The 57671-nt window shown below is 58.0% G+C and carries 43 protein-coding genes (2 of these 43 only partly in view); 22 read left to right on the forward strand and 21 right to left on the reverse strand.

Features of this window, described 5'->3' with window-relative positions; translation table 11 throughout:
* From BM225_RS01060 to BM225_RS01095, 8 genes are all read left to right on the forward strand, one after another.
* Positions 1-68, forward strand: the 3' end of a protein-coding gene (locus BM225_RS01060) for an NADH-quinone oxidoreductase subunit J (RefSeq protein WP_072706102.1). The gene continues 541 nt to the left of window position 1, outside the view; 68 of the gene's 609 nt are visible here — the last part of the coding sequence; the start codon falls outside the window, past its left edge; it ends in the stop codon at positions 66-68.
* 221 nt (positions 69-289) lie between these two features.
* The gene (gene nuoK, locus BM225_RS01065) at positions 290-595 is read left to right on the forward strand and encodes an NADH-quinone oxidoreductase subunit NuoK (protein WP_072706103.1); all 306 of its coding nucleotides are present in this window, start codon (positions 290-292) and stop codon (positions 593-595) included.
* A 7-nt stretch (positions 596-602) separates the two neighbouring features.
* The gene (gene nuoL / locus BM225_RS01070) at positions 603-2732 is read left to right on the forward strand and encodes an NADH-quinone oxidoreductase subunit L (RefSeq protein ID WP_072706104.1); all 2130 of its coding nucleotides are present in this window, start codon (positions 603-605) and stop codon (positions 2730-2732) included.
* Entirely contained in the window at positions 2732-4279 is a 1548-nt protein-coding gene (locus BM225_RS01075; RefSeq protein WP_072706105.1) for an NADH-quinone oxidoreductase subunit M, read from the forward strand. Before nuoL ends, BM225_RS01075 begins: the two co-directional genes overlap by 1 nt.
* Positions 4280-4292: 13 nt before the next feature.
* A complete protein-coding gene (gene nuoN / locus BM225_RS01080) occupies positions 4293-5732 on the forward strand; it encodes an NADH-quinone oxidoreductase subunit NuoN (RefSeq protein ID WP_072706106.1) in 1440 nt (479 codons plus the stop codon).
* Positions 5733-5753: 21 nt separating this feature from the next.
* Positions 5754-6503 (forward strand): biotin--[acetyl-CoA-carboxylase] ligase, encoded by a 750-nt coding sequence (locus tag BM225_RS01085; RefSeq protein WP_072706107.1) that lies wholly within the window; start codon positions 5754-5756, stop codon positions 6501-6503.
* A 12-nt stretch (positions 6504-6515) separates the two neighbouring features.
* Entirely contained in the window at positions 6516-7298 is a 783-nt protein-coding gene (locus BM225_RS01090) for a type III pantothenate kinase (RefSeq protein WP_072706108.1), read from the forward strand.
* A complete protein-coding gene (locus BM225_RS01095; RefSeq protein WP_072706109.1) occupies positions 7288-8955 on the forward strand; it encodes a ribonuclease J in 1668 nt (555 codons plus the stop codon). Before BM225_RS01090 ends, BM225_RS01095 begins: the two co-directional genes overlap by 11 nt.
* Before the next feature lie 117 nt (positions 8956-9072).
* Here the strand turns inward: BM225_RS01095 and BM225_RS01100 are convergent, their stop codons facing one another.
* The 4 genes from BM225_RS01100 to BM225_RS01115 all read right to left on the reverse strand — a co-directional run bounded on the left by BM225_RS01100 (position 9073) and on the right by BM225_RS01115 (position 13597).
* The gene (locus tag BM225_RS01100) at positions 9073-10488 is read right to left on the reverse strand and encodes a DEAD/DEAH box helicase (RefSeq protein WP_072706110.1); all 1416 of its coding nucleotides are present in this window, start codon (positions 10486-10488) and stop codon (positions 9073-9075) included.
* 138 nt (positions 10489-10626) lie between these two features.
* A complete protein-coding gene (locus BM225_RS01105) occupies positions 10627-11598 on the reverse strand; it encodes a glycosyltransferase family 2 protein (protein WP_072706111.1) in 972 nt (323 codons plus the stop codon).
* A complete protein-coding gene (locus BM225_RS01110; protein ID WP_072706112.1) occupies positions 11595-12347 on the reverse strand; it encodes a hypothetical protein in 753 nt (250 codons plus the stop codon). Before BM225_RS01110 ends, BM225_RS01105 begins: the two co-directional genes overlap by 4 nt.
* Before the next feature lie 68 nt (positions 12348-12415).
* Complete coding sequence (locus BM225_RS01115) at positions 12416-13597, reverse strand: GAK system CofD-like protein (protein ID WP_072706113.1); 1182 nt, start codon at positions 13595-13597, stop codon at positions 12416-12418.
* Positions 13598-14281: 684 nt separating this feature from the next.
* Between BM225_RS01115 and BM225_RS01125 the strand changes: the two genes are divergently transcribed.
* Both BM225_RS01125 and BM225_RS01130 read left to right on the forward strand, forming a co-directional pair.
* Complete coding sequence (locus BM225_RS01125; RefSeq protein ID WP_083595646.1) at positions 14282-15796, forward strand: sensor histidine kinase; 1515 nt, start codon at positions 14282-14284, stop codon at positions 15794-15796.
* Between the two features lie 263 nt (positions 15797-16059).
* Complete coding sequence (locus BM225_RS01130) at positions 16060-17841, forward strand: PHA/PHB synthase family protein (RefSeq protein ID WP_092463668.1); 1782 nt, start codon at positions 16060-16062, stop codon at positions 17839-17841.
* An 84-nt stretch (positions 17842-17925) separates the two neighbouring features.
* Here the strand turns inward: BM225_RS01130 and BM225_RS01135 are convergent, their stop codons facing one another.
* Complete coding sequence (locus BM225_RS01135; RefSeq protein ID WP_072706116.1) at positions 17926-19971, reverse strand: multicopper oxidase family protein; 2046 nt, start codon at positions 19969-19971, stop codon at positions 17926-17928.
* 576 nt (positions 19972-20547) lie between these two features.
* Here BM225_RS01135 and BM225_RS01140 point away from each other — a divergent pair.
* Positions 20548-21909, forward strand: a complete 1362-nt coding sequence (locus tag BM225_RS01140; RefSeq protein WP_083595648.1) for a calcium-binding protein — start codon at positions 20548-20550, stop codon at positions 21907-21909.
* Between the two features lie 55 nt (positions 21910-21964).
* On the opposite strand, the gene BM225_RS01145 is transcribed toward BM225_RS01140, so the two are convergent.
* Positions 21965-23389 (reverse strand): calcium-binding protein, encoded by a 1425-nt coding sequence (locus BM225_RS01145; protein WP_072706117.1) that lies wholly within the window; start codon positions 23387-23389, stop codon positions 21965-21967.
* Between the two features lie 437 nt (positions 23390-23826).
* Between BM225_RS01145 and BM225_RS01150 the strand changes: the two genes are divergently transcribed.
* The 4 genes from BM225_RS01150 (at position 23827) to BM225_RS01165 (ending at position 27541) form a co-directional block, all read left to right on the forward strand.
* A complete protein-coding gene (locus BM225_RS01150; protein WP_072706118.1) occupies positions 23827-24657 on the forward strand; it encodes a DUF1206 domain-containing protein in 831 nt (276 codons plus the stop codon).
* Between the two features lie 170 nt (positions 24658-24827).
* Positions 24828-25211 carry a carboxymuconolactone decarboxylase family protein gene (locus BM225_RS01155; protein WP_072706119.1) on the forward strand — a complete coding sequence of 128 codons (384 nt, stop codon included), beginning with the start codon at positions 24828-24830 and terminating at the stop codon, positions 25209-25211.
* A gap of 84 nt (positions 25212-25295) precedes the next feature.
* Positions 25296-26240 carry a GlxA family transcriptional regulator gene (locus BM225_RS01160; protein WP_072706120.1) on the forward strand — a complete coding sequence of 315 codons (945 nt, stop codon included), beginning with the start codon at positions 25296-25298 and terminating at the stop codon, positions 26238-26240.
* A 311-nt stretch (positions 26241-26551) separates the two neighbouring features.
* On the forward strand, positions 26552-27541 hold the full coding sequence (locus BM225_RS01165; protein ID WP_092463671.1) for an NADPH:quinone reductase: 990 nt from the start codon (positions 26552-26554) through the stop codon (positions 27539-27541).
* Positions 27542-27574: 33 nt separating this feature from the next.
* Here BM225_RS01165 and BM225_RS01170 read toward each other — a convergent pair whose 3' ends face one another.
* Complete coding sequence (locus BM225_RS01170; RefSeq protein WP_072706122.1) at positions 27575-29521, reverse strand: alpha/beta hydrolase family protein; 1947 nt, start codon at positions 29519-29521, stop codon at positions 27575-27577.
* A 486-nt stretch (positions 29522-30007) separates the two neighbouring features.
* On the opposite strand from BM225_RS01170, the gene BM225_RS21540 reads away from it, so the two are divergent.
* Positions 30008-30256 carry a hypothetical protein gene (locus tag BM225_RS21540; RefSeq protein ID WP_143095336.1) on the forward strand — a complete coding sequence of 83 codons (249 nt, stop codon included), beginning with the start codon at positions 30008-30010 and terminating at the stop codon, positions 30254-30256.
* Positions 30257-30505: 249 nt separating this feature from the next.
* Here BM225_RS21540 and BM225_RS01180 read toward each other — a convergent pair whose 3' ends face one another.
* Complete coding sequence (locus BM225_RS01180) at positions 30506-30967, reverse strand: (R)-mandelonitrile lyase (protein ID WP_072706124.1); 462 nt, start codon at positions 30965-30967, stop codon at positions 30506-30508.
* Between the two features lie 317 nt (positions 30968-31284).
* Here BM225_RS01180 and BM225_RS21940 point away from each other — a divergent pair, with 317 nt between their 5' ends.
* From BM225_RS21940 to BM225_RS01195, 4 genes are all read left to right on the forward strand, one after another.
* Complete coding sequence (locus tag BM225_RS21940) at positions 31285-31515, forward strand: alpha/beta hydrolase family protein (RefSeq protein WP_218157035.1); 231 nt, start codon at positions 31285-31287, stop codon at positions 31513-31515.
* Positions 31512-32237, forward strand: a complete 726-nt coding sequence (locus BM225_RS01185; RefSeq protein ID WP_218157036.1) for an alpha/beta hydrolase — start codon at positions 31512-31514, stop codon at positions 32235-32237. Before BM225_RS21940 ends, BM225_RS01185 begins: the two co-directional genes overlap by 4 nt.
* 224 nt (positions 32238-32461) lie before the next feature.
* Entirely contained in the window at positions 32462-33592 is a 1131-nt protein-coding gene (locus BM225_RS01190) for a lytic murein transglycosylase (RefSeq protein WP_072706126.1), read from the forward strand.
* A 105-nt stretch (positions 33593-33697) separates the two neighbouring features.
* Positions 33698-34714: an LLM class flavin-dependent oxidoreductase gene (locus BM225_RS01195; RefSeq protein WP_092463676.1), complete on the forward strand. Its 1017-nt coding sequence runs from the start codon at positions 33698-33700 to the stop codon at positions 34712-34714.
* 52 nt (positions 34715-34766) lie between these two features.
* Here BM225_RS01195 and BM225_RS01200 read toward each other — a convergent pair whose 3' ends face one another.
* The 6 genes from BM225_RS01200 to BM225_RS01225 form a co-directional block, all read right to left on the reverse strand.
* Positions 34767-35729, reverse strand: coding sequence for a ketopantoate reductase family protein (locus BM225_RS01200; protein WP_072706128.1), 963 nt, complete (start codon positions 35727-35729; stop codon positions 34767-34769).
* A 73-nt stretch (positions 35730-35802) separates the two neighbouring features.
* Positions 35803-37101, reverse strand: coding sequence for a M10 family metallopeptidase C-terminal domain-containing protein (locus BM225_RS01205; RefSeq protein ID WP_072706129.1), 1299 nt, complete (start codon positions 37099-37101; stop codon positions 35803-35805).
* 92 nt (positions 37102-37193) lie between these two features.
* The gene (locus BM225_RS01210; protein WP_072706130.1) at positions 37194-40445 is read right to left on the reverse strand and encodes an EAL domain-containing protein; all 3252 of its coding nucleotides are present in this window, start codon (positions 40443-40445) and stop codon (positions 37194-37196) included.
* A gap of 196 nt (positions 40446-40641) precedes the next feature.
* Positions 40642-43092 (reverse strand): CheR family methyltransferase, encoded by a 2451-nt coding sequence (locus BM225_RS01215; RefSeq protein ID WP_092463679.1) that lies wholly within the window; start codon positions 43090-43092, stop codon positions 40642-40644.
* A 145-nt stretch (positions 43093-43237) separates the two neighbouring features.
* The gene (locus BM225_RS01220) at positions 43238-45373 is read right to left on the reverse strand and encodes an ATP-binding protein (protein ID WP_177218552.1); all 2136 of its coding nucleotides are present in this window, start codon (positions 45371-45373) and stop codon (positions 43238-43240) included.
* On the reverse strand, positions 45373-45753 hold the full coding sequence (locus BM225_RS01225; RefSeq protein WP_072706133.1) for a response regulator: 381 nt from the start codon (positions 45751-45753) through the stop codon (positions 45373-45375). The genes BM225_RS01220 and BM225_RS01225 overlap by 1 nt, the downstream gene beginning before the upstream one ends.
* Positions 45754-45930: 177 nt before the next feature.
* On the opposite strand from BM225_RS01225, the gene BM225_RS01230 reads away from it, so the two are divergent.
* Positions 45931-48462, forward strand: coding sequence for a CheR family methyltransferase (locus BM225_RS01230; protein ID WP_177218553.1), 2532 nt, complete (start codon positions 45931-45933; stop codon positions 48460-48462).
* 70 nt (positions 48463-48532) lie between these two features.
* Here the strand turns inward: BM225_RS01230 and BM225_RS01235 are convergent, their stop codons facing one another.
* From BM225_RS01235 to BM225_RS01250, 4 genes are all read right to left on the reverse strand, one after another.
* Positions 48533-48970: a response regulator gene (locus BM225_RS01235; protein ID WP_072706135.1), complete on the reverse strand. Its 438-nt coding sequence runs from the start codon at positions 48968-48970 to the stop codon at positions 48533-48535.
* Positions 48967-50091 carry a sensor histidine kinase gene (locus tag BM225_RS01240; protein WP_177218554.1) on the reverse strand — a complete coding sequence of 375 codons (1125 nt, stop codon included), beginning with the start codon at positions 50089-50091 and terminating at the stop codon, positions 48967-48969. Before BM225_RS01240 ends, BM225_RS01235 begins: the two co-directional genes overlap by 4 nt.
* 796 nt (positions 50092-50887) lie before the next feature.
* Positions 50888-51808 carry a polyphosphate kinase 2 gene (gene ppk2, locus BM225_RS01245; protein WP_072706137.1) on the reverse strand — a complete coding sequence of 307 codons (921 nt, stop codon included), beginning with the start codon at positions 51806-51808 and terminating at the stop codon, positions 50888-50890.
* Between the two features lie 89 nt (positions 51809-51897).
* Positions 51898-52797 (reverse strand): LysR family transcriptional regulator, encoded by a 900-nt coding sequence (locus tag BM225_RS01250; protein WP_072706138.1) that lies wholly within the window; start codon positions 52795-52797, stop codon positions 51898-51900.
* A 188-nt stretch (positions 52798-52985) separates the two neighbouring features.
* On the opposite strand from BM225_RS01250, the gene BM225_RS01255 reads away from it, so the two are divergent.
* Complete coding sequence (locus BM225_RS01255; RefSeq protein ID WP_072706139.1) at positions 52986-53330, forward strand: RidA family protein; 345 nt, start codon at positions 52986-52988, stop codon at positions 53328-53330.
* 99 nt (positions 53331-53429) lie between these two features.
* Here the strand turns inward: BM225_RS01255 and BM225_RS01260 are convergent, their stop codons facing one another.
* The 3 genes in view from BM225_RS01260 to BM225_RS01270 are tightly spaced (at most 23 nt apart) and all read right to left on the reverse strand, a layout consistent with a single transcriptional unit that may run on beyond the window.
* Positions 53430-55148, reverse strand: a complete 1719-nt coding sequence (locus BM225_RS01260) for a hydantoinase B/oxoprolinase family protein (protein WP_072706140.1) — start codon at positions 55146-55148, stop codon at positions 53430-53432.
* A 3-nt stretch (positions 55149-55151) separates the two neighbouring features.
* Positions 55152-57176 (reverse strand): hydantoinase/oxoprolinase family protein, encoded by a 2025-nt coding sequence (locus BM225_RS01265; protein WP_072706141.1) that lies wholly within the window; start codon positions 57174-57176, stop codon positions 55152-55154.
* 23 nt (positions 57177-57199) lie between these two features.
* Positions 57200-57671, reverse strand: the 3' end of a protein-coding gene (locus tag BM225_RS01270) for a TRAP transporter large permease (RefSeq protein ID WP_092463685.1). It continues 818 nt past the right edge of the window; only the last 472 of its 1290 coding nucleotides appear in the window; the start codon falls outside the window, past its right edge — the gene reads right to left on this strand; the stop codon is at positions 57200-57202.

Genomic DNA, 57671 nt, shown 5'->3' on the forward strand with positions numbered 1-57671 from the left:
CCCAGATGTACCGCGACCCTGCAAAGGCGATGGAACTGAAGGACGTGAAGCCCGGCCAAGGGCTCTGATAGGTGCACGAGCTTGCGCTGCTGCTCGAGCGCTTTTGGGCCACGTTTGGCGTGGTTGGTGTAGCAGCGATGTGGGCTCTGAAAGCGGGTGCAACATGGATTGGGTTGCGCTGGTTTAGAAATAGACGGCGCGTCGGCTAAGGCCGGCGCCCACCCCAAGAACTGAAACGTCCGCCGCAATGTACGGCGGGCACCACCAAGGACAAGACCCGAGGGACGACATGATTGGTTTGGAACATTACCTGGTGGTCGCGGCGACGCTGTTCGTCATTGGCATCTTCGGCCTCTTCCTCAACCGGAAGAACGTCATCATTCTGCTGATGTCGATCGAACTGATGCTGCTGGCCGTGAACATCAACATGGTGGCTTTCTCCAGCCACTTGGGCGATCTCGTCGGACAGGTCTTCACACTCTTCATCCTCACGGTTGCTGCAGCCGAGGCCGCGATTGGTCTGGCCATTCTGGTCTGCTTCTTCCGGAACCGCGGCACCATCGCCGTGGAAGACGTCAACGTGATGAAAGGCTAAGGGGCCAATGGAAACCATCATTCTCTTTGCCCCGCTAGTGGGGGCGATTGTCGCCGGCTTCGGCTGGCGCTTCATCGGCGAGCAGATCGCCTGTTATTTCGCAACGGGCATGCTGTTCTTTACCGCACTCCTGTCGTGGATCGTATTTCTTAGCTTCGATGGCACCACCGAGACCATCAATGTGCTGCGCTGGATCCAGTCCGGCTCGCTCGATACATCTTGGGCCATCCGTTTGGACCGCTTGACCGCGATCATGCTGATCGTGATCACCAGCGTCTCGTCGCTCGTGCACCTTTATAGCCTTGGATATATGGCGCATGATGAGAATTTCCACCACGAGCACTACAAGGCGCGCTTCTTTGCGTACCTGTCGCTGTTCACCTTTGCGATGCTGATGCTCGTCACCGCCTCGAACCTCGTTCAGATGTTCTTCGGCTGGGAAGGCGTGGGTCTGGCCTCGTACCTGCTGATCGGCTTCTACTTCCGCAAGCCTTCGGCAAACGCGGCAGCTATGAAAGCGTTCGTTGTGAACCGTGTTGGTGACTTCGGTTTTGCTCTGGGCATCTTCGCGCTGTTCATGCTGACCGACAGCATCAACTTCAACGACATCTTCGCTAACGCCGAGACCATCTCGCAGACCACGATCACTTTCCTCTGGCAGGACTGGAACGCGGCCGAGATCATTGCCTTCCTGCTGTTCATCGGCGCGATGGGTAAGTCGGCTCAGTTGCTGCTGCACACCTGGCTGCCCGACGCGATGGAAGGCCCGACACCTGTGTCGGCTCTGATCCACGCGGCGACCATGGTGACCGCGGGTGTTTTCCTGGTCTGCCGTATGTCGCCGATCATGGAATTCGCGCCCAACGCGACGACCTTCATTACTTTCCTGGGTGGCACCACCGCGTTCTTTGCGGCGACCATCGGTCTGGTTCAAACCGACATTAAGCGCGTGATTGCGTACTCGACCTGTTCGCAGCTCGGGTACATGTTTGTTGCCGCTGGTGTAGGCGCTTACGGTCCGGCCATGTTCCACCTGTTCACGCACGCCTTCTTCAAAGCAATGCTGTTCCTTGGCGCCGGCTCGGTCATCCACGCGATGCACCACGAGCAGGACATGATGAACTACGGTGGTCTGCGTAAGAAGATCCCCATGACCTTCTACGCAATGATGATCGGTACACTCGCCATCACAGGCGTTGGTATCCCGCTGACCCACATCGGTTTCGCTGGCTTCCTGTCCAAAGACGCGATCATCGAAAGCGCATTTGCGGGCGGCAACATGTATGCCTTCTGGATGCTGGTCATCGCCGCCGCGTTCACCTCGTTCTACAGCTGGCGTCTGATCTTCCTGACCTTCTACGGCAAGCCCCGCGGCGACAAGCACACCCACGACCACGCTCACGAGAGCCCGATGGTCATGCTGGTTCCGCTTGGTGTCCTGAGCCTTGGTGCGGTCTTTGCTGGTATGCTCTGGTACAACAGCTTCTTTGGTCACGCTGATCAGGTTGGTAAGTTCTTTGGCATCCCCGTCGCAGAGGCTTCGGCGCATGCTGCCGAGGGTGAGCACGAGATGGATGGTCACACGGACGAAACCCACGCTGCGGATGATCACGCCGCCGAAGCCGAAGAGCATCATGGCGACGCGGCCGAGGGCGAGCATCACTATGCATTCACAGGTCAGCCGGGCGAGGGCGCGATCTACATCGGTGCAGACAACACTGTGTTGGATGACGCGCACGCTGTTCCGGCTTGGGTCAAGGTTAGCCCCTTTGTCGCAATGCTCGGTGGTCTGCTGATGGCGGTCTGGTTCTACCTGATCAACCCGTCGCTGCCTGGCCGTCTGGCTGCAAACCAGCGCCCGCTCTACCAGTTCTTGCTGAACAAATGGTACTTCGACGAAATCTACGATTTCATCTTCGTTCAGCCTGCCAAAGCCATCGGCCGCTTCTTCTGGAAGAAGGGTGACGGGACGGTCATCGACGGGGCCATCAATGGTCTGGCGATGGGTATCATTCCCTTCTTCACCCGCCTCGCTGGCCGTGCGCAGTCTGGCTACATCTTTGGCTATGCCTTCGCCATGGTGCTGGGTATCGCCGTACTAATCACCTGGATGACGCTCACCGGGGGAGCGAATTAATGGGAAACCTACTCTCAATCGTAACCTTCTTGCCTCTGGTGGCGGCAATTGTTCTCGCCGTCTTCCTCAGGGGCAATGACGAGGCGGCACAGCGCAATGCCAAATGGCTGGCGCTGGTCGCGACCGCTGTCACTTTCCTGATCTCGCTCTTCATTCTGGCGGAATTCGACCCTGCGAACACCGGTTTCCAGTATGTCGAAGAGCGTGATTGGCTCTTGGGCCTGAAATACAAAGTGGGCGTCGACGGAATTTCGGTTCTGTTCGTCCTGCTGACCACTTTCATCATGCCGCTGGTTATTGCCTGCAGCTGGGACGTCTCCAAGCGCGTCAAGGAATACATGATTGCGTTCCTTGCGCTGGAAACCCTGATGATCGGCGTGTTCGTTTCGCTGGATCTGGTTCTGTTCTACCTGTTCTTCGAAGCGTCGCTGATCCCCATGTTTCTGATCATCGGGATCTGGGGTGGCGCGAACCGCATCTACGCATCGTTCAAGTTCTTCCTCTACACCTTCTTTGGTTCGGTGCTGATGCTGGTGGCGATGGTTGCAATGTATACCGACGCGGGCACCACCGACATTCCGACCCTGCTGAACCACACCTTTGCCTCTGAAACGCTGAACCTCTTCGGCTTCCAGATCATCGGCGGCATGCAGACACTGATGTTCATCGCCTTCTTCGCGTCCTTCGCGGTGAAGATGCCGATGTGGCCCGTCCACACATGGTTGCCCGACGCGCACGTTCAGGCACCGACCGCTGGCTCGGTTGTTCTGGCAGCGATCCTGCTGAAAATGGGTGGCTACGGCTTCCTGCGCTTCAGCCTGCCGATGTTCCCCGTTGGGGCGGAGATCCTGACCCCCGTGGTTTTCTGGATGTCGGCCATCGCGATCGTCTACACCTCGCTGGTCGCGCTGGTGCAAGAAGACATGAAAAAGCTGATCGCGTACTCGTCGGTTGCGCACATGGGCTACGTGACCATGGGTATCTTTGCTGCGAACCAGCAGGGTATCGACGGTGCGATCTTCCAGATGCTGTCGCACGGCTTTATCTCTGGCGCGCTCTTTCTCTGCGTCGGTGTGATCTACGACCGTATGCACACCCGCGAGATCGACGCCTACGGTGGCCTTGTGAACCGTATGCCCAAATACGCGCTGGTGTTCATGCTGTTCACCATGGCGAACGTGGGTTTGCCGGGCACCTCTGGCTTCATCGGTGAATTCCTCGTCCTCATGGGCATTTTCCAAGAGAATACCTGGGTTGCCGCTGTGGCCGCATCGGGCGTGATCTTCTCGGCGGCTTATGCGCTGTGGCTGTACCGCCGCGTTGTCATGGGCGCACTGATCAAGGAAAGCCTGAAGGCGATCACCGACATGTCGACCCGCGAGCGCGCGATTTTCGCGCCGCTGATCATCATGACGATCCTGCTGGGTGTGTACCCCGCACTGATCACCGACATCATCGGGCCGAGCGTTTCGGCTCTGATCGACAACTACGACACGGCACTGGCAGCGGTTTCCCACGAAACCGCCGGCCAAGTGGCCCAACACTGAGGAGGGTGGCCCGATGCAGGCTGACCTAGCAATCCTTCTGCCCGAAATCCTCTTGTCGCTGTTCGCTCTGGCTGCGCTGCTCGCTGCCGTCTACACCGGCAAGGACAAAATGGCATCCGCTCTGGTCTGGCTGACCAGCGCCGTGATGCTGGTGCTGGCCGCGTGGATCGGTCTGGGGGACGCAACCACCCAGATCGCGTTCGACGGCACTTTCATCAATGACGGCTTTGCCCGTTTCTCCAAAGTCGTGATCCTGATCTCGGCGGCCATCGTCTTGGTCATGAGCCAGGAATACATGAAGCGCCGGGACATCCTGCGCTTCGAATACCCGATCCTCGTTTCGCTCTCTGCGGTGGGTATGATGGTGATGGTCTCTGCTGGTGACCTGATCGCGCTTTACATGGGTCTCGAGCTGCAATCGCTGGCTCTGTACGTTGTGGCATCTCTGCGCCGCGACAGCGCAAAGTCGACCGAAGCGGGCATGAAGTACTTTGTACTCGGCGCGCTTAGCTCCGGTCTGCTGCTCTACGGTGCATCGCTGACCTATGGCTTCTCGGGCACCACATCGTTCTCGGGCATCATTCAGGCGGTGCAGGGCGATCATCTGTCGCTCGGCGTACTGTTCGGTCTGGTGTTCATCACCTCGGGTCTGGCATTCAAGGTGTCGGCAGTTCCGTTCCACATGTGGACCCCTGACGTCTACGAAGGTTCGCCGACCCCCGTCACCGCGTTCTTCGCGACCGCGCCCAAGATGGCTGCGATGGGTCTGTTCGCGCGCGTCATGCACGATGCCTTTGGCGGTGCTGTAGGCGACTGGCAGCAGGTCATCGCGTTCCTCGCGGTTCTGTCGATGTTCCTTGGCTCGATCGCTGCCATTGGTCAGTCGAACATCAAGCGTCTGATGGCCTACTCGTCGATCGCTCATATGGGCTATGCCCTGATGGGTCTGGCGTCGGGTACCGCGCTTGGTGTTGAATCGATGTTGGTTTACATGGCGATCTACGTCACCATGAACGTCGGCACCTTTGCCTTCATCCTGTCGATGGAGCGCAACGGCACCCCAGTGACCGACATCAAATCGCTCAGCAACCTGTCCAGCTATGCACCCGGTCGCGCATTCTCGTTGCTCGTGCTGATGTTCAGCTTGGCTGGCGTGCCCCCGATGCTCGGCTTCTTCGGTAAGCTCTACGTTCTGCGTGCCGCTTACGAAGGTGGTCTGGCGTGGCTGGCCGTGGCTGGTGTGGTCGCATCTGTGATCGGTGCCTACTACTACCTGCGCATCGTGTTCTTCATGTACTTTGGCGAAGAAACCGAAGAGCTGGACGCCCCCCGCAACCCCATCCTGTCGGGTCTGCTGGTTGGTTCGGCTGTTGTGATGATTGCCGCAGTCCTGCTGAACATGTTCGGCATCGACGGTGCAGCTGCGGCGGCAGCCGCGTCGCTGGTCAACTAATATGATCGCGGGCCAGAGTGCATGAGCGGCTGGCCCGTTGAATACGCACGGCGGGTGCTGTCTACCGTAGACAGCACCAACGCCGAAGCGGCGCGGACCGCGACCGAAATGACTCAACCCACATGGATCCTTGCGCGAGAGCAGACCGCCGGACGCGGTCGGCGTGGCAGGGTATGGGCTAATCCCCCCGGAAATTTCGCAGCGACCCTGCTGCTGCGCCCGACCGAGGCCCCGCATCTGACGGCCCTGCGGTCCTTTGTTGCGGCACTGGCGCTGCACGAGGCTTTCGTGACGGTCAGCGGTCGGCCCGAGGCATTCTCGCTGAAGTGGCCTAATGATGTGCTGCTGAATGGCGGCAAAGTCGCTGGCATTTTGCTCGAGTCATTAGGGGTCTTTCACGGCGTGAGTTACTTGGCGGTGGGTATCGGTGTGAACCTGATTGCCGCGCCCGATCCCGCCCAACTTGAGGAACGCGCTGTCCGTCCTGTGTCTCTGATGTCAGAGACCGGCGCGCACGTAACCCCTGAAGAATTCCTTGAGGCGCTGGCCATAGCCTACGCGGCCTACGAGACCCAATTTCAGACCTATGGCTTTGAGCCCATCCGCCAAGCGTGGCTGGCCCGAGCGGCGAAGCTTGGCGAAGTCATTACCGCCCGCACCGGCAATACCGAGCGAGTCGGCACATTCGAGACTTTGGACGAACACGGCAACCTGGTTCTAAGGACCGCACAGGGGCGCGAAGCGATCCCCGCTGCCGACGTCTTTTTCTAAGAGGACCAGCGTATGCTCCTTGCGATTGACTGCGGAAACACAAACACCGTGTTTTCGATCTGGGATGGCAGCGAATTTATTGCCACATGGCGCACCGCCACCGAACACCAACGGACTGCTGATCAGTACTATGTCTGGCTGACCACGCTGATGAAGCACCGCGGGATCGAGGCTGACATCACCGATGTGATTATCTCGACCACTGTGCCGCGGGTTGTTTTCAACCTTCGTGTCTTTGCAGACCGGTATTTCAACACCCGACCGCTGGTTGTCGGCAAACCGGGCTGTGAGCTTCCGGTCGAGGCACGTGTCGATGCAGGGACCCAAGTGGGCCCTGACCGTCTGGTGAATACGGTTGCGGGGTATGACCGCTACGGCGGCGATCTGATCGTGGTGGATTTCGGGACGGCGACGACCTTTGACGTGGTGGATACGGATGGCGCGTATATCGGTGGTGTCATCGCCCCCGGTGTGAACCTGAGCCTTGAGGCGCTGCACCAAGCCGCCGCCGCATTGCCCCATGTGGATGTCAGCAAGCCCGATCTTGTAATCGGGACAAACACGGTGGCGTGTATGCAATCCGGCGTTTTTTGGGGCTATGTTGGTCTGGTCAGCGGCATAACCAGCCGGATCAAGGCAGAAAGAGCGCGCCCGATGAAAGTAATTGCCACGGGTGGGCTTGCACCCTTGTTCCAGCAGGGTGATACCCTATTTGACGTGTTTGATGAATTTTTGACGATGCACGGCCTGACCGTCATCCACGACTACAACAAGGATAAAACGCTTGAGCAGTGAGAGACTGATCTATCTTCCCCTCGGTGGCGCGGGGGAGATCGGGATGAACGCCTATGTGTACGGCTATGGCCCCAAGGACAACGAGCGCCTGATCCTCGTTGATCTGGGTGTGACCTTTCCGGACATGGACAGCACCCCCGGTGTCGACCTGATCATGCCCGACATCCAGTGGCTCGAAGAACGCAAGAACCAGCTGGATGCGATCTTTATCACCCACGCGCACGAAGACCACGTGGGCGCGGTGGGTCACCTGTACAGCCGCCTCGGCGCGCCGATTTACGCGCGGGCCTTTACCGCCGCGATCGCCCGTCACAAGTTGGCCGAGTACGGCGTGCACGAAGGCGCGGTGCGTACTGCGTCGGCTTATCCCGAGACGACCGAGATTGGTCCGTTCAAGGTCAGCTTTGCCCCGATTTCGCACTCGATCCCCGAAAGCTCGGGTCTCGTGATCGACACCCCCGCAGGCCGGATCGTGCATTCGGGCGATTTCAAGATCGACACCACACCGGTCATTGGCGAGCCTTTTGATCATCAGATGTGGGCCGAGATCGGCGCATCCGGTGTCAAGGCGCTGATGTGTGACAGCACCAACGTGTTCAGTGACAATCCCGGCCGTTCCGAAGCAACCCTGAAGCCGAACCTCGAAGAGTTGATCGCGGCGCAGAAAGGCATGGTCGTTGCGACCACTTTCGCGTCAAACATCGCGCGTCTCCAGTCGCTTGCGACAGCGGGTCAGGCTGCGGGGCGTTCGATCTGTCTGCTGGGGCGCGCTATGCGTCGCATGGTCGAAACGGGCGTGCAAACCGGCATTCTGACCGATTTCCCCAAGACGGTAAGCGCCGAGGATGCCAACAGCATCCCGCGCGAGAACCTGATGCTGATCGTGACCGGGTCGCAGGGCGAACGCCGCGCCGCGACCGCGCAGCTGGCGCAAGGCAAGTATCTGGGCCTGACTATGAAAGAGGGCGATACCTTCCTCTTTTCGTCCAAAGTCATTCCGGGCAATGAGCGCGGCGTGATCCGCATCATGAACCAGTTCTCGGAAATGGGCGTGGACATTGTAGACGACGCTGGTGGTCTTTATCACGTGTCGGGCCACGCGAACCGCCCCGATTTGGTCACCATGCATGATCTGGTGAAACCCCAGATGCTGGTTCCGATGCACGGTGAGCACCGCCACCTGCGAGAGCATGTGAAGGTCGCCGCCGAGCGTGGTCTGCAAGGGATCGTCGCGGTCAATGGCATGATGCTCGACCTGACTGGCGACGCGCCCAAGGTTGCTGAATACATCGACACTGGCCGCACTTATTTGGACGGCTCGGTTCAGATCGGCGCGATGGACGGGATCGTCCGCGATCGTATCCGCATGGCGTTGAACGGACATGTCACTGTGACGGTGATCATGGACGAAGAGGATGAACCTCTTGGCGAACCTTGGTGCGAAATCAAGGGCTTGCCGCAGATGGGTCGCAGCGGCGTGCCGCTTGTGGACGTTCTGGAGGAAGACCTTTCGCAAGCCATCGGACGGGCAGGGAACAAAACCTTGGTCGATGACGACGCGCTGGAAGAGGCGTTGCGCCGAGCCGCCCGCAAGTCCGCTCTGGATGAGATCGGCAAGAAGCCCGAAGTCACCGTGGTCATCAGCCGCCTCGCATAAGATTAGAAAAGGTCGCCTCTGGCGGCCTTTTTCACGGGCCTTGTGCAAGAGACACGGACAAGAAAAAAGCGCCTCCCGAAACGGGGGCGCTTTCTGTGTTTCACTTTGGTGGCTTGATCAGAGGCCGGCTGCGCGGCGCTCGTCAAAGCTCATGGCGATGAAGCTCGGCATGTGGTCGCCCATGCCAACGATCACGCCGCGGCCTTTGTTGCTCTCGGCCACTTGATCGGCAGGGCTGCCGCCACGCTTGCGCGACTTGCTGCTGCGCGGGTTGCGCTTGGGCTGCTCTTCGGGTGCGGCCTCTGCCGCTGCCTTGGGGCGATCATCCGAGCGCGACTTGGAGCGGCTGTTGCGCGGCTCTTTGGTTTGCTCTTCTGGTTCGTCCGCGAGCGGGTTTTCCAGACGCGGAATTTCTTTTTGCAGCAGCGCTTCGATTGCAGCCAAGTTCTTGTCGTCGCGGGGCTCGCTGATCATGACAGCTTTGCCATCACGGCCTGCGCGGCCAGTCCGGCCGATGCGGTGGACATAGTCCTCCGCGTGGGTCGGAACGTCAAAATTGAACACATGGGTCACGCTTGGAACGTCGAGACCGCGCGCAGCCACATCAGAGGCTACGAGGAACTTGATCTTGCCTTCGCGGAAATCATCCAGCGTACGGTTCCGCTGCGACTGGTCAAGATCACCATGGATCGGCGCGGCGTCGTAGCCATACTTTTTGAGCGACTTCGAAACGATATCCACGTCCGACTTGCGGTTGCAGAAAATCACGGCATTGTCGACGCTTTCGCCTTCGGCATCGATCAGTTTGCGCAGCAGGGCGCGCTTGCGAGTGCCGGAACGGTCGCGCTTGGCCCCTTCAAAGATGCAGACGTTCTGCGCAATCCGCTCGGACGCAGTGGCCTGACGGGCCACTTCAACCTTGGCAGGGGCCGAAAGGAAGGTGTTGGTGATCCGTTCGATTTCTGGCGCCATGGTCGCCGAGAAGAACAGGGTCTGGCGGGTAAAAGGCGTCAGGCTGAAGATGCGTTCGATGTCGGGGATGAAACCCATGTCGAGCATACGGTCAGCTTCGTCCACCACCATGATTTGCACGCCGGTCAACAGCAGCTTGCCACGCTCAAAATGGTCGAGCAGACGGCCGGGGGTCGCGATCAGAACGTCGACGCCCTTGTCGATCAGGGCTTCTTGTTCCTTAAACGATACGCCACCAATCAGCAGAGCTTTGGTCAGCTTCATGTGCTTGGTATAGGTGTCGAAGTTCTCGGCCACCTGTGCCGCCAGTTCGCGGGTCGGCGCCAAAACCAAGGAACGGGGCATGCGTGCACGCGCGCGGCCCTTGCCAAGCAAGGTGATCATCGGCAGCGTGAAGCTGGCGGTCTTGCCTGTGCCTGTTTGGGCGATCCCAAGAACGTCTCGCCCTTCGAGAGCGGGCGGAATCGCTCCGGCCTGAATCGGGGTCGGCGTTTCGTAGCCGGCCTCTTCAATAGCTTTCAGGACTTTCGGGTCGAGCGACAGGTCAGAAAATTTCGTCATGTGTATCCGTGGTTTACGGACGCGTCTCGGCCCGTAGCGGTTTCAGGAGGCGCGATTTGCGCCAAACGCCCTCCGGTGAGGGCTGTTTCCGAGGGCGGCATAGCGGAAAAAGCGTTTGCGGTCAATGAGAGCGGTGCTTTAGGCCCATTCGCGGCCAAATTGGCGCTCTCTGGCGCCCTGTAGGTCCAGATTGCGCATATGAAGCCTGCCGAACGAATCCAGCCGTGCACGTAGCTCTGGGGTGGCAAGGCAGACCTCTTCAAAGAACCCGCGCAGGGCATCATCGCCGCCGTGTTGCTCGATCATCTCGAAGAGTTGGTTCATGTTGAGCGCGTTTTGAGTGCCGAGGGGCGCGACGGGCGAGGCCAGTTCCGGGCGGTAGGAACCTTTGCGGCGGCGATAGTTCAAAGACTTGCGCCATTGATCCCAAGAATGCGCGTGCAGATGGCAGAGTGTCAGCTCGGGGAGTGCTGCTTCGCCCGGGTTTTCGACCCCATCCATGACGACGTTGTGAATCCGGACCATCATATCGGGCTGTTTGGTGCGCACGGCCATTTTGCCCATGATATGGGACAAAAATCCTCCATTCAGGAAAGTCCCATAGGTTGGATAGATCTCGCGCGTTTCTGCTCGGCGCTGTTCCCAAGCCAGAGCGGCAGATTTGAAAGGGATGGCCCCATCAAAGGAGCCTTGCCCTTCGGTCGAAAGCGCCTCGAGCGGATGAATGCGCGCACAAAGGGCGCTTTCGGGCAGGGCGTCCAACTGACTGCGCACATCTTTCTCGGCCCAGAGGAACTCGTCCACGTCGATATGGATCAACCAGTCGACGTCATTATGCATATAGGCCCATTTGGCGTTCGCGAATTGGCGAGATTGATGCTTTGGCGGGCGCTGGTGCTCTTCGCGAGGGCGGCGCATCCGCCAGTATTTCTCGTCAGTCTGGATGAGTTTGACGCGGGGGTGGTCCACGAGCGCAGCCTCTGCGCGGGGGCAGGGGGCGTCCAGATAGAGGTGCAGTTCGTCGACGCCCAATTCTATGTGATAGGCGGCAAAGCTCATGATCTCTTTGGCGGTGGCTTTGACGGTCGCCACAATCCCCCAACGTGTCATGTGCCGCGCTCCTCTCGGCGCGCGATGCGCTCTCTCATGGTTTGGATGCGGCGAAAGAGCGTGCCGGGATCGCGGTTCAGCATATCCAGCAAGTGATGTGCCAGTGGGGCGATGACTGGATCAGAGCCCGCGTCGCGCCACAGCGGAGCGAGGGTGTTGTAGTCCAGACCGCCCGATTTCAGCGAGAAGTCGTCCATTTCCATCGGCAGGGGGACTTTGGCGCGTTTGCCCAAACGATAGGGCTCTTCGGGTGGAGTGCCGCTGAAGGTGCGTTCGAATTCGTACAGCTTCATCATCGAAAAAAGCAGGCCAAGGCTGGCACCAACACGTCGTTGCGTCTCTGTTTGGCCATGGTCGGCGAAGGTCTGAAGAGACGACACCAACCATCTGGCATTTAGCTCTTGCAACAGGGTTGCTGCGTGCTCCTCCCAGATACGACAGAAAAGGGCGGGGGCATGATCGGGCCACGCATGGCGGCGCAGGTGCGCGATGAGCAGCGCGTTCAGATGTGCAAGGCGAGAGGCTCCAGCGAGCTCGGTTGCCAGTGCATGGGCCTTGAAAGCATAGCTTGACGCTGGCTTGATTAAAGGCTCCGGCGGATCAGGCATCGTGCCTGTCGCCAAAGCATCCAGATCGCAATCCAGCTGTGGCAAACCTTCGCCCTCGCGCGCAGTCAGGGGATCACGGCGCTCTTCCCAGCGGGCAATAATCCCTTCGAATCCATCAGGATATGTAAGCTCTTTGACCATATCGGTATGGTGGTCTGCCGTGTCTCGTGACGCAAGGGGCAATCGAATGGCGGTCGATTTTCAGCGCCCTAAACCAGTGACACCAACATTTCACAAAAGGACGTCGCATCGTAGCGCTTGCCTGTTTCATCGGCCACGGGCAGGGGCACGCAGGGAATGCCGAACCGTTCGATGACAGCATCACATTCCGAGGTCGGCACAGAGCTGTCGCAGATCACGTGGGTCATGAGCGCGGTCGCTGGCACCTCTGGGCCCGCATCTGACCAAAGAATGTCGAGCAGCGCACCCACCTGTTCGCACAGGCTCATACCATAGCTTTCGGGATCGCAGCCCAAGCTGGGGACGTAGACCTTAGGCACTTGCGTTGCGGCGATCTCTTGGCCGACACGTGCAGGCAAAAGGTTCGCGCCCACCGAGGAAAACAGGCTGCCCGGAGGATAGCAGATCAGATCGGCCTTTTGGATCAAGCGGCGATTGCGCTTTGGCAGGATGATCTCTGCTCTGGGCACTTCGGTCATGCCGTCGGACAGAAACAGGCGCTGGATGCGTTCTTCGGGCGGGGGCAGCTCTTTGCCGGTGATCTCTTTTTGACCGATGACCACGCGCCCATCTGCGTACTCTGCTCCGATATGCAGGTTGACGTCCACGACCGACCGGACCGTGCCAAGCACATCCATCATTTTGGACATCATGAAAAGAACGGGCTCGAGCAGGCGTTCGTTCGCCAGATAGCCCCCCGCTATGACCAGATTGCCAACACTGCCGCCAGCATAGTCAAAGTCTACGGGCGCGTGTTGGGCAAAGGACTGCAGGTGTGACACAACAAGCATCCGCATGGGCTGCGGCACAGCGCGGACCAAGGGGTGTTCGCCCGCCAGCACTTGCTCCACCTCGCTCTCTAGCACAGCAGGGGCTGCATCTACGGGAAAGCGATGGGAAAAGAGCCGCACGATATCTGGCTGACCCAGATCTGTTTCCTCGGCCAAGGCCATAAGGCGGCTGCGCAGGTCACCAACGGCGGGCATGGCAAAGGCGTTGCGCAGCACTTCGGAACTGCCGCCACTGTCAAACGGGGTAATCAGGTGGGCCGAGTTGTGGGTGTACCGCTTTAATCGGCGCGAGATACCGTTCAGCGCACTGCCACCACTGAAAAACACCAGTCTCGGGCCACGGTGCGGGGCACTCAGACAGCGCGCAACGCGCAGTTCATCGGGAACCGAAGCGCTGCGTTGTATGGTGAGAGGCGCCATATCGGAAATGACCTAAGACAAAATAAACCAATGCAAAAGTTCTAGGCAGGTGGTCACACCAGTGCAAGCGTCATCGGAATGGCCAGTGATTTCCGGCAGGTCTTGGCGAATTTCGGACGCGCCAGTCGGAATCGTAGGGGGCCGTGTACGGACCCTGGCTGTCGTAAAAAGCAGGATCGGAGACCGCGAGGTTCGGAAGTTTGGACCAAGTGATTAAAAAACAATCTCAGACCAAAGTGGGAGAATTCTCAACTGTTGGGCAAATCTTCGTTTTGTATCAATGCGGTAGCGCTAACGGTTCTGGTGGGACGATGGTCGTACATCAAAAGATATTTTGTTATCAATGGGATGAGGTTGGTAGTTTGGTGAAACTATCTCGCGATTTTGCCGTTAAGACTTTTGTAAGTGATGCGAAACTATCGGACCGAAATGCAACGTCATGTATACAAAACCAAGATAGATCAGAAGGTCTACATACAATATGGGCACGAAATTGGCCCCAACTGAACTGTGCCGTCCTTGGTGGAATTGGATCACTCCCGAGCCCGCCGATGACATTCTCCCCTCATTGCCCAGTGCTGTCTGTGCTGCCTTTCCCTCAAGTGGGCTGTCCTGAACATAACTTAAAAGCCGGATTGCCCGCCGCACCGCCAGAATGCGCTGTGGTTGAACAAGTATAAAAGTATGAAGACGCATAAACTCCTCAAGCGTATGTCTACGCAGCAGAACAATCTGTTCTGGTCTTTTATGATTTTTGTGATTGCGATTTCCCAATACCTCGAAATCTGGCGCGCGCAGATTGAGACGGTTCTTCCTTTCTTTGCGCGTGTTGAACGAACCGAGGCCACTGCCGCCGTACTCTTGATCGTGCTGTGCACGTTGATGTACCGCCCGAATGCCGCGTTGTTGCAGAAATTGCAGCGATGTGCGGGAAATGCACTGATCGCGATCTCGATGATCGTGGTGCTGTTCCAGCTTTCGAATGTTTTTCTTAGCCACTTTGCGTTCACCCAGTTGTCGGATCGCGCAGGCGTTGCTCTGCCCGGCGTGCCGACTTTGGAAACTGGTTTTGCGATGCTCGTCGCGGTCCGTTTGGCAGGATTCCGTCAGGACTTTGCGCAGCCAGCGCGGTTTTTCATCGTGCTTGGATTGACCCTCTATGGCGTGATCGACCTGTTGATGGAGGACGAACACATTTTGCAATTGACCGTTGGCAATGGGATGGGGATCGCGACGATCCTGACATTTGCGGCCGTGCTATGGGTCGTGGCGGTGCGTCAAACGCGCCTGATCCTGAAGGATTGGCAGCATTACCTAGCGGCGCCTGTGGCAGTCCTTTTGCTGCTGAGTTGGTTCTCGAACGTGCCGCACCCCGACAATGTGCTTGAATGCCTTGTTGTCTTTGGGATGTTCACGCTGCTGGTGATGGGCCTGACCCGCGTCCTGCAGTTCGGTGCAGAGAATGCAGCCCTTGCGCACAAAAACGAATTGCAGGCCAAGATGATCGAGCGGCAAAACGCGGACCAGTCTTTGCTGGTCAGTTCGCTCTCTCATGATCTGAAAGCGCCGATCCGCAATGCGCGCACTCTGATCACCATGCGAGAGGGCTATAAGCAAGCCAAAGGCATGACCGACGAGGCCGTTGATGAATTGCTGCTCAAAACGCTGAAACGGGTCGAGGACCTGAGCCGCAGCTTCGTCCACTTCATCCACAGTCAGAGCGAACCGATGGACTTTACCCCCATCAAAGTCGGTCAGCTGATCAAAGGTGTGGCTGAACAGTTCAAGGGCCGCGCCGGAGTGCAGGTTGTTGGACTGGATCAGGTCGAAGTCTCTGCCGATCCGCAGGCGCTCAAGAGGGTGGTCGAGAATATGATAGAGAACTCGATCCAGCATGGACAGCGCGAGGATATCTCTCTGCTGTTCACGGGTGCAGACAAGGCAGACGGGATCGAAATCCTGTTCGAGGACAACGGCCGCGGCATTGCGCCAGAACAGCGCCGCAAAGTCTTTTTGCCCTTCGAGACATCAGAGCCCAAGCATGTATCGGGGTCCAGCGGTCTTGGCCTGTCGATCATCAAACGGTTGGTCGAGCGGATGAACGGGACAATTGCTGCTGAATGCCCGCGTACGTTGGGCGGGGCCTGTTTCGTCATCCGGATCAAGAAGGATCAGCCGCCACTGCGAGCCTCTGCCTGATCCCAGCGATTGTGTGTCACGAGTGTCTGTTAGCGTGCGGTCATTGGTGGCCTTGGTACACCGCCGGCACGACCTCCTGCGCCGGCAAAAGGGGGGAGCGGGTCACCGCTTCCTCCTGCATCCATTTGGTCTGCGCACAGCTCCGTGAGGTCCGCAATTCATTGACCGAAATCAAGGCGGCGCCCGTTGGCCCGCCTATCGTCACCGCAAAGACTGCGACAGGACCAGAAGCGAGCCTCTGCCGTTTCCGAGGAGTATGTGACATGCGCGACCACCAAGACATTCGTCCCCAAGAACAGACACAATCAGCCGAAACTGCCGCCGACCGCCATCCCTATGCCGATCTGGATCGAATGTCCCGCGCGGTTCTGGCGCGGAATACGGGCGGGGTCTCTCCGTTTTCGATCTATCAGGCGTGGAATGACTGGGCGCTCCATATGAGCCGTGCGCCGGGGCGGCAGTTGGAATTGGGCGAGAGGGCCGTGACAAACGCGTTCAAAGTGATGGCGGACACCGCGCACAATGCCTTTGAGCCAACTGATCCTCCGCCTTTTAAACCGATGGCATATGATCACCGCTTCACCCATGCGGGTTGGGCCAAGATGCCTTTCCGGTTTTGGCAGCAGTCCTTTTTGGCCACGCAGGACTGGTGGAACCACGCGACCGAAGAGCTTCGGGGTCTTAGCGAGGCGGATTCCGACCGGGTGCGGTTCATGGTGCGACAAGCGCTTGATGTGGTGTCGCCGTCGAACCTGCCGATTAGCAACCCCGAGATCATTGAACAGACCCGCAAATGTGGCGGGCAAAACATCCTCGAAGGGGCGCGGCACCTGACCGAGGATATGATCCACACCATGACCCAAGCACGTCCTGAAGCGCCCGAAGACTTTCGCGTGGGCGAGGATTTGGCCTGCACGCCGGGGCAGGTGGTCTACCGCAATGACCTGTTCGAACTGATCCAGTACACGCCGACCACCGCCAAGGTGCAGGCAGAGCCGATCCTAATCGTCCCCGCTTGGATCATGAAATACTACATCCTCGACCTGTCGCCTCACAACTCAATGATCCGCTATCTGGTCTCCCAAGGGTCTACGGTCTTTGCGATCTCTTGGTGCAATCCGGAGCGCGATCATGCGGACCTGACGCTGGAAAACTATCGCAAAGACGGGGTCATGGCAGCGATTGATGCGATCAGTGTCATCGTCCCCGAGCAGAAAATTCAGGCGGTCGGCTACTGTCTGGGCGGTACGATCCTGTCCATCACAGCGGCCACCATGGCGCGGGACGAGGATGATCGTCTTGCCTCTGTGACCTTGTTGGCCGCGCAAACCGATTTCTCCGAGGCGGGGGAACTTCTGCTCTTCCTAGATGAAAGTCAGGTCGCCTTCCTAGAGGATCTAATGTGGGCCCAAGGCTACTTGGATCGCCCGCAGATGAGCCGAACCTTCGCGACCATTCGGGCCGAGGATCTGATCTACACCCGTGCGGTCAAACGCTACTGGCTGGGCAAGGAGGATCTACCCTCGGACCTGACGGTCTGGAACAATGACACCACGCGGATGCCTGCCAAGATGCATTCTGAATACCTGCGCGGTCTGTTCTTGGAAAATCGGCTGACCGCGGGGCGCTTTGCCGTAGAGGGCCGCGTGATCGCGCTCAAGGATATTTCGGTGCCTCTTTATGTTGTGGGGACAGAAAGCGACCACATCGCACCGTGGAAGTCCGTCTACAAAATCCGCCTGTTTAGTGATTGTGATCTCACATTTGCCCTGACCAGCTCTGGCCATAATGGCGGCATCATCAGCGAGCCTGGCCACCCGCGTCGCCACTACCGTGTCGGGCATCGCGGGGAGGGGGAACGCTATGTTGATCCAGATACTTGGTTCGCCTCGGAGCCACCGATCGAGGGATCTTGGTGGACGCACTGGGCCAAATGGCTGGCCGGACGATCGTCGGGACAAACTGATGCCCCCCAGATGGGAGCCCCCAAGGCGGGTTATCCCGTTCTTGGGGCTGCACCGGGGACGTATGTGTTCCAAACCTGATCAGGGACTATGCCGTGATGGCCTGCGAGCCGTATCCATAATCCGTTGACGTCTGGCCGGAGGCAATTCCGGCCAGACATGGTTTTAGATGAGCTCTTCCACCATGAAGGGACGCATCATGTCGTTATCTTCGTGGCTTAGAATGTGGCAGTGCCAGACATACTCACCGGGCTTGTCGTAAGTGGCTGCGACCCGCACCATCTCTTTGGGTCCGACGGTGGTGGTGTCTTGCCATCCGCGATCTTCGGTACGGAAAGACAAGCTCTTTTTGTCAAAGATCATCACATCGCAATCCGCGCCAAGGGTATCGCCCTTTTTCTGGTAGCCGTAGGTGATCTCGCCATCCCCATCCAGATCGTCGGGAATGCCGTCTTCGTCCTCGTCTTCATAGTCGATGGCGTATTTCCGGACGTTTTGGAACTGCACGAGGTGGATGTGAACGGGGTGTGCGTCCTCTGTGAAGTTGAAGATATCCCAGTACTCAGAGTCGCCGAGTTTCACCTTCTCGGTTGTCTCTGCCATCCAGCCCAAAGGACCAAAGGCGCCGTCGGGCGTCATGTCATCGGTGTGCAGCTTGCCCTCTTCGGCGGTGCCGAGCTGCGGCTTGATGCGGCCATACTCGTCGGACCCTTCGAACAGACCCAGTTTGCGGACATTGTCGATGTCGCGCTTCTTGATGGTGCTGAAGTCGTAGTCGAGCTTGGTGTTGTGCTTGACCAGCAGGTTCTCCATCTCGATGCTATCGTCCGCGACAAACTGCATAACTGCGCCGACGGGATCGTCGATGGTCGCGGCCTCTGCGATGTTCAACTCGCCGGTGTTGTAGCTCACGCCTTTGTAGGGCTCATAAGCGGCACCGGTGTTCAGCAGGGTGACTTTTTCACCGTCCTTGAGTTTCGAGAAGTCGAACACAACCTCGACCCGTTCTGAGGGGGCGAGCAAAATGAATTCGTTGGCTTCGAACTTGCCGTCCCCGTCAAAGACTTTGCGCGCGTTGGGCAGGAGACCTCCCTCGGTTCCGACCAGCGTGGCGCGGACGTTCGCGTTGTCCAATTCCAGCTTGTAGAAACGCGAGTCCGACCCGTTCAGGAAAGTCATCTGGACTTCGCCTGTGCCCACATCCATCTTGGGCCAAGCCATCCCGTTGGCCAAAATAACGTCACCGAAATACTCGGGCAGGATCGAGACAGCATCATCGCCATTGTCGTCGTAGAACTCCTGCGGGATTTCATCCATGACCATCGTGTCAGGATCGCCGGGCAGGACGTCGTGCCCATGGCCGGGGTAATACAGGTTGCCTTCGTCATCAAAGGAGTAGTCCTGCAGAACCACGTCCACCACATCCTTGGTGTCCGCGAGGATGCCCTTCTTCTCCAGCAGCTTCCGCTCGTTGTCCTTGACGATATACATGCCCGCAAGGCCCGCGTAGACGTTTAGGCGCGTCAGGCCCAAGGCGTGGTCGTGGTACCACAGCGGCGCAGATTCTTGGTCATTGTCGTAGATAAAAGTATTGCCGATATAATCCTCTCCGGTGTCACCAGGATTGGTCTCTGGTGTGTCCTTGTCACTGTTGTTGTACCAAGATTTCTTGAAAGAGAACCAGTGGCCGACGTTCTTGAGCACATCGCCAAGAATGGGCAGGCCGCCAAAAAGAGAGCCCGTCAGGAGCTTGGCCGAGTAGCCCGAGCTGGTGTCGACATCCTGAGTATACCATTGCTCTGGGCTGCCGTCATAGATCGAGTCTGTGTGACCGCCGTGCAAGTGGGCGACCACCGGAATGACACCATCATCAATGGTGCCGTTCGACGGGCGCGCTTGGTGAATAGTGTCATCCACAGGCAAAAGGTGACCGTCCACATCCAGCGCGTTTTCGTAAGTGATCGCGAGCTTTCTGTTTTCATAAGCAATGATGGTCGGGCCATGAAAGCCGGGCGTCATGCCAGGCATCGAATAGCCCCACACGGACGTCATCAGCTTATTGCCATCCTCGTCATACATGCCAAGGAATTGCTCAGTCTCCTGCATTTGTAAGGTCAGAGACTTTGTCCACTTGGTGTCGATCTGGGGGTTAATTGGTAAGTCATTGGTAAAGGCATAATCGTCATAAACGCGCTGGCCAATAGCGGTCATCTCTGTGATCCTCGTGAAAAGTTGAACTAATTAAACTCAGGTTTATAGGGCACCGTGAGTACAACTTTAGATTGATTCTGGCGGTTTATGGAAACAATAACCCAATAAAATAAGGATTTTTTCGAAAGATTGGCACACGCCCAAGTTCGACAATAAATTCTGCAAGAGTTGAATTGCGATCGGTTGGGGTTCGCAAAAGCCTTGCTGAAAATCTAGAGGCTGCGCCGGAATTACGTCGCGCGTCCAAGCCTGCGTCGGTGATGTACGGCATACGTAACGACTGAACGCTCGTCTGCGGTGGTTATGACTGCAAAGATTACAATTCACCGAGGCTGAGGGGAATTATACCAACCTGAATCTGCCCGTGGATTGGCTGGGATTTTCCAAATCGATCTGACAGAAGTGACCAAGAATGGTGAAGACACTGACAAACCCCTGCGACCCTCGATATTCTGAAATCGACAACTCAAGTCCGGAAAACCTGTTAGTCGGTTGCCTTAATCCAAATAGAATTTTTTGCCGCATTGCGATAGAAAGAGATATTCTTTCTTTCTATAGCTCTGGAGATTTCATCTCATGACGACGGTTATTCAGATTCGCTCGCTCGACCCAAGTTTGAGTGTCAGCACGACATCCGGTTTCATCTTTGATGCGTTTGCGGATCAGAGTTGGAGCGTGCTCACCACGGGCGGGGCCAATGCCTTTGCGGTGTTGGGTGTTGATCCGACAATCGTCAATTATACGCCGATCGATGGCGCAACCTCCTACACCTTTACCGGCAGCTTTCCCGCGCGGATTGATCCGGCCCAAGAGTTTGACACTGACGACATCGACGCGTGGCACGCTGCAGCGGCTGACAGTCGGCTCTCTGAATTTCTGTATCACGATATCAGCGCGGGCACACTGACCCAGAGCGTCGAGTTCCAGTTCGCTGAAGACGTGGATCTGAGCATTGGCCTGCTCGAGTTCTTTAACTTCGGGGACATCTTGGATCAGATCAACGGCCAGTCCGGCGAAGGAGTCGAAATCCGCCTGACCCTACCAGATATGGACCGAGCCGCGACTGTAGAGATCGCGGGATCGGCTCATGGGGACAGCCTGTATGGCAGTCAGAACAACGACACCTTAGATGCCGGCGATGGCGACGATTTTATCAAAGGCGGGGCAGGGCACGACAAGCTCTTTGGCCGCGCGGGCAACGATACTTTGCTCGGCAATAATGGGCGGGACAAACTTCATGGGGATGGAGGGCAGGATCTCTTGTTCGGTGCTGCTGGGAACGACAAACTCTACGGGGGCGCGGGCTTTGACGTTTTGAGAGGCAACGCCGGAAAAGACCTGCTCAAGGGGGGTGGTGGCACTGACGTCTTGCGCGGTGGCGCTGGCGGCGACTCTGTCGATGGCGGCGCGGGACACGATAGCTTGTGGCTCGATGCCGGTCATGACTTCGGGAAAGGCGGTGCGGGGAACGACACAATCAAAGGCGCCAAGGGCAACGACAGCCTATGGGGCGAAAAGGGCAATGACGTGCTGGACGGCGGTACGGCAAACGACTCGTTGGTGGGCATGTCAGGCGACGACACGCTTCTGGGGGGTAAAGGGTCGGATACTCTGTTCGGCGGTGCGGGAAACGACCGTTTGGACGCCGGTCACGGGGAAGACACCCTAGGTGGCGGTGATGGCGACGACGTCTTTGTGTTTTCGACCTTCTGGGGGCGGGACACGGTCCTCGATTATGAGCTGGGTGTCGATATGTTGCGCATTGACGACCTTGCCACGGACGGCATCACCGACCAAGACGCACTGGTCGAGGCTTATGGCGGAGTGAACGCCCAAGGCGACGTGGTTTTTGACCTTGGTAATGGCAACGTCATCACGCTGCTTGGCGTGACAGAGGCGGCGCTAGATGTGATCGCCGAGGACATCGTGATCTTCTAACCGGCAACCCGAGCAGTAAGGTTAAGCGCTGACAGGGGCCCCGTCAGCGCGTCCATCAATCGGTGATCACGATTTGATCTGTCGTAATGCCTGGCGTGCCATCCAGACGAATGACAGCTAAGCCGCCTTTGATGCCTTGGTACGCTTTGTATTTGACCATGACGTCTGTGTAGCTGCCATCCTCTGCTTCGACAATGTCGATGCTTTTGACCGCGTTGTGTGAAGAGAATACGCCGACCTGCAAGACATCTTCTTCTGGATCGAAATCTGTGATGCGCATGTAGATATCGTCGGCTTCACCGCGATAGGCGTTCCGCACTTGGGCATCAAATGTGTCTGCGCCTTCGCCGCCGGTGACTGTGGCTGCGCCGTCTTCGTCGCGGAAAAAGTTCCACACGGTAAACAGATCATCGCCCGCGCCGCCAACGCCCATGCTGCCACTATCGACACTCAGGTGGTCATCGCCGGTTCCGCCATAGCCTGTCGCGCCATTGTTGATGCTAACGAAATCTGCGCCGCCGCCGCCGCGCGCGACGGCGCCGCTCCCCGAAACATTAAGGTTGTCATCACCGGATTCGCCGTGAATGACAGCGTTGTCTGTATCGTAGGCACTGATCGTATCGTCTCCGGCGCCGCCACGGGCCAAAATCTCTCCTCCAGAGAAGCGCGCGCTGTCGTCGCCCGCCCCAAGAGAGAACGTGCCGCCCAAGGCTGTAACTTGGTCGTCGCCAGCGCCGCTATCTATCACGGTATCAACGCCGGTCACTTCAATCCGGTCATCGCCCGCGCCGCCGATGATAGACGCATGGTCCCCCGCGCTTTCTAGAATGTCGTCGCCACCAGCACCGTCGAGCGTCAGGCCGTCCGTTTCTGCGTAAAACCATTCCGCAAAGTCCGATCCGGTGGTGTCCTCGGTCACGGTTTCTTGTGCCAGACCATCACGAAGTTCCACGTAGTCCTCTGGCAAAAAGGACCCGAGGTTATCGCCATCAGTCACGGCTTCCAGATAGTAGCCTTTGATCGGGACATTCGATGTAATCCCGCCAAGCCGGTCGGCAGGGCTCTCGACCTCGTCTGAAACGCCTTTGAGGTCGACGGTCGCGATCAGCTCCAGACCGAAATGCTCTTCGAACCTTGGCAGATTATAATTGTACAGGGTCTGTGTCCCCTCTGGAACGGGGCCAGCATCGGGCATCTCCACTTGGGTCTCCCAAGAAACGCTGGACCAATCCACATCTTCGGGGACCAGATAGAATCGTGCTTCGTCGGTCTTTACAAAGTCATCGGGGTCGTCCTGCGTGTCCTTAAAATAGATCACAGCAAGCGAACGTGTCTCGTCCTCTGGCACCTGGATATCGACACCGTCGTTCTGGCTTATGTTGACGACTGTGCTGGCCGCTGGCGTTTCTGCCGTCTCTTGGTCGGAGTCAGGGACTGGGTCCGCGCCGTCATCGTCGCCTCCGTCATTGTCCTGATCCATAAAAAACGTCCCGAGCGAAAGCCCAGCCATGAGGGCGAGTAATCCAAGTTCAACCAATGCACCGTTCCTGAAACAAAAGTTCTTATTGTTATGTAAGCGAAACAACCGTGAGTATAACGAGAGCCCTACCCGAAAGAATAGAGGTTTTCCGGAGTAATCGAATTTTTATCCGCTTTTTCATGTGTTTCTGCCGCGCCGCGATTGGGAAGGCTTGGCTTGCAGGATGATATTTCTCGAAAGCCAAACCTTCGCCCCACTGGCCAGACAGTAAGCGCGGCCCGCACGGCAACCAAATCCTTTACATGGGGCGGCGCTGCTGGGTCTGTGCCCGTGGGTACCATCTCTCTGGCCCAAAGAAATAAGGCGCTCTGCAAGATTTCAGGGAACAAAGGGTCCTGCTTTTCTCTTGGGTCCCCATACGGAAAGAGGATTGTTTCATGGCAGAGCGGGCACCCGTCTGGGTCGAGTATTTGATGCGGGCAGGATACGCTGCACGCGGTGTAGTTTACCTTTTGACCGGTGGTCTGGCGCTCTTGTCGGCGTGGCACGGCGGCTCGGGCGAGGATAAGAAGGGCGCTCTGAGTTCTTTGTTCGGACAGCCTTTTGGCCAATTTATCATTCTGGCGATTGCAGCGGGGCTCTTGTGCTACGGCATATGGCGTCTGGTCTGCGGCTACATGGATTTAGAAGACGAGGGCAACGAGACCAAGGGCCTGATTGCGCGGATTGGCCAAGGTCTGAGCGGCGCTGTCAACGTCGCCCTGTCGCTATCCATTGCGCGCTTCGCCCTTGGAAGCAGTGGCGGCGGTGATGGCAAAGAGGCTTTGACCTCCAAGCTGCTCGCCATGCCCTTTGGACAGATCATTGTGGGGGCCGTTGGGTTGGGTGTGATCGGCGCTGGCCTTGCTTACCTGTACAAAGGCTGGTCCGAGAAATACCGTGAAAACCTGCGCTGGTCGCCCATTTTGGAGAAACTCTCGACCCCGATCCGGCTGGGCCTGATGGCGCGCGGCGTCGTCGTGGCCATCATCGGCGGTTTCTTCTTGTTTGCTGCAATGCAAGCCGATGCGGACCAAGCGGGGGGCCTGTCTCAAGCCTTTGAATTTGTGCGGAGCCAAGCCTATGGCCGATACCTCTTGGGATTTTTGGCGGCGGGGATGTTCGCCTTTGGCATCTATTGCTGGATCGAGACAATCTACCGCGTCCTGCCGACGCGCCAGAGCAAGGGGACAAAGACCATTGCTCAGCATCTCAAAGCACATGCCTGAGTTTGGGTGCGCCGCAGCGGTACGATGTGCGCGTGAGCCAGCACCAAGAACATGAGAGCAGGGGCGCATTTTCAGCGCCCCTTTGGCTACCTGCACAGGTGACCTGCCCCTTAGCTTGGCGGTAGATAAGCCTAGGAGCCAAATCTGGCCGAAGCAGCAGGAGATCCGCCATGAGCACATTCGACGAAGACCTCTTCCTCAAGGGGCTGGAGCAACGCAAAGCGACCCTGGGCGCGGAGTACGTTGAGAAGAATTTGGCCGCCGCTGATGATTTTACCCGTCCGTTCCAAGAGGCCATGACCGCTTGGTGCTGGGGCTTTGGCTGGGGCGACGATGTGATCGACCCCAAGACGCGGTCCATGATGAACCTGTCGATGATAGGTGCCTTGGGCAAAATGCATGAATGGGAAATTCATTGCCGCGGCGCAATCAACAACGGCGTCTCGCCTGATGAAATTCGCGCCATTATCCACGTGGTGGGCATCTATTGCGGTGTCCCGCAGGCGCTAGAGTGTTTCCGCGTGGCGCGCAAAGTCCTAAGCGAAACCGACTGAGACATTTGTGGCTCTTGTGAACGCGCGGGTCCGCCGCCTAAGAATGGCTCTGAGCCGGATTTAAAATTCGAGTAAAGGAATGTGATGGATAAGACGTCGCAAGTGCTCTTTGTGTTTGTGGGGGAATTCACCCACCTTGCGTTCTCGAACGCCCTTGAACCTTTGCGCATTGCGAACCGCATGTCAGGTGAGCGTCTGTACTCTTGGTCCTTCATGTCTGCGGACGGCGCGCCTGTTACGGCCTCGAACGAGGTGCGGATGATGGTGGATCACAGCTTTGCTGACGTGGTGAAGTATGACTACCTGTTTCTGGTGCCCGGCAACGACCTGCGCGACCATATCGACAAACCTTTGCTCTCGCTCTTGCGCCGTGCCCGCTACCAAGGCGCGACCATCGCAACCTTCTGTTCCGGCGCCTTTGCCTTTGCAGAGGCTGGACTGCTAGATGATCAAGAGGCTGCGCTGCACTGGGAATTTCACGCGCCCTTCAAAGAAGAATTCCCACAGGTCCATCTAAGTAATGCGGTGTTCATCAAGAACGGACCGGTGATGACCGCGGCCGGCGGGCAAGCTGCGGCGGATCTGGTGCTGTCTCTAATTCAGGACACCCATGGGCGGGCCTTGGCAGAGACCGTCTCTGATCAGATGCTGTACAACACCGTGCGGCAGGGTGGTGCGCCACAGCGCGTGTCCTTTCAGGCGCGCTACGGCATTCGGTCAGAGAAGCTCTCGCAAGCCATCCGGATTATGGAGCGGGATCTGGACCAGATCATTACCATGACCGACGTGGCCGAGGAATCCGGCGTTTCGAACCGGCAGTTGGAGCGGCTGTTCAAACGGTATCTGGATGTGACGCCTAAAAAGTACCTCATGTCCCTGAGGTTGGCCAAGGGGCGCCAATTGCTCCAGGAAACCGAGATGTCGGTGACCGAAGTGACCTTGGCCTGCGGATTTGAAAACCCCAGCCATTTCAGCAGGCTATACCGTCAAACCTTTGGCGTCACCCCACGGGAACAACGCGCCATTTAAGTCAGGCGCGGCAAACGTTTGAATGCCGCGCCCCTCGGGTGCTTAGACCAGCTGCAGGATCAGCGCTGGGACGGCCAGCATGCCGCCACAAATCAGGGTCATCGCAAGGCCTAGACCTTTGAACATCGTTTCTCCTCCTGTTCGCATTGTAGAGTGATGAGCGATCTAGAACGCGGCGGCGGCGCGTCCATGCGGTGACCGGTCGCGCCGGTCACGATTTCAGGGATATACGATCGGGTCCTTTCTTTGGCCGCCACAACGGGGCAAGGTTCGCCCCAGCTAATAGGCCAAACTCATCGAAGGGGAGGATGATGCGCGCAATCACATACAACCGTTTCGGCGCTGCAGCCGAGGTTCTGGAACTGCAAGAGGTCGAAACGCCGGCCCCTGCAGCCGGCGAAGTTCTGGTCGGACTGAAAGTGTCGGGGGTGAATCCCTCGGACGTCAAGGCACGGGCAGGCACGCGGCCTGGCGTCACAGAGCCGCCCTTTCCGCTCGTCATCCCCCACAGCGACGGCGCGGGTGTAATCGAAGCGGTGGGAGAGGGCGTCGACACCGCCCGCGTGGGTCAGAGGGTCTGGATCTGGAACGGTCAATGGCAGCGCGCCTTTGGCACGGCGGCCGAATACATTGCGGTGCCGTCGTTACAGGCGGTCCCGCTGCCTGATGTCACCAGCTTTGAAGAGGGCGCCATTCTGGGGATCCCCGGAATGACCGCCGTCCAGAGCGTGCTGGGCGGTGGCGATGTCAGGGGCAAAACCGTGCTGGTCTCTGGCGGGGCAGGGACCGTCGGCAACTTGGCGGTCCAAGTCGCTGCGGCTTCGGGGGCCCGTGTTTTTGCCACAGCACGAGGCGAGGCAGGCATCGCCGCGGCCAAGGTTGCAGGGGCCGAGCAGGTCTTTGACTACAGCGCGTCCGATCTGGCCGAGCAGGTGCTAGATGCCACTGATGGCGATTTGATTGACCGGATTGTAGAGGTCGAGTTTGGCGCAAATGCCGAAACCAACACCAAGCTAATCGCAGAGCGCGGCACCATTGCGGCCTATGGCTCGGCCAAGGACATGTCGCCTGTCATGCCGTTTTATCCACTGATGTTCAAAGCTGTGACGCTAGAGTTGGTGCTGGTTTATATCCTGAGCGCGGACCAGCGGGCCAATTGCGCAGTTCAATTGACCGACCTGCTAGAGCGCAAGGCGCTGGCGATGCGGGTGGCCGAGGTGATGCCGCTTGCGGACTGCGCCAAAGCGCACGATATCGTGGCCTCTGGTCAGCGCGCGGGCGCGGTTTTGCTAGAGGTTTAAACACGCGCGGGGCCTGCCCCGCGCGGTTCGCAATCAAAAGACGAAGTCCGAGGCCGTCAGGTCTGACAGATCCACGTCGTTCAGCCGGATTTCCAGACCATCCGCCACGATCACTGTGTCGGATCCCTTTTGCGAGGCGCTCAAATCGCTGGATTTCAGCCCATTGAACTGCAGCCGGTCAAAGCCTGCCTCGTAATCCGTGATCACGTCTTTGCCGTTCCCTTCGGCAAAGACAAACACATCCGGACCTGTGCCGCCCGTCAGCGTGTCGTTGCCCGTGCCGCCAACCAACGTGTCCATGTAGGCGCCGCCATGCAGGGTGTCATTGCCGCTGTCCCCGCGCAGGAAATCTGCGCCATTTTCGCCCTTTAGCACATCATTCCCCGCGCCGCCGGCCATGCGGTCCACGCCTGTGCCACCATAGAGCCGATCGTTGCCTTCATCTGCCACGAGCCGGTCGCTCCCGTCGGCTCCGTACAGGCTATCATGACCGTCTCCGCCTTTGATCCAGTCGTTCCCATCTTCGCCGTATAGCCGGTCGTTGCCGCCATAGCCCACTACGTTGTCGTGTCCGCGTCCGCCACGCATCTGGTCCGATCCATCTCCGCCGAGCAGGCTGTCATTCCCCGTGTCGCCGAACATGGTGTCGTTCCCGCCAGCACCAACGAGCTTGTCATTGCCAGAGCCACCGCGCAGCAGATCCCCATCATCTCCTCCGTCCAGACGGTCGTGCCCGTTTTGGCCAAAGAGACGGTCCTTGCCGCTTCCGCCGTCCAGAGCATCATCACCGTGAAAGCCAATGAGCGTGTCATCGCCAGATCCGCCCCAGAGCCAGTCATTCTGCTCTCCGCCGTCCAGCTTGTCGTGTCCGTAGCCCCCATGCATCCGGTCCGAGCCTTTGTCCCCGTACAAAGTGTCGTTGCCCGTCCCGCCCGACAACAAATCATTGCCGCCATGCCCCTTCAGGGCGTCGTTGCCTTCGCGGCCCAAGATAAAGTCTCTGACGTTGGTTCCGGTTAAAGTCCGGCTCCCGCTATCATTCGCGCTGGGGTCATCAGCGTCCGATCCTGTTGCCTCGACATTGTCGCCATCCGCGTCTGCGCCGTTCCCCATGATCGCCTTGGACCACGTGAAATACTGCGCCAGCGGGTCAGTTGCGATGGCATAGGCGTTTTCGTAGTAGAGCTTGCTTTCGTGCTGCAGTCCGACAGCATAGTTTGTTGACTGCCAATTCACACCGCTGGGCAGGCGATCCAGATTGGGCAGCTTGAAAACAAACTCAACGCCATCGGGATGGTCGTTGTTCAATAGGACGGTGGTCGGCAGCCACCACTTCGCCAGTTCAGGTTGGACCACCAGATCGCCGTCATGCGAGACGAGTGTATAACCACTTAGATCCACATCCTTGATCATATCTGGGTGCAGGCCTGCTGACCCGATCGCCACCGCCTCAAGGTCTACCTTAGAGGAAACACGATCCCGATCCGACATCATGAAGGCATCGACCATGGACCCACCCAAACTGTGGCCCGTCACCACCAGACGGTCGATGCCGTTACCGCTTTGATTTACATAAGTCACCACGGCATCAATCAGCGCGTCGAAGCCTGCGTAATATGCTTGCAGGCCACTTTTGGTAAAGGCTTGGCCCTGCACAGCGTTCGCGATGTCATCAGTGCCGCGAAAGCTGAGCACGACGGTCTTGGACCCATCAGGCATCACCGTCTCCGCGACCAAGGCCTGCGCATCCGCGTCGCCTTGGTCCGCGCCACCGCTGTAGAGCCCGCCGGTCTTGTAGCTTGCCGCGTTGCCCGAGAGCGGCAGTTCCAAAACGTCCCAACCCAGCGTGCTTAGGTAGCTGTCGTATCTATCGTCCATGCCGTTGTCGCCAGACCCACGGTAGGACGCAGGAAGGCGGTCTTCGCCATAGACAAAATGAGAGAAAAGGCTCGCCTGAGCCAAGACAGTCGGACTGACCATTCCAGATAACCTGTTAACCAATGAAACAAACAAAAACTGGCGCATCGAAGCGATACGCCGCGATATGGTTCATGGATTTTCCGTGCCGTGGAAGGGGGAAATTGGAGGAGTTTGCGTTGAAACCAGAAGAATGAGGCAAGAAAATCATCGTATCCACCGAATGACAGGCTGGCGCCGCTCGGCGGCGTGTCGCTGCCGTAGGCGCAGGGTTAAGCGTCTATTACCAGTCGAATGGTGATCAATAGCTGGATCATCTGAGTATTGTGTCGGCTTTTGCTCGAGGAAGCTTTGTCCGCGCTTTGGTTCAAAGATGCCGTGGCACCATTGGATGGAAGTGGGACGCTGAGATCTCGCGGGGCGGACTATCTAAATCGTATACCACCTTTTCCGAAGAAAAACTGCTCCAAAGATATAACACTTTGGATCTGCATTCCGTTGATTAGAACGTATCCTTTTTTGCATTACGCAGAGGGTGGGGGAGAGAAAATGACACATCAGGCCATCTTGGGACCCTCCGCGAAGGCGGACTACCCTCAGCACGGGGCAGAGGGGAATACCTCGCTATGGGCTGATATGCAGATACCGGGCGGCATAATCGGGCCGCGTCCGAACTCTGATTGCCGCACCCTGATTGCGCATCCCGTCCCGACCAATGCTCGCAACGAACGCCGGAAATTCCCGCATATGGGTGTTGCAGGGTCGCTCGTGTTTGGCGGATGCCACCTGCCAGTGTAGGACATGAGCGGAACGGGGATGAAGTTAGCCCAGGGCTGCGCGCGGTCCGATATTTGCTTTCGCCCGTTTCAAGCTGAGCTCTTCTTTGTCGCCGAAGGGCGTTTGTTCAAGCAGCGACTTGTCATCGAATTTGTCGATAGAGACACGCCATCACCGAGCCATTTGCACACATGCGTTGTGCTCGACAGTGCCGAGCCTGTACGTGCTGTCATCTGACGCAGCCCCGAGGGGCCGCGCCAAAACACAGGCTTAGTTAGCCGCGTATTCTTCGTCGGTGACTAGATCACCCCAAACCACTGCGGTGCCGTCCTCCGCTGCTTGGATCGCGTAGTGTGTGACAGCCGTGCTGTCGGTCGCGCCGTGCCAATGGTTCACATCCGCTGGGGCAAAGACGACGTCGCCAGTGCGCATGATCTGTTTGGGCTGGCCTTCTTCCTGATACCAACCGGTGCCCGAGGTCACGACAAGGTACTGCCCGATGGGGTGCGTGTGCCATGCCGAACGCGCGCCGGGCATGAAGGTCACTTCGCCCGCGCTCACGTCATTCATGTTGCCGGGGAAAACAGGCGCGACGAAAACAGTGCCGGTAAAGGTCTCTTCGCCGCCGATTTGGCCGCCACGCTCCAGTTGGGTGGTCTGTGTCATCTCTTGGGCGGTGGCACCGGTGGTGGCAATCGCAAGGGCGAGCGCGGTCAGGGAAATCGTCTTCATTTGGTCGTCTCCTATGGTCTAGAGGCGGCCTCTTTGGCCTGTGGCACGGAGGATCCGTTGCCTTCCACATTGAGCTAGGCGGCGGGCCCACAGTCTTCATGGCGTGAATACGGGATGCAGTAATGAGCGTCCTTCATGAAACCCGGGCAGGTTCCCGCCACACCTATGAAAACTGCTCATGCCGCGCATGGAATAACGGGCGGTAATCCTCTGGCCGCATCGGAATAAGTCGTTTGGCATCAGGCCGTTCTGACCCCTGGCTCAGACAATTCGGACCATAACGCGCCGTGTTTGAAACAATTCTAGAGGACACTCCAATGCCTAAAGACAACTACATTTTTGATCTGTCAGAGAACGTCACCCGCGCCCCTGCTTCCTTCGAAACACGCTTTGGCGTGACGCTGTCAGCGGACATCTACACCCCTGCAGATTTCGACCAAACTGCACGCTATCCCGCCTTGATCGTCGGCGCGCCGTATGGCGGTGTCAAAGAACAGGGGCCCGGTGTTTATGCCAACCAACTGGCGCAGATGGGCTACGTGTCTTGACCTTTGACCCTGCGTGGAACGGCGCGTCCGAAGGCGGGACGAAGCACCTTTCCTCGCCCGACCAGATGGTCGAGGATTTCTTGGCTTGCGTCGATTATATCGGGACGCGCCCCTATGTGGACCGCGACAAGATTGGCGTGATCGGTATCTGCGGGTCGGGTGGCTTTGCCCTGTCCGCGGCCAAAGTCGATCCGAGGATCAAGGCCGTGGCGACCGCTTCGATGTACGACATCAGCCGGATGCAAAAGAATGGCTTCGGGGATAGCATGTCAGACGATGATCGCCTTGCCACGCTCAAAACCATCGCAGAACAGCGCTGGGCCGATTACGAGAGCGGTGATCCCGTTCTGACCGGACGCGGTGCGCCCCTGACATGGGACGCCGAAGAGAACCCTGTCGGCGCAGAGTTCGGTGAATTTTACTCGCGTCCTCGCGGCTACCACCACCGGGCGATTGCGCAGTTTACCATGAGCTCGACCCAGTCATGGATGAACTTCGCGCTGCTGGACGATCTAGAGTGGCTGGCTGGCCGGCCGATCCTGCTGATCATGGGGGACGGCGCCCATTCGCGTTACTTCTCCGAAGACGTCTACGAGGCCGCGCCCCAGCCCAAAGAGCTGTTCATCGTCGAGGATGCGAACCACGTGGACCTTTATGACAAGTTGGACAAGATCCCGTTCGAGAAGCTGAACGCCTTCTTCACCAAGGCCTTTGCGGGGTAATTGCCCGCGGTTTTGTTCGCAGCAGCCTAACGGCATCAGGGTACCCGTTACGGCGGGTGCCCTATATTTTTGCAGGGTGCCAGCGGATAATTGCTGGTTTTCCGGACGCGATCTTTGGCCCGCACGACATTGATTGCCATTCGCGTTGCCCCACGTCACACATTTAGAAAACGGGGCGCGCGTTCGTCCCATTTATGCTCTGCCACAGGCCCGAGGAGCTGCCCATGCACTTGAATAGACGCCAATTTGCCCTGTCCGTTGCGGCGCTGCCCTTGGCGGCCTGCGCACCGAGCTCTCCGCAGGCGCCCGTGCGCCGCGCAGGTGTGCCCGACGGGATGCGCCCCGTGGCGAATGCAGGTTACACCAATTGGGTGGCCGGTTTCCGCGCAAGGGCCACGTCGCAGGGCTTCTCGAACGCTCTCTTGGATCGGGCATTTCGCGGCACGGGCTTCTTGCCGGGGGTGGTCGAACGGGATCGCAACCAGACAGAGTTCAAACGCTCGCTCGAGGATTATCTGTCAATCGCCGTGTCCGACGAACGGGTCGCAAAGGGCAGGGCAGCCTATGCCCGACATCGGTCGACCTTGACCGCGCTGGAGCGTGAGTACGGCGTGGACGCCCACATCATCGCGGCGATTTGGGGACTCGAGAGCTTTTACGGGGAACGGCGCGGCGATATTCCGGTGATCTCGTCTACCTCTACGCTGGCCTATGACGGGCGGCGCGGGACATTCTTTGAAAAGCAACTCATCGCTGCGCTCAAGATCCTAGACCGTGGCCAAGTGGCGCCACAGAACTTCACCGGCAGTTGGGCGGGCGCGATGGGGCACACGCAGTTTATTCCAACGTCGTATCTGGCCTTTGCGGTGGATTTTACAGGCGATGGCCGCGCGGATATCTGGTCCGAAGACCCCACCGATGCACTTGCATCGACCGCCGCCTATCTGGCCCGCAACGGATGGCAACGCGGCCTGCGGTGGGGCTCAGAGGCGGGGCCTGATGCATCCGGAACGATCCAGCCTCAGCCGGGTGGACCGCGCTTTACCACCACCGCCAATTTCCGCGCGATCAAGCGCTACAACAACTCTGATGCCTACGCGATCGGGGTGGGGCATCTGGCCGACCGAATTGCTGGCGGCGGCCCGCTGCGTGCGGATTTCCCGCCGGACTCCTATGGCTTTACCAAGGACGACCGGATCGCCCTGCAGCGCGGGCTGACCGCGCGCGGCTTTGATGCGGGGGGCGCGGATGGTGTGTTCGGGGACAAAACCCGTAGTGCCATCAGTGCCTATCAACGCAGTCAGGGCCTGCCTGTGACCGGAGAGCCCTCTCTCGATCTGCTGCGCCGTCTCTGAGCATTGCGCTCTGAGGAACAGGGCCTGCGCGGTTCGGCAACTTATGTCGCGGTGGCCGCGTGATTAGCTCTGCCTCTAGCGAACAGTAGTTTTCAGAGGTGCGTTATGAAGAAGATCGGTTTTCTGTCCTTTGGTCATTGGAACCCCGAAGCGGGTTCGCCCCTGAGAACTGCGGGCGACACCCTGCTGCAGTCCATCGATCTGGCTGTCGCGGCCGAGGAATTGGGCGTCGACGGCGCCTACTACCGCGTGCACCACTTTGCACGGCAGCTCGCGTCGCCGTTTCCGTTGCTCGCGGCGGTCGGGGCCAAGACATCCAAGATCGAGATCGGGACTGGCGTGATCGATATGCGCTACGAAAACCCGCTTTATATGATCGAAGATGCAGGCGCGGCGGATTTGATTTCAGGCGGGCGTCTGCAGCTGGGGATCAGTCGTGGATCACCTGAACAGGTCAACGATGGCTGGCGCTATTTCGGGTATCAGCCGGTCGAGGGTGAGGACCCCTCGGACATGGCGCGCCGGCATGCCGAAATTTTCCTGAAGCATCTGGACGGAGAGGGCTTTGCCCAACCAAACCCGCAGCCGATGTTCCCCAACCCGCCGGGCCTTTTGCGACTGGAGCCCCATTCCGAAGGTTTGCGCCGCCGGATTTGGTGGGGCTCGGGATCGAACGGCACTGCAATTTGGGTCGCGCAGATGGGTATGAATTTGCAGAGCTCGACGCTCAAGGTCGATGAGAGCGGCGAGCCGTTTCACATCCAGCAGGGCAAACAAATTCGCGCGTATCGTGAGGCATGGAAAGAGGCGGGTCATGACTTCGAACCGCGCGTGTCGGTCAGCCGGTCAATCTTTGCTCTGACCAATGACATGGATCGCGCCTATTTCGGCCGTAGCAAAAGCGATGATCAAATCGGGTATATAGACAATTTCCGCGGTATCTTCGGCCGTGGCTATGCGGACGAACCGGATCGTTTGGTCGAGCAACTGAAAGGGGACGAGGCGATTGCCGAAGCGGATACTCTGCTTCTGACCGTGCCCAACATGCTCGGGGTCGAGTATAACACCCACGTGCTGGAAAACATCATGACCCACGTGGCGCCCGCGATGGGCTGGCGCTAGGGACACTGCGCACCGCTCGGGGGCCTCGGGCGGTGCGTTTTCCTATGGTGCGTTAGACTGCACGTAAATTCCGGTCCAACAGTCCCGCAAGCCCGTGGATCCCCTTCATCATCGGGACGGGCTGATCGACCAATTCGGCCAATTCGACCAAGGCCCCGAGGATCGGGCCCAATTCAAACGGGCGGCCTGCCTCAACATCTTGCAGCATCGAGGTGCGTATCGGACCCAGTTTGCGCGTGGTTGCCATGCGGCCTTCGATATCGTCAAAGCCCTCCAGACCGATCCGAACGCCTAGGTCCGCCATCTCTTGCATCATCGTCCTGATCACACTGTTCGCACCGGGGTCATCGTGCAGCTGAGCGGCATCCGCGCGGGCCAGCGCGGACAGAGGGTTCATGTTGGAATTGCCCCACAGCTTCATCCAAACCTCACGGTGGATTGCGTCGGTCGTCTCAATCGGGATGCCACCCCGCTGAAGACATGCGGCGATATCGGAAAGGCCGTCGGGCTGACCGCCTAGGATGACCTTGTTCGCTTTGACCAACTGGATATGGCCGGGCGCGGCGACGCGGCTTGCGGCGTGCACCACATTTGCGACCACGCGCTCGACCGGCATCAGCTTGGCTAGCGTCCCGCCTGGATCGACGGAGGCCAGAGTTTTGCCCTCTGCCGGCCCGCCGAAGCCCGAAAGGAACCAGAAGGGCAGGCCGTTCACGGCGGGCATGACAAGAGTTTCGGCTGTCATGATCTGTTCGATCACAGGCGCTAGAGCGGGTAGGTCATGCGCCTTGACTCCCAAGAGCAGCAGGTCCGCTCCGCGCAACTGATCGGGATCGTTGGTGGCTGTCACAGGGATCGTTTCCGTGGTTCCGTCTGCCTCCAACACAAGGCCAGTGTTTTGGAGCGCTGCAAGAGAAGCGCCGCGCGCCAGTACGGTGGCTTCTGCGCCGCCTTTGACAAAACCAGCGGTCAACCAGCCTCCGATGGCCCCTGCGCCGATCACCGATACCTTCATGCTCTGTCCCTCCCTCTGGGTGTGTGTGGGCACTTTGGCACAGAGCAAGGGGCGGCCCAATGGTGCGGAGTGCTCAGAGGAAGAGAAAGTCGCTCTCTGCCAGATCGCTCAGCGCAACACCCTCTAGGGTTACTGAGGTCGCAGCGTAAGAGAGAGTGACCGCATCGACAGCGTCGGAAAAAGTGATGTCATCTATGCTCTCGGCTCCGGATTTGATGATGATGCGATCCTTGCTACCGCGGAAATCGGTGATCGTGTCCGCCCCGTCATTCGCCGCAAAGACAAAGCGATCGCGACCGCCGCCGCCAGACAGCATGTCGTCATCTGCGCCGCCAACAATCTTGTCCTTTTGCGCGCCGCCTGACAGGGTGTCATCCCCCGCACCGCCGATCAATTTGTCTTTGCCCGCGTCGCCAATCAGGCTGTCATCACCCTTGGCCCCTGCCAATTTGTCGTTGCCCTCTAGACCCAAGAGGGTGTCATCGCCAAGCCCGCCAATCAGCTTGTCCTTGGCGGTGCTCCCGCTCAGAGTGTCGCTGTAATCGGTGCCAATCAGCTTTTCGATCTGCGTGCCGTAGTTGATTGAAAAGGTGCCCGCGTCCGTGATCAGGTCGCTGGTGGTGCCGACGCGGGACATGACGCCGGGTGTCAGGCTCGCTTGTGCAGCGCCCATGGCGCTGGACAGATCAATGGTATCCTTGCCTGCACCATCCCAGATCAGAGGGTCGTTTAAACGAGTTGTCCGGTCTTGGGAAAATGCGCCGAGCGTTCCCATGTCATAGGTGTCGTTTCCCGCACGCTGGGTCGGGTCTACGCCATAGAGATACTGCATCGCGGCGGTGTCAAACAGTTGCAGGCCATCTTGCCACGCGCTGGTCCAAGACCCGTAAAGCGAGGTGCCGACGCGCTCTGACGTGAGCGTCAGGTGGTTCAAACCGACCGCGTGCATCAGTTCGTGGATGTAGATATAGCTGTTGTTCGCCAGCCCATCGGTGCTGTCATAAACGGCGTCATAGGCCAGTGTAATCACCGGAGAGGACGTGTTGCTCCATGTTCGGCCATAGACGCTACCGGCGTCGGCGTAATCGCTGACTGCTATGCGAACCGAAGCCTCTGCGGGATCAACAAATACGAACTCCAGCCCGCTGGCGTCCGACACCGCCGCCAAAGAGGCTAGAACATTGGCCTTCTCTGCATCGGTAAAGGCACGTAGGGACTCGCCATAGGGCGAGGTGCCACTTTCCAAATAGGTGATGCCGATGGTTTCTGCTTGGCCCAGTTCGGTTGAACCAAGGCGCGCGGTCGGACCAAGGGCAGAGATCCAGTAGGGCAAGTCTAGATTGGTCGGGAGGTTGTATAGGCCGTTGGGCATGGTGTGTCGCGGCTCCGGTCTGCAAATGGCAATCAATATCATAAACGAATGCCGCAAAGTCTCGTGTTCGGAGCTGACCTGTCAATGGACGTTTATCGTCGCCGGATCGCGCGCGCGAATTCCGGCGAAGCGTGCTTGATTACATCGGCTTGGGGCCGCTCATGCGCGGACCGTATATCCGCCCCGATGTCGAGAAGGTTCTCGTAAATCTGTTCGGGCCGCATGGGCACCGCATGCAGGAACCCTTGCTGCAAGACGGCGCGCATATGGTGGACGATGCGGGCCTGTTGGTCGGTCTCCACCCCTTCGACAATGGTGCGGATGCCCAGTTTCATCGCCATGATCGCGGTCGAACGCAAGACTTCGCGGGTCTTGGGGCCGGTCTCGATTTGTTGGACCAAGGATTTGTCGATCTTGATGATGTCGATCGGGAATTCTGTCAGCCGGTTCAGGTTGCTCGCCTCTACCCCGAAATCGTCTAGCGCGATCTGGATACCATGTTCGCGCAAGAGGTCGAGGTTGTGTAGCACGTCATGCATCGCCACACGCTCTGTCAGGGACCGCTCGGACAGTTCGATGACGAAGACGCGGTTGGGATTGTCGCGGATGGACTCGAAGCGTTGGATCAGGTCCTCGGCGGCCCCCTTTGCGCTCAGCTCTTCGACGCGGTGATTGAAAGAGATGTAGCGGTCGTCAAAGTACGCCAAGTCCTGCAGCAACCCCGCGCGCATCTTCCATGAGATATCGCTAAAGGGTTTGTTCTTGGTCACCTCGACCAGTTTAGCGCCAAAGACCTCGGGCGAGACCGTGGTGCCGTCGGCGCGTTTCCAGCGGATCAGTGCCTCGAAGCCGGTGATGAAGTTGCGGTGGGTGTCCATGATGGGCTGGACGACATAGTACATCTCGTCATCCAGCAGGGCCTGTCGGATATCATGTTCGGTGACAAAGCTGCCTTTGCTTTCGCTGCTTTTCAAGTAGGCCGGCGTGGCCATGGTCACCTGATTGCGACCGCCTGTCTTTGAATCCTCTAGGGCAACATCCGCCACCGCGAGCGCGTCCGAAAGCCCGCCGATCCCATCAAGGAGCGCGACACCGATACTGGCGGTACGCGATACAGGCCCGCGTTCTGTCGGCACTTGGTTCTTGGCGATCGCGTCCAACAGCTGTTGCGCGTATGTCTGGCAGTCCTCCCACCCTTCGAAGTCGCGCAGGATCAGAAACTCTTCGCCGCCCAATCGACCGATGATCTCTGTGTCTGCTGCAATACCGTCGAGCGTCTTGCCCAAGGCGCGCAGCAGACGGTCCCCAGCTTCGTGGCCAAAGGTGTCGTTCACGGATTTGAAGTGATCCAGATCGATCAGATAGAGCGCTTGGGTCTGCTCTGGGTCCTTGTCGGCGAGCGCTTGCTTGATCCCCCGCCGCGACAGGATGCCGGTCAGATCGTCATGGTTCAGCTGCCTCTCCAGTTTTCTGCGGGCCTGTTCGATTTTGGTGATGTCGATGTAATTGAAGACAATGAATGGGTTTTCTTCTTCGTTCAGAGACACGACGCTGTAGTTCACCTGATAGCGGTGCCCGTGGTGATGGGGCTGCTCTGGTAGAAACATGCTGCCATAGGGTTTGGTTTTAAGGATGCCCCTGAATTCATCCATGGCGCGCTTGATCCGCCCATGCTCGCTTGGAGTGAAAATTTCCTCGACTGTGCGGCCGGGCAGATCGTGGATGTCTTCGAGCAGAATGATGCCCCGTTGCAGTTTGAAAAAGGCGTGGTTCACATAGGCCAAGCGGTCAGGCTCTCCCATTGCCCATGCGACCGCCGGAACAGACTGGCTTTCGAATAATGTGGTCAGCTCTGCTTGACGCTTTTGCAGGTTCACCGAGGCTGTGATGTCAAAGATGTTCAAGAGCACCAGGTTGCCCATGTCGCCGCGTAGATCGACGATGTGACAGCTGGCGCTGAAGTGCCGGTCTTTGTGATCGTCAAGCGACAACGTCACGCTCTGACCGTCGCTCTTGGCAAAGGCCGCTGCGACCTCGGTTTGAAGTTGGCGGATTGACTGCGAGATCGTCTTTGAAAATTTGCTAGAGACCGCAGAGGCGGGGTGCTCGAAATGGGCTGGCGTTTCCTCGGGGTCGCAGAAATACGCGGCTGCAAATTCGGAAAATGCCTCATTCGCGTAGACAAAGGCCTTGGTATCTGCGCGCCAGACCAGTGCCGCGACCGGCTGCCTGTGCAGCACGCCGTTCAGTTGAACCGCCTCTTCCTTGGTGTTTCGCAGGGCAAGGTTGGCGGTGTCGACTTCTGCCAGCGCGGTTTCCAGAGCCAGATTTGCAGTCACCACGTCGGTCACGTCATGCAAAGTGGTGATAGTGATGCTTCGGCCTAGGCTAATCTCAGCAAGAGTTTCGCTGAGTTGATAATATTGGGGATCCTTGTCGTCGAAAAAGACTTGGATCGGGACCTGATCGCCGGTCTCGCCATGTGCGTCGATCCTCATCTTGCTTTGGTCCGCAGCATGAATGTCAAAGGGCTGCCCCAGTTCGGTGGCCAACCCAATATGTTCAAACAGCGCCTTGGCTGCTGAATTCAACTGGATCAACTGCCCGATTTTATCGCGGATAAAAATGGGCGTGGTCGCGTGGTGGATATAGGCCAGCGCCAGTTGTTGCATCACGCTCAGTTCGTCTTGCAACAGCTGCATTCGCTGATCTTTTTCATTAAGCAGGGTGATGGACTTCTGCCGTTCTTCACGGGTATGGGCCAAATCCCCTCTGGCTGCGGTCAGTTGTTGGCGGCTTTGGTGCAGGCGGTCAAACGCACTGCGGAGGTCTTGGAACTGGGCGTCGAGTTGTTGTGTCTTGGTTGCGACTACAGATTGGGACCACTCGCCAAAGATCGTTAAATTGACAAAACACAGCAGGAACAGAACGTACTCGATGAGATTTGGTACGGGGGCATAGAGTGGGCTGGCTGCGATGATCGTGCCATTCATCAGCGCGAGTACACGCGCTTTGACGTGAGAGAGGATACCGTACCCGAAGGACACAGCCACCATCAGGGAAAGAGACGCCACCAAACCCCAGTCGTGTATGGCAAAAACCATCGTGGCCGAGGCGAAAAACAGCGATACCTCGGTGATTAGAGTGCGCGTTTGGGTCTGGCGTTTAGTCCCGATCAACATTGCGGCAAAGAGGGCGGCACAAAGAAAGCCGAAGAATTGAATGGTCAGCCCGAAATAAGCGAAATCGATCGCAGCGCAGATCAGAGGCGCAAGCGGAAATGACCCCAGAAACAAGCGTTTCGGCGTAAAGGCAGCGTCTTTCTGTCCTTCGTGAAGGGACAAATTGCGTTCCGTCTTTCTCCGCAGTGGCCCAAGGGCCAAGTGCTCTGTGTGGTGCGGCCGCCCGAAAATGCGGGGCAGCCAGAGACGTCTGAAAACAGGCACTCGCTACACACGGCGCAGGGCCGAAACGGGGCACCTGCGGGGAAAAGGGAACTGGTTACTGTTTGTCAGGCGCGGTGCACTGCAGCACCGCGCCTTAGGTATTGGAAATCGGGGTAAAGGAGACCGAGATCAACTGTGATCCGCTCTGCTTTTCCGCAGCCAGAACGACGGTGCACTGGTTGTCGTCATCCCCAAGCACCATATTGACCGCGTCACCGCCCCAGCCTGCGGGGCCAAAGAGGATGTTGGTGACCTCACCGACATCAATGGTCCAACGCAGATCGCTGAACTTCAGCCCGTCCAATGCGCCCGTCTTGTTCGAGATGGCGCAACCCGTGCTTTGCCCGAACAGGATTTCACCGTCCTGCGACAGCACCATCACATCACCGCTCATGACAGAGCGTAGGGCGGTCAGCGTTTGCTGCGCCGTGTTGAGAATGGCTGATTTTGCCAGAACTTCGTCATTGACGGTCAAGAGCTCTTCGTTGGTGGATTGAAGCTCTTCGTTGGTGGTTTGCAGTTCCTCGTTCGAACTCTGCAGCTCTTCGTTGGAGCTTTGCAGTTCCTCGTTGGCCAGCTGTAGCGCCTCATTGGCCTGTTCCAGCTCTTGAACAGCGTTATGCAGCGCTTCTTTCAGATAGATGATCTCATGATGCGCGTCGCTCAGTCCGACATCCGCGTCGTCCGTATGCCCCTCAATAAAGACGATGGCGACGGTGATGCCCAGATTGTTCCGCGGCACCGAGAATGCTTGGGTGTAATAGCGCCGGATTTCGCCTGTCTCTGGATCTGGCATCTCGATCGGGACGATGTTCATCCGGACATGCTGTTTGGAAACAGAAGACACACTTGCTTTCATTGCGTCGGCGATCTCGGACTCGAAAAAGTCATCAATCGTGCCGCCCACCAAACCGGTACGCAGTTTGAAGATGTGGCGCAGCTTTTCCGAGATATAGGCCAACTTTCGGCGATCCGTGATCCCGATAAAGGACTTCTGAAACAACACATTCAGCAGGTTGAGAGTCGGGTCCGCCAGCGGCGTTGCCTCTTTTGGCGGTGTCTTGCGGGCCGTGTCACTGGCAACAGGATTACGAAAATTTGGTAGGGTCATAGAAAGGCCGGAATAGTAATTCGCGCTCATAGACCGGCAGAACACCTTGGCACGCAGATCAAGCGTTTCGAAGCCGCTCTCCTCGCCAAGCGCTTCGGCCTGACCCAAGAACAATAGCCCGCCGCGGTTGAGCGAGTAGCGGAAAATACGACTGAACGTGGCTTGGCTCGTCGCGTTGTAATAGATCATCAGGTTGCGGCACGAAATCAGGTCGATCCGAGAAAAGGGCGCGTCCGTGCCAAGCCCGTGTTTGGAAAACGTGACCATGTCGCGCAGGTTGTCTTTGACCTGATAGATACCGTCCCGATAAACGAAACAGCGGTTCACCACATGAGACGGGATGCCGGAAATTTCGCGCACGTCGTATTCCGCGCGCCGCGCATCGGCCAATGCCTTTTCATCCAGATCTGTCGCAAAGATCTGAACCCCAAGCTGCATTCCATTGGCATCAATGAGTTCGCTGGCCAGCATGGCGATGCTATAAGCCTCTTGCCCCGAGCTACAGCCAACGCACCAAGCACGGAAGGTACTGCCAGGGTCCATCTGCTGAAGGTAAGCGAGCAGGTGCTTGCGCAGCACTTCAAACGCTTGGTAGTCCCTAAAGAATTCGGTTACCGGAACTAACAACTCTTGCTGCAGAGCATGAGGCTCTTCGTCATTGACCGACATGAACTCGAAGTAGTCTTCGTAGCTCTTGATCCCCAAGGCTGACATGCGGCGTTTGACGCGCCGTTCGGTCGTCGAGCGTTTGTAATCTGAAAAGTCGACGCCGGTTTCTTGATGCACCGTGTCTGTGATCGAGCGCAGCACCTGACTGTCGCGGAAATCCCGTCCACCGCCGACTTCCTTGAGCATCGACAGGTCGCCCATGCTGAGCAGTTCGGCAAAGCGGTCGGTCGTGACAACCAAATCATATTGGTTCTTGTGGATCGCCGCGAAGGGCATGCCGTTATAACGCGCGCTTTCAGGGTCTTGGACGACGACAATGACACCAGCCTCGCGCAGTTCCGATAGGTACTCGGACCCATCCGTCCCTGTTCCCGAAAACACCGCTGCCACGTAGTTGGTGTCGGGCAAGCCCCGCTCGGCCTCTTTGGCCATCGAGTGAAACAGGCGGTTTATGCTGGGCTTGGGGCCAACCTTCTCGCTGGCCTTCAGCAGTCGGATCACACCGTTCTCTAGGATCACATCAGAATTAGGGGGCGTGATGTAAATTGTGCCGGGGGCAGGGGCGACGTCAGCCTCTAACGTGTGCACTTGCAACGAGGTTTGGCGCGAAATCAATTGAGTTAAGACAGAGCTATTATGCGGTGCTAGGTGCTGGGCCACGATGACCGAGAGGGTGGCGTCGGTCGACAATGCTGCCATGAACTCGGACAAAGCTTCGAGCCCGCCAGCCGACGCCCCGATTGCAACAATGGTATTCTCCGTCATTCCGACCCTGTCCCGTTATGCCCCGAGCGCCCTTCAAAGCACGCGCCTCGTGCGTGGTACTCTTTCCACGACTTGTTGTTTGCATCATGCAACTTTCGATGGTTGCGCGCTACTAAAATACATATCCGAAATTGCATAAAATAACTTACTGGTTTTTAGTGCTGAATGCTGCGTCTGCGGGTTCCGGTGAACGAGCGAGCAAGCTTTTTGCGCGCGATATCAGCGTCTCGGTTTGGTTGCCCTTGCCAAAAATCTCGACATTCAAGTGGGCGAATGCCTCGGTCGCCCATTCCGGCGTTTTGGTAAAGACGATGACGGGCACGTCTGGCTGAAGCTCATGCGTGGCAGCGGCGATATCCTTGCCGCTTTGCTCTTCACCCAAGTCGTAGTCTGTGATGACCAGATCGTACTGGTGGGTCTGAAGCGACAGTAGGGCGGCCTTGGCAGAATGACTTTGGTGCGTTGCGATGCCGATCTTGGCGAATTGCCGCTCCAGCAAGCGGGTGACCATCATGCTGTCATCAACCAAGAGCACCCGTGCAGAAGCATGTAACGTTTGCGCTGTCTGCATCAGCGGTTCTGCTGAATGGTGCGCGGGTAGGTGGATCGACACCTCGGCACCGCGCCCTGCGCGGTTTGACAGCTGAACATAGCCCCCCATATCGACCGCAACCGAATGCACGATGGACAGTCCAAGGCCGTAGCCTTCGGCAGATCGGGTCGGGGCACTGCTGCGCGAGCCTGCGATGATCTCTTGTGGGAAGCCGGGGCCCGTATCGGTGACGCGGAACACCCACCCCGGAATGCTAGGGTGCAATTCCTCGCTGTCCAAGTGAACGGTGATCTGACCATCCTGTCCGGCAGCGACAAGAGCGTTGCGCGCGTTCACCACCAGATTGATCAGCGCCGCGAGCACTGCGTTTGGACTGCCTGTCAGCCGGGCTCCTGCTGGTGCTTTGCGTACATCAATCAGAATTTGGTCCTGTGCGATCCCGTCGGACAAGCTGCGCAACATTGTTAGAACGTCCGACGCCTCGAAATTTGTGACTTCGTCCCGCCCCGCTGTCGCAAAATCCAGAAGGCGCTTTGCAAGCTTGTCGCTCACAGAGAGCGCGGACAGGGCATTTGTAATCAGGGCGGGTGTTGATCCACCAAGGTCCTGACCTTTGAGCCGTTCCAGGGTGAACCGCAGCGTCGCGTTCACGTTGCGCACATCGTGCACCACGCTGCGCGCCACTTGCCCCAGCACCAGGATGTTACGATTTTGGTCCTCTAGTTTCTCTGCAACCATGTTCTGGGTGACATCCGTGATCTCGATCACAGCGCCGCCTTGATTTTGGTTCGACAATGGCGCCGAGAAAATCCGCAGGTAACGCTGTGATTGGTCCGGAAATGTATAAAGACTGATTTCGCTATCGACCTTCCTGCCCAGAAAGGCGCGCAGCAATGGATCATCCAACGCGATTTCAGGAAAGGTTTCGAGCATTCGGTCAACCAAGGGCACAGACTGACGCTCGATCAGGGCACCGAACATGGCGCGCCCTTTGCGGTTCGTGACTTCGACTTCGCCGTCCGATCCCAGCTTGAAAATTGCGCCTCCGACGTCTTCGATCATTTCCGATGTGCGGCGGTTCTCCTCCACGGCGGCTCGGAAAATGCGGCTGCGGTTGCGAGCATAGATCAGCAATCCGGCCGTCGCCGTAATGGCACTGATGAAAGAGATCGCTGCCCCAACGCTTAGCACGATCTTGCGTGATTCCATCTGAGACAAAGTCTCTGTCATCTGGTCCCGATTGCTTTGCAGCAGATTGAGCAAAGCCTGAACGGCGAAGTCGTCGTTTACCCTGACAATCGGGTCGATATCCAAGGGTTGCCGCAGTTCGGTCTGACGAAGAAATTCGGCATTTTCTGTATATTCATTAAGCGTTTCCCCAAGGTTCTTGATCTCGTTTGTCAGGTCTGGGAAATGCTGTTCGGTCTGCTCGATCAGCGCTTTGATCGCCAAAGCATTCTGGCCAAAGGCATCTAGGTAACGGTCTTTTTCATCGGGACGCAGGACGGCATTTTTGAAATTGTGGATAAAGCCGCCATAGCCCAACTGATTGTTTAAGCGCACCAGAATGATGTCAGCTTGAACGATTTTTTGCTGAAAGGCCTGCTGTCGATGCAAGATATTCAGTGCGGTGAATCCCGTGAAAAAGAGGATGCACGTAAAGACGGAAATCCATAGCAGTCCGACGCCCCAAACATATGTTGGTTTGCGGCCTGTAGGTGCGGCCATCATCCGACCTTCTTGGCCTGTTTCAGCAGCCGATTGATCACAGCGAGCAGATCGGCAGGGTCAATCGTTTTCTTTATCTTCTCGTCGGCCTTTTCCATCCCGATCTCCATCAAGGGAGTCTCGAACAGGAAATCACGGCCTGTGCAGACGATTGTGGGCAGGTTCGGGTAAAGATCTTTGATCTGGTGCAGCAAGCTCACTCCGCCGCCGCCGGGCATGACCACATCCAGAATGGCCAGATCCACCGTATGAGAGGCGAGGTGATCCAGCGCCTCTTGCGCTGTCTCTGTCGTTTTGACCGAATGGCCCCAATCCCCGAGAAGCGCAGACAACGCCAGTGAATACATCGGATCATCGTCACAAAGTAGAAGTCGCGCCATCTCAGTCATCCTCCGGCATTTTTGCCGGCTCTATCGTTCGTACATATTAATCAACCTATCGACGCATATTATATGTCGAATTCGTTGTCCTCGACTATCCCTTTCGCTATTGTGCCCCTAGAAATACGCAAACCTTTTCGACCTAGGTTGGCCTTGGTTTCTTTGCGGGGGGCAAACTTGGTTAAAATCGTTGCTATTGGCACATCCGCAGGGGGCCTCTCTGCGCTAGAGACTTTTTTCGCGGCGACGCAGCACCCATCAGATATGTGCTATGTGGTTGTTCAGCACCTAAGCCCTGACTTCGTCTCAATGATGGACCGGCTTTTGGCACGCATATCGACGCTGGACATTCGCAAGATCGAAGATGGGGACCCAATCCTCGCCAATACGATTTATCTGAATACGCCCTCGACCTATATTGAGGTGGAAGATGATCGCTTTCGTGTGCGCCCCTTTGACCGCGCGGGCCGCGCGCCGCGTTTGCCGATCGATCACTTTTTCTCGTCTCTGGCGCAAAGTGCGTATCAACCTGTGGCGGCTGTCGTGATGACCGGCAGCGCGTCGGATGGGGCTCAGGGTGCATTGAAGATTACGCAAGCGGGTGGGCTGGCCTTTGCCCAAGATCCCGAAGAATCTGAATTCCCCACGATGCCCGAAGCATTGATCAAGGCCATACCGAGTGCCGAAGTCGCGACGGCAGGCGAGTTGCCCGCGCTCATTCATGCGCGCTTGTCTGGCGCCACGCGCGCTCCGGTCGCATGGTCCGAACTCAGCGCTTATCAGGGCATTATCCGTCTGTTGCAGGACACCTTTGGGTTCGAAGCGGACGATTATAAACCCGACAATGTCCGCCGCCGCGTCGAACGGCGCATGGCTCTGAACGGGTTCAATGACGAACGCGATTATCTGGATCTGCTCGCCCAAAGCCGCGAGGCGCTTGAAGAACTGTATGGCGATGTACTGATCGGGGTCACGCGGTTCTACCGTGACATCGGCTACTTTCACGCGCTGCGCAAAGACGTCTTTCCCGAGATGCTTCACGGTGCCAACGAAGAGACGCCGCTGCGGATTTGGGTCGCGGCGTGTTCGACCGGCGAAGAGGCATATACGCTGGCGATTGAATTAAGCGAGGCGATGGAAGAAGTGGGACTGCCCGCGAATTTCCGGATACTGGCGACAGATGTGTATGCGCCTGCGATCAAGACAGCCTCGGCAGGAATTTACCAAGAGCAACAGGTCCAGCACATCGCGCCTGACCTGTTGCAGAAGTACTTTTATCGGTCTGGCCGCGGCTATCAGGTCAAATCCCAGCTTCGGCAAAAGCTCATCTTCTCGGTTCAGAACGCGCAGGCAGACGCCCCGTTTTTGCGCTTGGATCTGGTGTCGTGCCGGAACATGCTGATCTATCTGACGGACGAAGCGCAGGCCAAAACGTTGGCGAATTTCAATTTCGGGCTGAAGCAGGGCGGGTACCTGACGCTAGGGCCATCGGAAACACCGGGCGCGCTTCTGGATCAATACAGCGCTGTGAATGAAAAATGGCGTGTGTATCATAAACACCCCGCTATGCTTCACACGGGACATGCCCCGGCCGATCGAGAGGGCCCACTGGCGATGACGACCGAAGATCCGAAACCGAACATTGCGCCGAACCTCAACTCGGACAGCCGCGACACCAGAGAAAGTGCCGCGCGCTCCCAGACTGCGAGAGACGGATGGATCGCGTTCAAGACCTACGAAGGCCTTGATGCGATGCTTCGGCGTTACGCGCCGTCCTCGATCCTGATCAACGCTGACGGAGAAGTCCTGACTTGGTACGGGCTTGCGGGTCTGTATGTGGATACCAAGGGTAAAACCGGGGGCTGGCACGTCGAAGATGTCCTTCATCCCGGTATGCGGACAGTGATCGCTGATGCGCTGATGGCCATTCGCGAGAAAAAGATCGAAGTGACCGAGCACGAGATCGACTTGCAGTTGACCGAGACGGACAACCATCGTGTCGCGGTCAAGGTCGAACCTTTGGCGCTCACACCGCCTTATGCCCGCTTTGTCGTCGTCGGGTTGCGGCGGGTGTCGGACGATGAACAAGCTGTGCCCAATGCCGCAGGCGAAGAGGATGCTGCCAAGTTGCGGGCACGGGTCGCCGAGTTGGACAAAGACCTGCGCCTGACCGAAGAGAGCCTGCAATATGTGATCGAAGCGATGGAGAGCAACGCAGACCTTCTGCGGGCTTCGAACGAAGAGCTTCGTTTCGCGAACGAGGAACTCCAGACTTCGAACGAGGAATTGCAGGCCGCAAACAAAGAATTGCACGCTGTGAACGAAGAGTTGCAAATTGTGACCAGCGATTTCGAGCGTCAGGTCAAAAGTGAGGCCGAGCAGATCAGTGCCTATGAGAGCGCGCTGCAAATGGCAGGGCTGTCGGCGCTGTTCTTGGACGCAGAGATGCGTCTTGAGGCCTTTACCCAAGGGGCGGGACGCCTGCTGGAATTGGTGCGGTCTGACAGGGGCCGGACGATCCGGTCCGTCGGGATCACGCTGCCGTTTGCCGATTGGGCTGAGCTTTGTGATCAGGTGCGTACAACAGGGCGCGAAGCCAAGGTCGAAGGTGAGCTTGATGGAAGTCCGCTGGCCGTAAAGGTGCGGTATATCAAGGCCAATGAAATCTCGGATAAGGCGCTTTTTGCGGTTCTGCTACAGGAAACATAAAGCGCGAGACCAAGGAAAAGGGCACCCGATAAAGGCGCCCTTTTAATGGCTCTACATGGATGGGATGTCCTTAGCTGATCGAGACGCAATCTGTCTCTGCACGGGGCATTCCGTAGTGCTTGGCCAGCTCCAAAAGCTGGCTTTCCGTGAGCGGCTTATTGATGAAAGCGGACAAGATTCCGCATTTCTGCGCGGCACGCATGTCCTCTTCTTCTACGGAAGAGGTCAGCATGATCACGTTGGCACGGGAAAATTTGTGGGCGGCTTCGACCTCGAGTAAGCGCAGCAGTTCGATGCCGTTAATTTTGGGCATGTTGAGATCCACGAAGATCACATCATACAGCAGCGGGTCGGCTGCGAGCAAATGCAAGAAAGCTTCGACCGGATCGTTGATCGCTTTGCAGCACCGCACCACGGGCGAGCGTTTGCATACCCTCTGGAAGAGTGCGGTCTCAATCTCGTCATCGTCGACAAAGAGAATGGATCCGAGCGTCTTGGAAAGTGTCATGACGAGTGGCTCCCTGCAATATCTAGGAAAAAACGACAGCCCCCATCCGGAAGCGTTTCTACACCGATATCGGCGTTATGGTTTTCTGCAATCTTGCTGCAGATAGACAGGCCAAGGCCCGATCCGGGGACGTCGCGCCGCAGATGCAGGCGCGCAAAGGGTTGAAAGATACCGTTCAGCTGATGACTGGGGATCCCGGGCCCGTCATCGCTCACGCTCAGGCGGATTTTGGCGGTCCCGGGCAGGGGGGTCGTGCTGATCTTGACCGACACAGGGCCATTCAGGCTACCGAACTTGATAGCGTTTTGTGTGAAATTCTGAAGAACCACCCTGATTTGCGAGGGATGCCCGATGATGTCGTGTTGGCAGTCGATCTCTACCGCTGCGTCATATTCACCAATCACTGCGCGCAGGTCCTCGACAACCGCATGCGCCGTCTCCTTGCTGGAGATCAGTTCATGGCAGGACTCGCTGGGTTGCGCATGCAAAAAGTAGTTGCGCATATCGCCGAGCAGAACCAGCATCCGCTGAACGCTGGCTTCGCACATCTCGGTTAACTCGGTTGCGTCCTGCAGATTGCCCGTATCCAGAGCGTATTTGACCTCTGACAGGGCTGCAGAGGCCGTGCGCAGGGGCGAGACCATGTCATGTGACATGCTGTAGATAAAGTGCTGGAGGTCGCTGTGCATCCGGTAAGCGCCCTGCGTCGTAGCGCGGAAACTCGCGGCGTCCTTGAACGATTCAATCGACGCAGTCGATGTAAGGTCCCTGAGTACTCCAAGCAGTCGATGCGGCCTGCCGCGATCGTCGCGGATCAGATGGCCGCGGCACCGGAAGTGGGTGATGCCACCTTCGTTATTTTCGAACCGTAGAACTTGGTCATAGCCGAAATCCTGCTCATCGAGCATGTCGAAAGACAAGGAAGCCGCTTTGGACAGATCCTCATCGATCAACAGGTTGAGCAGTGCCTCGCGGCTATGAGGGCGTTGCGCAGGGTCAAAGTGCAAGGACTCCCAAAACTCTGGACTGACCCACAAGTTGTCTGTCTGTTTGAGATCCCAGAACCACAGCCCGTCGTGCATTTCTTGGATGATGAAAGCCTTAAGCGAATTATCCGCCACCAAGCTGCCCCTGAGCTCTTGCTCAAGATAATGTGTTGGTGGGCTCGCATGATGCATCAGTGGGGTCTCTGGCTTTAGATCAGGAGGGCATTTGACACAAAAAAAGCCCAGAAGATGGGGCACACACCTCCCCAGCTGCTGAGCTTCGACTTGGAGCCATGATGTGAGCTATGGTTGCGTGCCGCAAGTATTAATTTCCTGCAGCTTGTGGAGGCAGGCGGATAAAAGGATAGCTCTATCGCTCGGATGTTCCGAGGCGTTCCTGCCAGCGCGATCGCCGCTGTCTGGAAAAATATATAAAAAATAGAATGTTAATCTCTGTTCATGCTCGGCTCAGCCAGCGGTTTGTTCCTATCAATCTTAGCTGCGCATTCTCGAGTTTATATTTTTGCAAAGGTATGTTTTATTTTTTGGTTCCCGCATGGGGAGTGTTCTGGGGCGGTCGCTCTAGCCAATTCGACCGATTCTGCGCGATGGCGCGTCAAAGCCGCTGCCGTGGAATAACGTCATAATGTATCAAATAGATACATTATTGCGGGGCTGAATTGGTGTTTCTGCGAAGCTCAGGCTGACCGACACCGGAATTCGTTAGACGGTCGTTAGGGGGAAGCAGAGCGCTGACAGCGTATTTGATCGATCGGCGGGTCCCACGGTGCATTGAGACTGTGGCACCTCACCACTGTAAGCATTGTTAACGATTTCCTAGCGTTGATAGCCGTGACGAAAATAGCGCTATGCAAAGATCGGCGCTATTTTGGTGGCCCACCGAACAAAGAGCGGATCTCGCATCTTCGCCCTAGTACTTGGCAGGCACGTAGAGATCACGGGGCAGGACAGCGCGTTCGTAGTCCGGCTTGAAGACACGGTCCGGCAAAGAAATATCGTCATGCGGAATCGGGCCGTATGGAAATTGACTCAGCAGGTGGTCAATACAGTTCAACCGAGCGCGCTTCTTGTCGTTGCCGGGCACGATATACCACGGGGCTTCGGGGATGTTGGTGCGCTCCAACATTTCTTCTTTGGCTTTGGTGTATTCTTCCCAGCGGACACGGCTTTGCAGGTCCATGGGGCTGAGCTTCCACTGCTTCATCGGATCATGGACCCGCATGAGAAAGCGCATCTGCTGCTCTTCGTCAGTGATCGAGAACCAGTATTTTACCAACCGGATGCCCGACCGCACGAGCATGCGCTCAAATTCTGGCACATCGTTAAAGAAGTCCTCGACCTGATCGTCATTGGCAAAGCCCATCACGCGCTCAACCCCCGCGCGGTTGTACCAAGACCGATCAAAAAGCACGATCTCGCCGCCTGCCGGCAAGTGCGGCACATAGCGCTGAAAGTACCATTGGGACTTCTCTCGATCCGACGGGGCGGGCAGGGCAACCACACGAACCACGCGTGGATTCAGGCGCTGCGTGATCCGTTTGATCACGCCACCTTTTCCTGCAGAGTCGCGGCCCTCGAACAGAACAACGACTTTTTCCCCGCTGTGCTGGACCCAGTCCTGCAGCTTGATCAGTTCCGATTGCAACCGGAGCAAGGACTGGAAGTAGACTTTGCGATCAATCTGATTGGGGTGGGCGCGGTCATAGATTTTGCGGATCTCTTGACTGAGGATGGCGTCCTCTAGTTCGATTTCGAAATCCTCGTCCAGCGTGTCGGCCAATTCAGCCTCAAGCCAGTCACGCGCACCCTCGTCAAATACATCGTCGGTCATCGGTCTATCCGGTTTCGTCAGTAACAGGGCCTTTTACCCTGCGCGCTGTAACAAACCGATGACGCGGGCCGAGGCGTAAGGCAGTGTGCTCACGAGCCATCTTTGTAAGGAATAAGTTCGCGCTCGAATTGCTCTAGGAACGCGCTCAGGTCAGGCCCAAGGCTTTGGCCGCGGGGGCGGATGATTGCCAGACTGAATTCGGCGGCATCGGCAAAGGGGCGCACGATCCCGCCCTGCGCGCGATGCGCGGCTGCAGTGAAAGGATCCACGATGGAAATGCCCATGCCGCGCAGGACCAGCCCAGAGACCAAGGTCGACAGATGCGTGCTAACCGTGATCTCGGGCGGGTTGGTCATCTGGGCAAAGGCGCGCTCCATCATCGTGCCTGTCGCTGTGGACCGTTCGAACGCCACCACGTTTTGCCCGCCGAAATCGTCAAAGCTGAGTTCCGCCTTGGCCGTCAATTCTTGCCCTTCGCGCAGAATGCAGCAATAGGGTAGCTTTATGGTGCGGATGAGGTCGACGTCGTATTCGTGGTGGGTCGGAGACGTGAACCCCAATTGCGAAGCGCGCGTCGCGACCTTGCGTACGACATTGTGGGTTTGCATCGACTGCAAAGATACCCTGAAATCGGGCCGTTCGCGCTGATAGCTGACCAAAGTATCTGACAGCACTGAATGGGCGATTGCAGGCATCGCACTGATGGAAATGGTGCTGCGCTTGCCGACCTTGATGTCACGTGCAGCCTTTTCGATGGCGGATAGCCCGATGAAGCTGCGGTCGATCTCGATGGCCAGTTCGCGGGCTTCGGGGGTCGGAACGATCTTGCCCCCGAAACGGGTAAAGAGTTGCAGGCCCGTCCGATCCTCCAGATCCTTGATCAAGCGGCTTACGGCAGGCTGTGATACATGCAGATTTTCAGCCGCACCAGAGACCGTGCCGCATTCAATGACAGCGCGGAACGCCTCAAGGGATCGTTGTGAGAGCATGCATAACTTTTCAGAATAGGGGCCGCATTTAAAGTAATTTGCTTTATACCCTGCCGATCCCCCAGTGTCATCCCATGATCACAGCGCCCGGGTCTCGTGGCGCCACTCCCGCGCCTGCGGGCTCTGGCACTGTGATCGCTGCAATAGATAGGCACGTCCGTGCCGCGAACGTACGAAGGAACGACCTTATGATCACTCGGCACATTTCTGGCCCCATCCACCACCGCATTGTCGAACATGGCGACACAGTCTACATCGGCGGTCTGGTGGCTGACGACAAATCCAAAGACATGAAGGGCCAGGCCGAAGAGATTTTTGCCAAGCTCGACAAGCTGCTGGAAACCGCTGGCACCTCCAAGAAAAAGCTGCTGCAGGTCATGGTCTACTCGTCGGACTTCAACCAGAAAGACGGCTTTAACGAAGCGTGGAAAGAATGGCTGGAGCCTGCGGACATGCCCGTGCGCGCGTACCTTGGCGTGTCGGACCTGTCGCCCAACACGCTGGTCGAAGTTGTGACCATCGCCGCGAAATAAAGACCAGATCACTCACGCAACAGGCCTCGCCAGTTTGGCGGGGCCTTTTTGCGTTCAGGGTGCCAACAAAAGAAAAGGGGCGCCGCAGCGCCCCTGATATCAAACCAGATCTTTGGCAAGCTGGACCTTGTCCGGCCCGTACAAAGCCTCTGCCCGCTCAGTCGAGATGCGCCCGTCCCGCAGGTCCCGCGCCAAGGCTTCGGCAGACCGTTTCGCCGGGTCGCCATAGCCGCCCCCACCGGGGGTCTCGAGCCGGATCGTTTCGCCCTTGTCCAAGGTCAGATTGGCGACCATCGGGTCGAGTTCCTGCGCCGCCTCGGTGTCCGCGTTCTTGATCAGGTGGGCAGGGCGGCCAGAGGTGCCGCCAGCGACGCCCGGCGCGCCTTCTTTGTGGCCATCAGAGCGGGCGGTAAAGATCACATCGCCGTTTGGCGCCGAGATTTGCCGCGCAATCCCCATGCCGCCGCGATACTGCCCCGCGCCAGAACTGTCATCGACCAGCGCGTATTCATCCACGACCAGATCGTACTCGATTTCCAAAGGCTCGATTGGCAGGTTCGAAGAGTTGGTGACGTGCACGTGCACCCCGTCCATCCCGTTGCCTGCATAGCGCGCGCCAGCGCCGCCACCGATAGATTCCAGATAGACATAGCCCTCGTCGCGGCCACGTCGTTTGCCCGCAAAGACCATGACGGGCACGATATCCTGTCCCGCCGCTTGCGCCTTTTCCTGCGGCAACAGTTGCGAGAATGCGCCGATCAGTGCCCGCACCACCTTGTTGCAGGTGATCGACCGCGCGCCAGTGGCAGCTGGGGCGATGGGGTTCAGCAGGCTGCCTTTGGGGGCGGAAATCTCGATCCCTTCGAACATGCCGGAGTTGGGCAATAGGTAGGGATCTAGCAGGGTTTTGACCACGTAATAGACGGACGCATTCAGCGCCGAGGCGACCACGTTCAGACCGCCGCGCGCCTGCGGGCCGGTGCCCTCGAAATCCACGATCAGGCGGTCGCCTTTGACGGTGACATTGGCCTGAATGGGCACTTCGACAGGGCCAAGGCCGTCGCTTTCGATCTTGGAATAGAAGGTCGCGGTGCCATCCTGCATCTCCATGATCCGGTTGCGCAGACGGTTGGCGGTGTAAGTGAACAAGTCCTCGACCAGCTCATCGACCTTGTCCGCGCCAAGGCTGTCCGCCATCTCGTGCAGCAGACGTGCGCCGCGTTCATTGGCAGAGGCCTGAACCTTGATGTCGAGCCAGCGTTCTTCGGACGAGCGGCTGTTCAAAGAGATCATGCGCAGCAGGTCTTCGTCCAGCTCGCCTGCGCGGCACAGCTTCATCACGGGCAGGCGCAAGCCCTCTTCAAAGATCGAAGTCGCGCCGCCGTGGATCGATCCGGGCACCGTGCCGCCTACGTCCGAGTGGTGGCCGATATTGGCGGTAAAATAGCGCACCTGACCATCGACAAAGACCGGCGTGACCACTGAGATATCCGGCGTGTGCGTGCCGCCCGCCGCATAGGGATCGTTGCAGATAAACACATCGCCTTCGACCATGCGGTCTATGGAATAAGCGTCCAAAACCGCACCCACGGACCCCATGAGAGAGCCAAGGTGCAGCGGGATATGGCTGGCCTGTGCAATCAGGCGCCCGTCAGCCGAAAAGAGGGCGACCGAGCAGTCTTTGCGTTCCTTGATGTTCGAAGAGAACGACGCGCGGATCATCGAGGTGCCAATTTCGTCGGCCACAGCAAGCAAGCGATTGGTAAAGACCTCCATCGCGATGGGGTCGGACAGGGTTTTCTTGGTGTCGAGTGCCATGGGTTAAACCTCGATAATCATGGTGCCGGTGGCGTCGACGCGCACGTTCTGGCCGGGTTCGACGATGGTGGTGGACGACATTTCCTGCACGATGGCGGGGCCAGCGACCACTTGGTCCACAGGCAGTTTGGCGCGGTCATAGAGGGTGGTTTCGAACCAGCCGCCGTCGAAATAGACCTGCCGTTTGCCCATCCTAGGATCTGCGTCTTCGGGGGTGTGGGTGGTGTCGGGATCGGCACCAGAGGCCCCTTTGACGGACAGGCGCAGGTTCACGATTTCCACAGCGCGATCCGCAATGTCGTAGCCATATTCCTGTCGGTGCGCAGCGCGGAAGCCATCAAGGAAGGTGTCATAGGCGGTGTCGATCCCATCCAGCACGACCTGCACTTCGTGGTTCTGACCGTCATAGCGGGCATCGACCACGTATTGCATTTCGCGGGTCTCGGGGGCGATGCCTTCGCCGTCCAGCCACGCGTCGCCGTCCTTGTACATCTCGGCAAAGGCGGCGGTGATTTGTGGCCATGCATCGACGCTAGCGGTTGACACACCAGTGCGCACAAAGTCAAAGCCCACGTCTGACAGCAGGATGCCGCGCGCGCACATGGTGCCGGGTTGGGCGGGCACCAGTACCGATTTCATGCCGGTTTCGACCGCGACGGCAGCAGCGTGCAGCGGCCCCGCGCCGCCATAGGCAAAGAGGGCGAAGTCCGACAGGCGGTGGCCCTTTTCGGTGGAGACGGCGCGGATGGCGCGGCCCATGTTGGCGACCGCGATGCGCAGGATACCGAGGGCTGCATCTTCGACGCTTAGTCCCAAGGGGGCGGCGATTTGGGTCTCAATGGCCTTGCGCGCGGCCTCTTTGTCGACGGTCATGCGGCCGGACAGCAGGGTGTCGGCGTCTAGGCGGCCAAGGACAAGGTTTGCGTCAGTGGTCGTCGGTTCTGTACCGCCCTTGCCATAGGCGACGGGGCCGGGGAAGGCGCCGGCGGAACGGGGGCCGACCTTCAGTGCGCCCGCATCATCCAGCGCCGCGATCGATCCACCGCCCGCGCCAATCACATTGATGTCCAGCATCGGACAGCGCACAGGATAGTCGGCGACCAGACGGCTGGTGGTGAAAGCAGGACGCCCTTCGAGCACCAGCGAAACGTCGGTCGAGGTGCCGCCCACGTCATAGGTCACAATGTTTGGATAGCCCGAGGCGCCAGCCACTTTGGCCGCGCCCACGACGCCCGCAGCCGGACCGGACAGGCAGGTCCGCACGGGGAAGGCGCGTACGGTGTCTACGGACATCAGTCCGCCATTCGAGTGGATCGTTCGCGGTGCGCTTTCGAAGCCGATGTTTTGCAGACGCTCCAGAAACCGCTCCAGATAGCGGTCCATGCGCGGGCCGACATAAGCGTTGATCACGGTGGTCGAGAACCGCTCGAATTCGCGGAACTCGGGCAGCACGTCAGAACTGACAGAGACATAGGCGTCTGGCATCATCTCGCGCACAATCTCGGCGGCGCGGCGTTCGTGACGGCCATCGCGGTAGGCATGCAGGAAACAGATCGCGACCGCTTGCATCCCCGCATCGCGGATCTGTTTAGCGGCTTGGCGAACCGCATCCTCGTCCAAGGGTATCAGGACATCGCCATCGGCATTCATGCGCTCGGGCACTTCGATGGACATGTAGCGCTCGACCAGAGGTTCGGGCTTGGTGATGTCATAGTCGTAGAGATGCGGGCGGGTCTGGCGGCCAATCTCCAGTACGTCGCGGGCCCCTTGGGTCGTGATCAGGCCTGTGGGAACACCGCGCCGCTCGATCACCATATTGGTCGCGACGGTGGTGCCGTGGCCGACGAATTCGAACTGGTCGGAGGTGATGCCACGCTCTTCGACGAAATGGCGCAGGCCGGTTTCGATCGCTTCGGAGGGGTCATGAGGCGTGGAAGAGGTCTTGAAGTGGGTCGCCGCGCCATCGGTGGTGTTGATTGCGGTGAAGTCAGTGAAGGTGCCGCCCACATCGAAGCCGATACGGTACATAGGGTTGGTCCTTTGGTGTTGGATCACTGCGCCAGAGGCATCAGTAGATCAGGTAGAAACATGGTGATTTGGGGGACAAAGGCGACGAGCAGGGCCACGATCACCAAGGTCAGATAAAAGGGCAGGAGCGCACGGGTCAGTTCACCCATTCTGATGCCGGCAACCGACATCACGGTATAAAGGACAAGGCCCACCGGCGGGGTGATCGTGCCGATCATCATGGTCACAACCACGGTCACGCCAAGGTGCACGGTGTCGATGTCAAAGGTGGTCGCGATGGCCAGCAGAGTCGGAACCAGCAGGACGAGCGCGGCCAGAACCTCCATGAACATGCCCACGACCAAGAGGATCGCGATGATCACGGCTATGGCGGCGGCTTTCGATACAAAGAGCCCTTCCATCAGCGACACGAGTTCAACGGGCAGACGCTGGATCGAAATGATCCATCCGAACACGGCCGAGACCGCGATGATGAAGAGGGTCGAGGCCGAGGTG

Origin of the sequence: Donghicola eburneus, assembly GCF_900115865.1 — a bacterium.
In the GTDB taxonomy this organism is placed as follows: domain Bacteria; phylum Pseudomonadota; class Alphaproteobacteria; order Rhodobacterales; family Rhodobacteraceae; genus Donghicola; species Donghicola eburneus.

Coding starts and splice junctions, on each gene's coding strand:
- nuoK (WP_072706103.1), top strand. CDS start 290: ATGATTGGTTTGGAACATTACCTGGTGGTCGCGGCGACGCTGTTCGTC.
- nuoL (WP_072706104.1), top strand. CDS start 603: ATGGAAACCATCATTCTCTTTGCCCCGCTAGTGGGGGCGATTGTCGCC.
- BM225_RS01075 (WP_072706105.1), top strand. CDS start 2,732: ATGGGAAACCTACTCTCAATCGTAACCTTCTTGCCTCTGGTGGCGGCA.
- nuoN (WP_072706106.1), top strand. CDS start 4,293: ATGCAGGCTGACCTAGCAATCCTTCTGCCCGAAATCCTCTTGTCGCTG.
- BM225_RS01085 (WP_072706107.1), top strand. CDS start 5,754: ATGAGCGGCTGGCCCGTTGAATACGCACGGCGGGTGCTGTCTACCGTA.
- BM225_RS01090 (WP_072706108.1), top strand. CDS start 6,516: ATGCTCCTTGCGATTGACTGCGGAAACACAAACACCGTGTTTTCGATC.
- BM225_RS01100 (WP_072706110.1), bottom strand. CDS start 10,488: ATGACGAAATTTTCTGACCTGTCGCTCGACCCGAAAGTCCTGAAAGCT.
- BM225_RS01105 (WP_072706111.1), bottom strand. CDS start 11,598: ATGACACGTTGGGGGATTGTGGCGACCGTCAAAGCCACCGCCAAAGAG.
- BM225_RS01110 (WP_072706112.1), bottom strand. CDS start 12,347: ATGGTCAAAGAGCTTACATATCCTGATGGATTCGAAGGGATTATTGCC.
- BM225_RS01115 (WP_072706113.1), bottom strand. CDS start 13,597: ATGGCGCCTCTCACCATACAACGCAGCGCTTCGGTTCCCGATGAACTG.
- BM225_RS01125 (WP_083595646.1), top strand. CDS start 14,282: ATGAAGACGCATAAACTCCTCAAGCGTATGTCTACGCAGCAGAACAAT.
- BM225_RS01130 (WP_092463668.1), top strand. CDS start 16,060: ATGCGCGACCACCAAGACATTCGTCCCCAAGAACAGACACAATCAGCC.
- BM225_RS01135 (WP_072706116.1), bottom strand. CDS start 19,971: ATGACCGCTATTGGCCAGCGCGTTTATGACGATTATGCCTTTACCAAT.
- BM225_RS01140 (WP_083595648.1), top strand. CDS start 20,548: ATGACGACGGTTATTCAGATTCGCTCGCTCGACCCAAGTTTGAGTGTC.
- BM225_RS01145 (WP_072706117.1), bottom strand. CDS start 23,389: ATGGATCAGGACAATGACGGAGGCGACGATGACGGCGCGGACCCAGTC.
- BM225_RS01150 (WP_072706118.1), top strand. CDS start 23,827: ATGGCAGAGCGGGCACCCGTCTGGGTCGAGTATTTGATGCGGGCAGGA.
- BM225_RS01155 (WP_072706119.1), top strand. CDS start 24,828: ATGAGCACATTCGACGAAGACCTCTTCCTCAAGGGGCTGGAGCAACGC.
- BM225_RS01160 (WP_072706120.1), top strand. CDS start 25,296: ATGGATAAGACGTCGCAAGTGCTCTTTGTGTTTGTGGGGGAATTCACC.
- BM225_RS01165 (WP_092463671.1), top strand. CDS start 26,552: ATGCGCGCAATCACATACAACCGTTTCGGCGCTGCAGCCGAGGTTCTG.
- BM225_RS01170 (WP_072706122.1), bottom strand. CDS start 29,521: ATGGTCAGTCCGACTGTCTTGGCTCAGGCGAGCCTTTTCTCTCATTTT.
- BM225_RS21540 (WP_143095336.1), top strand. CDS start 30,008: ATGACACATCAGGCCATCTTGGGACCCTCCGCGAAGGCGGACTACCCT.
- BM225_RS01180 (WP_072706124.1), bottom strand. CDS start 30,967: ATGAAGACGATTTCCCTGACCGCGCTCGCCCTTGCGATTGCCACCACC.
- BM225_RS21940 (WP_218157035.1), top strand. CDS start 31,285: ATGCCTAAAGACAACTACATTTTTGATCTGTCAGAGAACGTCACCCGC.
- BM225_RS01190 (WP_072706126.1), top strand. CDS start 32,462: ATGCACTTGAATAGACGCCAATTTGCCCTGTCCGTTGCGGCGCTGCCC.
- BM225_RS01195 (WP_092463676.1), top strand. CDS start 33,698: ATGAAGAAGATCGGTTTTCTGTCCTTTGGTCATTGGAACCCCGAAGCG.
- BM225_RS01200 (WP_072706128.1), bottom strand. CDS start 35,729: ATGAAGGTATCGGTGATCGGCGCAGGGGCCATCGGAGGCTGGTTGACC.
- BM225_RS01205 (WP_072706129.1), bottom strand. CDS start 37,101: ATGCCCAACGGCCTATACAACCTCCCGACCAATCTAGACTTGCCCTAC.
- BM225_RS01215 (WP_092463679.1), bottom strand. CDS start 43,092: ATGACGGAGAATACCATTGTTGCAATCGGGGCGTCGGCTGGCGGGCTC.
- BM225_RS01220 (WP_177218552.1), bottom strand. CDS start 45,373: ATGGCCGCACCTACAGGCCGCAAACCAACATATGTTTGGGGCGTCGGA.
- BM225_RS01225 (WP_072706133.1), bottom strand. CDS start 45,753: ATGGCGCGACTTCTACTTTGTGACGATGATCCGATGTATTCACTGGCG.
- BM225_RS01235 (WP_072706135.1), bottom strand. CDS start 48,970: ATGACACTTTCCAAGACGCTCGGATCCATTCTCTTTGTCGACGATGAC.
- ppk2 (WP_072706137.1), bottom strand. CDS start 51,808: ATGACCGACGATGTATTTGACGAGGGTGCGCGTGACTGGCTTGAGGCT.
- BM225_RS01250 (WP_072706138.1), bottom strand. CDS start 52,797: ATGCTCTCACAACGATCCCTTGAGGCGTTCCGCGCTGTCATTGAATGC.
- BM225_RS01255 (WP_072706139.1), top strand. CDS start 52,986: ATGATCACTCGGCACATTTCTGGCCCCATCCACCACCGCATTGTCGAA.
- BM225_RS01260 (WP_072706140.1), bottom strand. CDS start 55,148: ATGGCACTCGACACCAAGAAAACCCTGTCCGACCCCATCGCGATGGAG.
- BM225_RS01265 (WP_072706141.1), bottom strand. CDS start 57,176: ATGTACCGTATCGGCTTCGATGTGGGCGGCACCTTCACTGACTTCACC.